We start from the raw sequence: 49,460 nt of genomic DNA on the forward strand, positions 1-49,460 counted from the left end.
GCCCATCGCGCGCGCCTCCGGCGTCGACTTCGACCTGCGCCGCGACGAGCCGTACCTGGCCTACGGCGAACTCCAGGACACCCTCAAGGTCGTCACCCGCACCGAGGGCGACTGCCTGGCCCGCTTCGAGGTCCTGCTTGAGCAGACCCACAACGCCCTCGACCTCGCGGACGCCTGTCTGGACCGGCTCGCGGAGCTGCCGCCTGGCCCGGTCAACCAGCGGCTGCCCAAGGTGCTCAAGGCGCCCGAGGGCCACACCTACGCCTGGACCGAGAACCCGCTCGGCATCAACGGCTACTACCTGGTCAGCAAGGGCGAGAAGACGCCGTACCGGCTCAAGCTGCGCTCGGCGTCGTACAACAACATCCAGGTCCTCGGCGAACTGCTGCCGGGGACGCTGGTGGCGGACATGGTGGCGATCCTGGGGTCGATGTTCTTCGTGGTGGGGGACATCGACAAGTAAGCGTGGCTAGAGGGGAGTTGGGTCGATCCCGACCGGCTGGAGGAGCCAGCCGAAGTCGCCGAGGCCGCCCGTTGCGGTGAGTTCGGCGGCCTCTCCGGCGCGCGCGAGGGCGCGGACGTAACCGGCCGGGTCCGTGGTGGCCAGCGTGAGCGGGGGGCGTGCGCCGGTCACGTCCAGGGCGCGGAGGGCCTCGCGCTGGGTGAGCAGACGGGGGGCGGCTGCGGCGGAGGCTTCGGCTCCGGCCGCCGCGCACGCGTCCAGCGCCACATGCGCCGTGATGTCGCAGGACCCGTCCGGGACCGGGGCCGTCTCCCGGCCCTCCCGGAAGCCGGTGAGGGTGCCGAACGGGGGGCGTGCGCCGAGCGCGTGGGTGTAGTCCACGGCCACCGCGAGGCCCCGCTCGATCCGGCGCACGGCCGCCGCCCAGGCCAGGTCACGGGGCAGCCCGATCTCCGCCCGCGCACCCCGCTCGGCGGGCAGCGGCCACCAGCGGTCCAGCCAGTCCGCCGTCGGGCCGTCGCCGAGCGGTTCCCCTAGCCGTTCGGTGCCGTCCGGGGCGACCAGGACGTGCCGGGGAACGCCCGCGGGGTCCGTCTCGGCGACGTCCACGGGGACGTTGTCCAGCCATTCGTTGGCGAACAGCAGCCCGGTGACGGTGTCCGGCAGTTCGTCCCGCCAGTCGATCCGCCCGTCCAGGTCCGCCGGGCGGTCCGCGAGTTCCACGGCGTACGCGCGCGTGCGGGCCGCCACGTCGGCGGGCAGGGCGGCGAGGACCCCGGTGACGAGTTCACCGCGCCCCGCCCCGAGGTCCGCGAAGTCCAGCCGCTCCGGCCGCCCCAGCGCCTCGTCCACCCGGCACAGCAGCCGGGCCACCGCCGCCGCGAACAGCGGGGAGGCGTGCACGGAGGTGCGGAAGTGCCCGGCGGGGCCCTCGGGGCGCCGGTAGAAGCCGCCGGGGCCGTACAGGGCGTCCTCGGCGGCCGCCCGCCAGCCGCGCCACTCGTTCTCCGCGCCGGGTTCCTTCGTCACCGGGACAGCCTAGGGGGTGTCTCCCCGAGCTTCGCGGGCCCGCGAAGCCCGGGGAGACACCCCCTAGGTCCCGCCGGGATCAGCGCTTCCGGAAGTCCCCCGCGTGGTCCTCGGCCCACCGTTCGAAGGTGCGGGCCGGGGTGCCGGTGACCTTCTCCACGGTGTCGGTGATCTCCGGGGGTACGCCGACGGTGGCGGCGAAGCTCTCCAGCAGGGACCGTACGAACTCCGGCGGGGCGTGCGGGAACAGCTCGGGCCCCGCCTCCGCCGCCGGCACCTCCACGAAGGTCAGGTCGCGACCGGTCGCCCGCGCGATCGCGGCGATCTGGTCGGTGTTGGTGGTCGCCTCCGGCCCGGTCAGGCGGTGTACGGCGCCTTCATGGCCGTCGTCGAGCAGCGCGCGCTCGGCCACGGCGGCGATGTCGTCCTCGTGGATGGGCGCCGTGAGCATGTCCGCGAAGACCCCGCGCACGGTGTCGCCCTCGCGGAGCTGCGGCGCCCACTGGAGGGAGTTGGTGGCGAACGCGTTGGGGCGCAGGAACGTCCAGGTGAGGCCGCTGTCGCGGACCTGCCGCTCGGCCGTGGCGTGCATGACGTGGATGGGGTGGCTCTCGTCGGTGCTCCCGCCGACGATGCCGGAGGAGAGCAGCACGACGTGCCGTACCCCCGCGGCGCGCGCGGCCGCGAGGAGGCCCGGGATGTCCCCGCCCCCGGCCTGGACGTAGAGGAAGAGCCCGGTCACCCCGTCGAACACGGCGCCCGGATCGTCCGGCCGGAAGCGGACCACCTCGGCGCCCTCGGGCAGCCCGGCGTGTTCCGGGTCGCGGGTCAGGGCCCGTACCGGCTCGCCCGCGGCGACGAGCCGTTCGACGAGGGCACGTCCGACATTGCCGGTGGCGCCGGTCACTGCGATCACGATGGCCTCCTGGGGCTCGGGTGGATCGTCCTTGCCTGGCGGGGCCGAGCCTAGGGGGACGGACCGGCGCGGGCATCGGCCTGGAGGACCAGTGCGGCCTGCTTCCCCGGCCCTAAGGCCATGGCCTTCCCTGGCCCCAGGATCACGGCATCCACCTTGCGGCGTACACGTATCGCGTACGGATCGCCCCTCCGGCTGACCCCGGTCACGCCCGCGCTACCTACTCTGGGTTACGTGCAGCGCCTCTATGACTTCCTCCGTCGCCACCCGACGTGGGTCGACTGCTTCTGGGCCGTCGTCCTGCTCGGGGTCTCCGGCGTGAGCGTCGTGAACATGGACGGCACCCCGGGCCACCACGGCTCGTACGCCGCGGCCTGGGCCGTCTCCGTGGTCCTGTGCGCGGTCCTGGCCCTGCGCCGGCGCCTGCCCGAGATGATGCTGCTCGTGGTGCTCGCCACCGGAGTGGTCCAGCTGATCCTGGACGTCCAGCCGGTCGCCGCCGACTTCGCCATGCTGGTCATCACCTACACGGTCGCCGCGACCGGCGCGCGCTGGGCCTCCCGGCTCGCGCTCGCCGGCAGCCTGGTCGCGGCCTCGCTGGCGCAGGTGCGCTGGCCGAACGAGCACACCAGCGGGCTCGGGCAGGTCGCGCTCGCCGTGTTCCAGACCGTGCCGTTCGCGCTCGCCTGGGTGCTGGGCGACTCCATGCGCACCCGGCGCGCCTACTTCGCCCAGCTGGAGGAGCGCGCGGCGCGCCTGGAGAAGGAGCGCGAGGCGCAGTCCAAGGTCGCGGTGGCCGCCGAGCGCGCCCGGATCGCGCGCGAGCTGCACGACGTGGTCGCGCACAACGTGTCCGTCATGGTGGTCCAGGCCGACGGCGCCGCCTACGTCCTCGACGCCGCCCCCGACCAGGCCAAGAAGGCCCTGGAGACGATCTCCTCCACCGGCCGCCAGGCCCTCGCCGAGATGCGCCGCCTGCTGGGCGTGCTGCGCACCGGGGAGCACCAGGAGAGCGGGGAGTACGTCCCCCAGCCCGACGTCGGCCAGATCGACGACCTGGTCGAGCAGTGCCGCAGCGCGGGCCTCCCGGTGGACTTCAGGATCGAGGGCACCCCGCGCCCGCTGCCCAGCGGGGTCGAGCTGACCGCGTACCGCATCGTGCAGGAGGCGCTGACCAACACGCGCAAGCACGGCGGCCCCGAGGCGGGCGCCAGCGTGCGTCTCGTCTACTTCGACGACGGGCTGGGCCTGCTGGTCGAGGACGACGGCAAGGGAGCCCCGCACGAGCTGTACGAGGAGGGCGGCGCCGACGGCCAGGGACACGGGCTCATCGGCATGCGCGAGCGGATCGGCATGGTCGGCGGCACCCTGGACGCCGGGCCCCGGCCGGGCGGCGGCTTCCGCATCAGTGCCCTGCTGCCGCTCAAACCGGCGCACTGACCCCGTCGTACGCCCCCTGTTCACCCCCGCTCCCACCCGATACCGGAAGAGGACCCATGACGATCCGCGTGATGCTCGTCGACGACCAGGTGCTGCTGCGCACCGGGTTCCGGATGGTGCTCGCCGCCCAGCCGGACATGGAGGTCGTCGCGGAGGCGGGCGACGGCGTGGAGGCGCTCCAGGTGCTGCGCGCCACCGAGGTCGACGTGGTCCTCATGGACGTGCGGATGCCCAAGCTGGACGGCGTGGAGACCACCCGGCGGATCTGTCTGGAGCCCGACCCGCCGAAGGTGCTCATCCTGACCACCTTCGACCTGGACGAGTACGCCTTCTCCGGGCTCAAGGCGGGCGCCTCCGGCTTCATGCTCAAGGACGTGCCTCCGGCCGAGCTGCTGAGCGCGATCCGCGCGGTGCACAGCGGCGACGCGGTGGTGGCCCCCTCGACCACCCGCCGGCTGCTCGACCGCTTCGCTCCGATGCTGCCCGCCGCCGGACCGCAGCCGCCGCACGCGGAGCTGTCCCGGCTGACCGAGCGTGAGCGCGAGGTCATGATCCTGGTCGCGCAGGGGCTGTCGAACGGCGAGATCGCCGCGCGTCTGGTCCTGTCCGAGGCGACCGTGAAGACCCATGTGGGCCGCATCCTGACCAAGCTCGGGCTGCGGGACCGGGTGCAGGTGGTCGTGCTGGCGTACGAGACGGGGCTGGTGCGGGCGGGCGGGAACGGCTGAGGGAGGAACGGCCGAGAGGGGAACGGCCGAGACGGGAACGGCTGAGGCGGGGCGCGTCGGGGGAGCGCGCTTTGAAGGACCGTTTCAGCGCAGAACGCCCTCCAGGAAGTCGCTGCCGAGCCGCGCCACCGCCGACAGATCCAGCTGGTGCCGTACGTACCGGCCGCGCCGGCAGCTGGTGATCAGCTCGGCCTTCTTCAGCACGGCCAGGTGGCGGGAGATCTCCGGCGCGGACATGCCGTGCGCGTCGGCCAGTTCGCCGGTGCTGTGCGGGCCGCGCGCGAGATGGCGGCACAGCCGCAGCCGGGTCGGGTGGGCGAGGGCCTCCAGACGGCGGGTGAGCTGTTCGACGGTGGGGGCCTGCGGGCGGGACGCCTGGGCCGGGTAGATGATCACGGGCTGCCAGCCGTACCGGTGCAGGACCAGGACGTGCGGCCAGCCGATGCCGGTCGGGACCAGGACCAGGCCGCCGTCACCGGTGGCGGTACGGCCCACCAGGAGCTTGTCGACCGTGACGGTGCGCGCCTCCTCGTCGACCGTGATCGCGTTGGACAGCGAGGAGAGGGCCTCGGCGGCGCCCTTGTGCCGCAGCAGTTCGGTGCGGTGCCGGGCGTCCGCCGCCAGCTGGGTCTGGGTGCGCGCCCAGAGGTCCGCGAAGAACGCCTCCTCGCAGTCGAGCACCAGCCTGCGGAACCAGGCGCGTACGGCGGGCGGGTCGTCCAGGAGCCGCCGCGTGAACCGCTCCTGGCGCGCCCCGCGCGCCGCCGCCAGCTCCAGGGCGCGGCAGCGGGCCCCCGGATCGGTGAGCGGGCTCGGATCGGGCCGGGTGTCCCGGAAGGGCTGGCAGCTGAACTCCATCGCCGCCGTGACGAACTGGTCGTCCGTCAGCTTGTCCAGCAGCTCCAGCTCGTCCTGGAGCGTGGCGCCGGGGATCGTACGGCGGCCGGGGATGCCCGCCGACGGCAGGAAGATGTCGGAGATCGTCGTCCGCCACAGGAACTCCGCCTCGCACAGCCGGTCCGCGAGACACGCCTCAAGGCGTCCGTTCACCCCGGTCGCCCAGCCGTGCAGCTGGGGATGGTGGCCGGTCTCGCTGAGGGCGTGCAGCGCCATCCCCAGCTCCGCCAGCGGCGAGGGCACGGCGGTGATCCGCTCCGCGGGCAGCCCGTCGATGTCGATCGTCACGCTCATGGCGCCCATCGTGCCCTGTGCCTCCGGCGGTTCGGCGGCCGATTGACACGAGCCGTCAATCGACGGGACAGGACGTGGGCGGGGGAGCAGCGTGGGGCCGGTCCACGTCCCGATAGGCGGAGTCCATGAACCTCACTCAACAGCACCTGTTCGACACCTACCGCGCGCGCTCCCACGCCGCCCCCGAACCGCCTGCTCCCGGCAGCGGATACCTGGCTCTCCTGCGCGGCGCCCGCGACCGCCGCCGCTTCCGCGCGGTATTGGCGGGGCGCCCGGTCAGAGGGTGGTGGCGCGCGGTGCCGACGGGGTGGTGGGGGCATCGGTCTCGGACACCGTGAGTTTCCCCGGGCGGTGGAGGGGGCGCCGGGTCCGGCCGCAGCAAGCCCTCCGCGCGGCCGCGTGGCACGCCGGTCCACGACTACGTCTCCGGGCTCGCCGAGGAAGCCCTCCGCGCGGGCGCGTGGCACGCGGCGGCCCCGGCCGCCCGGGCCGCCTCCGCGTGGACCAGTGCCGAGCGGCGCGGCAGCGGGGCGCACAGGTTGTCTCCGGGGACGTGCTCCCGTTCCGCCCCGCGCGCGCCGTAGTCTCGGCGGCACGCCGAATTCCGGAGCCCCCCCGTCGGGGCCCTGCTCACCCCTTCGGCGCGCGTACCCGCTCCGCGAACTCCACCACCGCCCGCTTCACGTCCTCCGGGGTCCAGTCGAGGCCCGCCTCCGCCACCGTCACCTCGGTGACGGCGAGGCCCGGACCCGCCGCGTCCCAGCCGTTGGCGAAGAGCATCGTCCCCGTCTCCTCGGCCTGGCGCACCGCCGCCTCCGCGGCCGTGTCGGGGTCGTACGGGAGCCAGACCTGGAACTCGTGGGTGTGCGGTTCCTCGGGGTGGACGCGGGCCCAGGGGAGCCCGGCCGAGGCGAAGCCCTCGCGCAGGGCGGTGGCGACCACGCGCGCGTGCCGGACGTATTCGGGCAGGCGGGGGAGTTGTCGCTCCAGGCCGACGAGGGCGGACAGGGCGGTCGGGAACTGCTGGAAGACGGTGCCGCCGTAGCGGTGCCGCCAGGTGCGGGCCTCCTCGATCAGGCTCGTGGGACCGGCGAGCGCGGCGCCGCCGAAGCCGCCGAGGGACTTGTAGAACGACACGTAGACGCTGTCGGCCAGGCCCGCGATCTCCTCCAGCGGGCGCCCGAGACGGACGGTGGACTCCCACAGGCGCGCGCCGTCGAAGTGCACCACCGCGTCCCGTTCGCGCGCCGCCTCGACGGTCTCCGTCAGCTCCTCCCAGGTCGGCAGGAGGAACCCGGCGTCCCGCAGGGGGAGTTCGAGCATGAGCGTGCCGAAGGACTCGGGGAACTCCGCCACCTCCGCGGCCGTGGGCGGCCGGTGCTCGGTCGTCAGGACCACCGGCCGCAGCCCCGCGACCTGGCTCAGGGCATCGCGTTCGTGCCGCTCGGGGTGGCCGAGGGCGTGCAGGGCGACGACGGGGTTGCCGGTACGGGCCGCCCAGCAGCGCAGGGCCACCTGCTGAGCCATGGTGCCGGTCGGGAAGAACGCGGCGGCCTCGGTGCCGAGCAGCGCGGCGACCCGCTTCTCCAGGGCGGCCACGACCCGGTCGCCGTACACGTCCGCGGGCTCGTCCAGGTCGTACACCCCGGGCGCCGCCTCCTGGAGGTGCGCCAGGCGCTCGCGGAGCGTGCCCCGCCAGCCCGCGCGCGAGAGCACCCGCCGCGCCCCCCGCTGCGCCGCCGCGCGCCGCTCCCGCAGCGGGACCGCCGCGTTGTCGCGAGCGCCGCCCCCGTGCCGCTCCTCGCCCTGCTCCCCGCCCTGCTCGTGGCCCTCGTCCCGAAGCCCGTTCCCGCCCTGCCCCGCCGTATCCGTCATACGGGCGATGATGCCCCGCGCCCCCACCCGCGGGCACCGGAGTTTCCCGGCCTCCGTCGCCCACAGCCTGTGGACAACCGGGGCTCGCCGCGCGGATAGCGTTAACATGACGAGAAATCGTCCGGTACCCAGAGCGGACTGGAACGGGAAGGCCACGGTCGCGTGAGTACAGTCCACCAGCCAGACATCAAGGACCGCCCGGCGCGGCTCACCGTGGGCGTCGTCGGCGCCGGACGCGTGGGCCCCGCGCTGGCCGCGTCCCTCCAGCTCGCCGGGCACACCCCGGTCGCCGTCTCGGGGGTCTCCGACGCCTCCCGCAGGCGCGCCGAGTCGATGCTCCCGGGCGTGCCGCTGGTGCCGCCCGCCGAGGTCCTCCGGCGCGCCGACCTGGTGCTGCTGACCGTCCCCGACGACGCCCTGCCCGGCCTGGTCACGGGCCTCGCCGAGACCGGCGCCGTACGCCCGGGCCAGCTCCTGGTGCACACCTCGGGGCGGTACGGCGTCGCCGTGCTGGAGCCCGCCCTGCGCGCGGGCGCGCTGCCGCTCGCGCTGCACCCGGCGATGACCTTCACCGGCACCCCCGTGGACGTGCAGCGCCTGGCCGGATGCTCCTTCGGCGTCACCGCGCCCGAGGAACTGCGGCTGGCCGCGCAGGCCCTGGTCATCGAGATGGGCGGCGAGCCCGAGTGGATCGCCGAGGAGAACCGCCCGCTCTACCACGCGGCCCTCGCCCTCGGCGCGAACCACCTGATCACCCTGGTCGCGCAGTCCATGGAGCTGCTGCGCACGGCCGGTGTCGACGCCCCCGACCGGATGCTGGGCCCGCTGCTCGGCGCCGCCCTGGACAACGCCCTGCGCTCCGGGGACGCGGCCCTGACGGGCCCGGTCGCGCGCGGCGACGCCGGTACGGTCACCGCGCACCTCGACCAGCTGAAGAAGCACGCGCCGGACACGGTCGAGGGCTACCTCGCGATGGCCCGCGCCACCGCCGACCGCGCCCTCGCCTCCGGCCTGCTCAAGGCCGAGCTGGCCGAGGACCTGCTGGGGGCGCTCGCCCCCGCCGCCGACGGCCCCGGCGGCCCCGGCGGCACGAACGGAACGAACGGCCCCGAGGGGAACGCCCGATGACCACCACCCTGCTCAGCACCGCCGACGAACTGCACGCGCGCGTGCGGCGCGGCCGCCGTGCCGTCGTGATGACCATGGGTGCCCTGCACGAGGGCCACGCCACGCTGATCCGCGCCGCACGCGCGATCGCCGGGCCCGAGGGCGAGGTCGTCGTCACGGTCTTCGTCAACCCGCTCCAGTTCGGCGCGAACGAGGACCTGGACCGCTACCCGCGCACCCTGGAGGCCGACCTCGCGCTCGCCGGACGCGCGGGCGCCGACGCCGTGTTCGCGCCCTCGGCGGACGAGGTCTACCCGGGCGGCGACCCCCAGGTCCGCGTCACGGCGGGCCCCATGGGCGAGCGCCTCGAGGGCGCCACCCGCCCCGGCCACTTCGACGGCATGCTCACCGTCGTCGCCAAGCTGCTCCACCTCACCCGGCCCGACGTGGCCCTCTACGGCCAGAAGGACGCCCAGCAGCTCGCCCTCATCCGGCGCATGGTGCGCGACCTCAACTTCGGCGTGGAGATCGTCGGCGTGCCGACCGTGCGCGAGGAGGACGGCCTCGCCCTCTCCAGCCGCAACCGCTACCTCTCGCCCGAGGAGCGCGACACCGCCCTCACGCTCTCCCGCGCGCTGTTCGCGGGCCGCGACCGGCACGCCGCCCAGGAGGCGCTGCGCGCCCGCGCCCGCGAGGTGCCGTCCACGCACGCGCGCGCCGAGGCGCTCAGCGCCATAGGCGAGTCGCGCGCCGCGGCCGACGCGCACGCGGTCGCCACCGCCGTACCCGGCGGCCCGGCCGCCGTCCGCGCGGCCGCCCGCCAGATCCTGGACGAGGGTGTCCACTTCGAGCCGCCGCTCGTCCTGGACTACCTCGCCCTGGTCGACCCCGCCGACTTCACCGAGATCGGCGATGGCTTCACCGGCGAGGCCGTCCTGGCCGTCGCCGCCCGGGTCGGCTCGACCCGGCTGATCGACAACATCCCACTCACCTTCGGAACCCCCGGAGCCGCCTCGTGACCAGCACAGGCATACGACTGCACGCGCCCGCCCCCGGCTGGTCCATCCCGGCCGACGTGGTGGTCGTCGGCTCCGGCGTGGCCGGGCTGACCGCCGCCCTGCGCTGCGAGGCGGCCGGACTGACGACGGTCGTCGTCACCAAGGCCCGCCTCGACGACGGCTCGACCCGCTGGGCCCAGGGCGGCATCGCGGCCGCCCTCGGCGAGGGCGACACGCCGCAGCAGCACCTGGACGACACCCTGGTCGCGGGCGCGGGCCTGTGCGACGCGGAGGCCGTACGCCTCCTGGTCACCGAGGGCCCCGGCGCCGTACGGCGGCTGATCTCGACCGGCGCCCGGTTCGACACCGACGACGCGGGCACCATCCAGCTCACCCGCGAGGGCGGCCACCACCGCCGCCGTATCGCGCACGCGGGCGGTGATGCCACCGGCGCGGAGATCTCCCGCGCGCTGGTCGACGCGGTCCGCGCGCGCGGCCTGCGCACCATCGAGAACGCGCTCGTGCTCGACCTGCTCACCGACGCCGAGGGCCGCACCGCCGGTGTCACCCTGCACGTCATGGGCGAGGGCCGGCACGACGGCGTGGGCGCCGTGCACGCGCCCGCCGTGGTCCTCGCGACCGGCGGCATGGGCCAGGTGTTCTCCGCGACCACCAACCCGGCCGTCTCCACCGGCGACGGCGTCGCGCTGGCGCTGCGCGCGGGCGCCGAGGTCAGCGACCTGGAGTTCGTGCAGTTCCACCCGACCGTGCTGTTCCTCGGCCCCGACGCCGAGGGCCAGCAGCCGCTGGTCTCCGAGGCCGTGCGCGGCGAGGGCGCCCACCTGGTCGACGCCGACGGCACGCGCTTCATGGTGGGCCAGCACGAGCTGGCCGAGCTGGCCCCGCGCGACATCGTCGCCAAGGGCATCACGCGGCGCATGCAGGAGACGGGCACCGAGCACATGTACCTCGACGGCCGGCACTTCGGCGCCGAGATGTGGGAGCGGCGCTTCCCGACCATCCTGGCCGCCTGCCGCGCCCACGGCATCGACCCGGTCACCGAGCCCATCCCGGTCGCCCCGGCCGCCCACTACGCCTCCGGTGGCGTGCGCACTGACGACCGGGGCCGTACGACCGTGCCGGGCCTGTACGCGTGCGGCGAGGCCGCCTGCACCGGCGTCCACGGCGCCAACCGGCTCGCCTCCAACTCCCTGCTCGAAGGGCTCGTCTACGCCGAGCGCATCGCCGCCGACCTCGCGGCCGCCCGCGCCGACGGCACCCTCGCCGCGCGCGTGCCCGCCCCCGTGCCGTACGCGGAGCGCCCCGCGCACCCGCTGCTCGCGCCCGAGGCCCGGTACGCCGTCCAGCGGATCATGACCGAGGGCGCGGGCGTGCTGCGCTCGGCGGACTCCCTCGCGCGCGCCGCCGAGCGCCTGGAGCGGCTGCACACCGAGGCGCTCGACGAGCTGGAGACCGACGGCAAGACCCCCGAGCCCGGCGTGGACACCTGGGAGGCCACCAACCTCCTGGGCATCGCCCGGGTCCTGGTCGCCGCCGCGCGGCTGCGCGAGGAGACCCGGGGCTGCCACTGGCGCGAGGACCGCCCCGAGCGCGACGACGAGAACTGGCGCCGCCACATCGTCGTGACACTCCGCCCGGACCGTTCCCTGGCCGAGCGCCTCACCGAGACCGCAGACTTCCCCCCGACCCGGTGACACCGGCCCCCGGCCCGGCAGCCCCGGCGAAGACCTGTCCCACCCGTACCCGTCCCCAGGAGCAGTGACGCACATGAGCACCGAAGACCTTCCCCTCGCCCCCACCGGCGGCTGCGGTGACGGCTGCGCCTGCGGCGCCGGCGGCGAGGAGGACGAGGAGTACCTGGAGTGCGGGCTCGACCCCGCGCTCGCCGAACTGCTGGCCGCGGCCGGGCTCGACCCGGTCGAGGTCGAGGACATCGCCAACGTCGCGGTCCAGGAGGACCTGGCGGGCGGTGTCGACGTGACCACCGTCGCGACCATCCCCGAGGACGCGCGCGCCACCGGTGACTTCACCGCGCGCGAGACGGGCGTCGTGGCGGGCCTGCGGGTCGCCGAGGCCGTGCTCTCCGTGGTCTGCGAGGACGAGTTCGAGGTCGAGCGGCACGTCGAGGACGGCGACCTGGTCGAGGCCGGGCAGAAGCTGCTCACCGTCACCGCCCGCACCCGCGACCTGCTCACCGCCGAGCGCAGCGCCCTGAACATCCTCGGCCGCCTCTCCGGCATCGCCACCGCCACGCGCGCGTGGGCCGACCTGCTGGAGGGCAGCCGCACCCGGGTCCGCGACACCCGCAAGACCACGCCGGGGCTGCGCTCCCTGGAGAAGTACGCGGTCCGCTGCGGCGGCGGCGTCAACCACCGCATGTCGCTGTCCGACGCGGCCCTCGTCAAGGACAACCACGTGGTCGCCGCGGGCGGCGTCACCGAGGCGTTCAAGGCCGTACGGGAAGCGTTCCCGGAGCTGCCCGTCGAGGTCGAGGTGGACACCCTGCACCAGCTGCGCGAGGCCGTGGACGCGGGCGCCGACCTGATCCTGCTGGACAACTTCACGCCGGGGGAGTGCGAGGAGGCCGTCGCGATCACCGGCGGGCGTGCCCAGCTGGAGGCGTCGGGGCGGCTCACGCTGGAGAACGCGCGCGCGTACGCCGAGACCGGGGTGGACTTCCTGGCCGTCGGCGCCCTCACCCACTCCGCGCCGGTCCTGGACATCGGCCTGGACCTGCGCGCGGCGGAGTGACGGGATGCTGCTCACGATCGACGTCGGCAACACCCACACCGTCCTCGGCCTCTTCGACGGCGAGGACATCGTCGAGCACTGGCGCGTCTCCACCGACCCGCGCCGCACGGCCGACGAACTGGCGGTGCTGCTGCGCGGGCTGATGGGCAGCCACCCGCTGCTCGGCAGCGGCCTCGGCGACGGCATCACCGGCATCGCGATCTGCGCGACCGTCCCGTCGGTGCTGCACGAGCTGCGCGAGGTCACCCGGCGCTACTACGGCGACGTGCCCTCGGTGCTGGTCGAGCCCGGCGTCAAGACGGGTGTCCCGGTGCAGTTCGACAACCCCAAGGAGGTCGGCGCCGACCGGATCATCAACACGGTCGCCGCGAACGAGCTGTACGGCGGCCCGGCGATCGTCGTCGACTTCGGCACGGCGACGACCTTCGACGCGGTCTCCGCGCGCGGGGAGTACGTCGGCGGGGTGATCGCGCCCGGCATCGAGATCTCGGTGGAGGCACTGGGCGTCAAGGCGGCCCAGCTGCGCAAGATCGAGGTGGCCCGGCCGCGCAACGTGATCGGCAAGAGCACCGTGGAGGCCATGCAGTCCGGCATCGTCTACGGCTTCGCGGGCCAGGTCGACGGAGTCGTCACCCGGATGGCCCGCGAGCTGGCCGACGATCCGGACGACGTCACGGTGATCGCCACGGGCGGGCTCGCGCCCATGGTGCTCGGCGAGTCCTCGGTGATCGACGAGCACGAGCCGTGGCTGACGCTGATCGGGCTGCGGCTGGTCTACGAGCGGAACATCCCGCGCAGGTGAGGGGGCCGGCGCCGGATGCGGCGCCGGCCGGAGGAAACCGGGCACGACACGCGTCGACACAACGCTGTCTTTCGTCACTTTTGTCCGATTAGAGCTACCGTCGCCCCATGCCCACGCCATACGGATCTCGCGGCGGCATGGCGTTCGGCGCGGAGGAGCTGCGCGTGCTCCGCCGTGCCCTCGCCCTCGCCCTCCACCCCGGACCCGCCTCGGCCGAGGACGTCCAGGACTGCTTCCGCCTCGCCGAGACGCTCGACGAGGCGCTGGCCGAAGCGGCCCGGCTGCGGTCCTTCCTGCTGGCCGACCTCGGCCGCTACCGAGCGGCCCTCCCGGCCACGGCGACCGGCTACCTCTCCCTCCTCGCGGAAGCCCTGAACACCGGCCACCGCCCCACCCCCGACGACCTGGCCGCCCTGAAGGCCCTCAGCGGCAACCCCGAGGCCGCCACCCTCCTGGCCCACTGCCGAGGAGTCCCGGAACAACACCCGACCCGCCCGTCTCCGACGGTACGGCCCCCCGGTGTCCCCGCCCCGACGGCCTCCACTTCCACGGGCACGGCCTCGATGGCACCACCTTCTCCGAGCCCGACTCCGACGGCACCGGCTCCCGGGATCCCGTCCCCGTCGGTTCCGGCCTGTGCGGGTACGGCGTCGATGGCGCCGTCTTCTCCGAGTCCGACTCCGTCGGCACCGGCTTCCGCGGGTCCTTCCCCGGCCGCCCCGGCCTTCCCGGGTGCGCCCAGAACGGCACCGTCGTCCTCGCCCTCGACGTCGGAAGCACCGGCCCTCACGGCCACGGCCCTGGCTGTCCTGACGCGCGAGGCCCTGCCCTCGGCCTCCACCCCGGCTGCCCGGGCCTCCGTGCTCCCGGTGACGGCTGCTCCAGGTGTCGCGGCCCGGGTGTCGGTTGCTCCGGCTTCTGCGGTCCCGGCTCCGGTTGCCCCAGCCGGGGCGGAAGCGGCGGCCTCGACTGCTCCGGTCCATCTGGTCCCCGGCTCGGTCACCCCGGCCCCCGTGCTCGCCTCTCGGGCCGCCCGGACCTTCGCGGTTCCCGCCGTCCTGGTCCCGGCGTCCGCCGTCCCGGTCCCCGCCGCCCCGGTTCCCGGTGTTCCGGCCGCCGCCATCCTGGCCTCGGAGCTTCCGGTCACGGCGCTCGTGCCCGGCGTGATCCAGCTGCCCGCCTCCCGGACCCACCTCCTGGCCCTGCCCGGCGGTGCGGCCGATCCGGCCAAGCCGGGACGGAAGCCGGGGGCGCCCACGCCCGAGCGACCGGCAACGGAACCCGAGCAGCCGAAGCGCCCGGTTCCGACACCCGGCGAGGTCTTCCCGCCCCGCAAGCCCGCGACACCCCCGGACCCGGCGTCCGAGCACCTCGCGGCAGGCTGACCCCTCAGCCAACCGCTCCCGCCCCCACCCGCTGTGGCCCCCGAGGACATTCCTCGGGGGCCACAGCGGTACAGCCAACGACCAGGCCCGCACCGTGACACCCCGGCCCCGTACGGGCCGCTGGGGTATCCGTCGGGGGCCGCAGCGGGACGGCACGGTTCGGAGGGGCCCCACGGTCTCGGCCCTGCCTCGTACGCGCCGTCGGGCCATTCCCGAGGGCCACAGCGGGACTGGCGACTCGGGACGCGGTCCCCGGGCGCCTCGCCCCGTACCGGCACCGGCAGACCCCTCGAGCACCACACCGGGACGACGACGAGCAGCCCCCTCCCGTAACGCCCCGTCCCCGTATGGGCCGCCGGACACGCCCGAGGGTCGCAGCAGGGCGGCCTGGGGCCCCCGGCGGCCGCAGCGCGGCGGCGACGGAAACGCACCCCACTCCGGGGCACCCCGCCCCCTGCGCCCCGCCCCCGCTGGCTACTCTGGTCGCATGGATTACGTCTCCGCGCTCGTTCCCCCGGTCGTCATGGCCGCGTTGTTCATCGGTGTGGTCCGGGTGATCGTGAAGACCCAGGGCGGCGCCGCCAAGAGCAAGGAAGACGCCGCCGTGGACGCGGCGCTGGCCCGCGCGGAGAGCGCCCGCCAGGCCACCACGGACGCCTGAGCCGCAGGCACTACGCGCCGCCGGAAAGCAGGCGAGCCCCGCCGCAGACGCGGCACCGCCTCACGCGGAGAACCCCGCAGGGCTGCCACGGACATCTGAGCCGCGCAGCCCCGCAGGCACAGCGCGCCGCCGCCCCACGCGGAGAGCACCAGCCGCGCCCGCCTGAGCCGCCGCGCTGCACGCCTGAGGCCGTCGCGGGGACTCGCGCGGAGGACGCTCGCCGGCCCACCACGGACGCCTGAGCCGCCCCGCACACGCCCCCTCCCCGCGCCGCAGGCACCACGCGCCGCCGGGAAGCGGCCGAGCCCCGCCGCAGACGCGGCCACCTCACGCGAAGAAACCCCGGTCGCGCCCGCATGACCCACCGCGCCGCACACCCCCGCCCAGGCCCCGCAGGGCCACCGCGCCGCAGGCATTCCCGCCCCTTTTGATCCCGTTTCGTACCTGAGTGCACGTCCCGCACGCCATTGACGGGATCTCCCACTATTGTTCTGAACGTGCCTCGCCCATTGGGAGAACTCGAAGACGCAGTCATGACGCGGGTGTGGAAGTGGAACCGCCCGGTGACCGTTCGAGAAGTCCTGGAAGACCTCCAGAGGGAACGCTCCATCGCGTACACCACGGTCATGACCGTTTTGGACAATCTCCATCAGAAGGGCTGGGTACGCCGCGAGGCGGAAGGCCGCGCCTATCGATACGAGGCCGTCTCCACCCGACCCGCCTACGCCGCCGCGCTCATGAACGACGCCTGGTCCCAGAGTGACAACCCCGCCGCCGCTCTCGTCGCCTTCTTCGGCATGATGAGCGAGGAACAACGCCAGGCACTCAGTGACGCCATCCGTATCGTCCAGGGACCGGAAACACGGGAACCCAGGGAAGCTCCCCGAGAGGAGAACCCCGGTTCGGCGGAGGACACCGGCGGGCGATAGCGTCCGCTCATGTCAGCAGAGCGCCCCGAAGTCCCAGGGAAAGCCACCGGTCCCGGGAAAGCCGTCACCGTCCGCCGCGCCCGGACCAGCGATGTTCCCGCCGTACGCCGACTCCTCGACCTCTACACGCACGAGCGCATCCTGCTCGACAAAGCCACGGTCACGCTTTACGAGGACATCCAGGAGTTCTGGGTCGCGGAACGCGACGACAACGCCGAGGTCGTCGGCTGCGGTGCCCTGCACGTCATGTGGGAAGACCTCGCGGAAGTCCGCACTCTCGCCGTCCAGCCCGGCCTGAAGGGCTCGGGCGTGGGCCACCTCGTGCTGGAGAAGTTGCTTCAGACCGCCCGTTGGCTCGGTGTTCGCCGCGTTTTCTGTCTGACCTTCGAAGTCGACTTCTTCACCAAGCACGGCTTCACCGAGATCGGCGAGACTCCCGTCGACACCGATGTGTACGCGGAGCTGATGCGCTCCTATGACGAGGGCGTCGCCGAGTTCCTCGGTCTCGAACGAGTGAAACCGAACACCTTGGGCAACAGCCGGATGCTTCTGCATCTGTGATCGCCATTGCCCCGGTTCCCTATGTCCGAAACGCGCACGTTTCCGGACGGGGTCGCCTCCGTACCCCTCTCCCCGAGGGTTTGTGTTTTTCCGGCAAAAGCGGTTTGCTTTCCGGCGTACTGCAGCACTGCATATAACAGGGGTGGCAAAACGGCGGCGCCGCACACCTCCCCGCACTCACGTTATCGATGAAAGGAAATCCCGTGGCACAGAAGGTTCAGGTCCTTCTTGTCGACGACCTCGACGGCGGCGAGGCGGACGAGACGGTGACGTTCGCGCTGGACGGCAAGACTTACGAGATCGATCTGACGACCTCCAATGCGGACAAGCTGCGCGACCTTCTCGGTCCGTATGTCCAGGGTGGCCGTCGTACCGGTGGCCGTTCCTCCGCCGGCCGCGGAAAGTCCCGCGCCTCTTCCGGTGGCAACCAGGACACCGCGGCGATCCGCGCCTGGGCCAAGGAGAACGGCTACGACGTGAACGACCGGGGCCGCGTCCCCGCCGCCATCCGCGAGGCCTACGAGAAGGCCAACGGCTGATCCGCCCTCCAGGGGCCCGACGGCCGGGCCCGCGCGCGGCCGTCCGAACCGGCGCCCGCGCGCCACAGCCGGACGCGGTGGCACTCCGCCGCGACCGTGCCCACGAGCCGTACGAGATCGGGGGCACCTCCGGCGCCCCCCACGGCCGGCAGCGCCGGCAGCGCGGTCTCGACCCGGCCGTCCGGTCCGGGGGGCCGCAGCCATACGGCGGTCCCCCGCACCGTGTCGGGCCGCTGTCGCGCCCCCTCGCGGGCACGTCCGGGCGGCTCCGGTGCCGCCATGAGGCCGCCCGCGCCCAGCGCCCGCACATCCGGCGGCAGCGGCCCCCACTCCAGCCACTCCAGCAGCCCCGGCAGCTCCTCCGCCGCGCCCGCGGCCACCAGGAACAGCATCCGGTCGCCGTGGAGGGCCACCGGTGAGTCCGGCCCCAGATGCCGCAGCGCCGCCGCGCCCGCCTCGGCCGGCACGTCCAGCGCGTCGAACCGCACCCCCGTCACCAGCTGCAACGGCGTACCGGTGGCCGTCGGCCAGCCCAGCACCTCCTCGTACCACCGCCGTGCCGCGCCTGCGGACGGACCGGTGGACGGACCGGGACCGGAGGACGGACGCCGGGAGCCGGGAATCGCGGACGCCGGGAGCACCGAGGACATGTCCGGAGCAACCCTTCCCGGCGCCCCGTGGTTACGCTGGGCAGTCGGGTGATCCCGCAGCGCGTGCGGAAGGGGAGTGCGCGGGGGCGCGAGGGGGTGCGAGGTTGTTCGCCCATAGCGGAGGGATGGGGCGCGCTCGGCATGGACTGTCGGTCCCCGCGGGTAAGACATGCCTAGTGGGAGGGGGCGACACGCAGAACGGGGCGTCTCACGTTCGCCAACGGCGTACTGGCGACTGGGGTAACTGCCTGGCCTGCGGGAACATCGTCTCGCACCATCGGGTTGGAGCAGATGTCGGCGTCAGGGGTCAGGAGGCCATCGACGGTGTCGGCAGTTGGAATGAGCGGTCCCCGCTTGCGGGACTAAGCTGCGGAAGGACAGGGAGGGGAAGTTCCCCCCACTGCCTGACCGCTCTGAGGAGCGATTAACGATGTTCGAGAGGTTCACCGACCGCGCGCGGCGGGTTGTCGTCCTGGCTCAGGAAGAAGCCCGGATGCTCAACCACAACTACATCGGCACCGAGCACATCCTCCTGGGTCTCATCCACGAGGGTGAAGGTGTCGCCGCTAAGGCCCTGGAGAGCCTCGGCATTTCGCTTGAGGCGGTCCGTCAGCAGGTGGAGGAGATCATCGGTCAGGGCCAGCAGGCCCCGTCCGGGCACATCCCCTTCACCCCCCGTGCCAAGAAGGTCCTGGAGCTGTCGCTCCGCGAGGCCCTTCAGCTGGGCCACAACTACATCGGCACGGAGCACATCCTGCTCGGCCTGATCCGCGAGGGCGAGGGCGTCGCCGCCCAGGTCCTGGTCAAGCTGGGCGCAGACCTCAACCGGGTGCGGCAGCAGGTCATCCAGCTGCTCTCCGGTTACCAGGGCGGCAAGGAGGCGGCCACCGCCGGCGGCCCCGCCGAGGGCACGCCCTCGACCTCCCTGGTCCTGGACCAGTTCGGCCGGAACCTCACCCAGGCCGCTCGTGAGACCAAGCTCGACCCCGTCATCGGGCGCGAGAAGGAGATCGAGCGGGTCATGCAGGTGCTGTCCCGCCGCACCAAGAACAACCCGGTGCTGATCGGTGAGCCCGGCGTCGGTAAGACCGCCGTCGTCGAGGGCCTCGCCCAGGCCATCGTCAAGGGCGAGGTGCCCGAGACCCTCAAGGACAAGCACCTCTACACCCTGGACCTCGGTGCCCTGGTCGCCGGCTCCCGCTACCGCGGTGACTTCGAGGAGCGCCTGAAGAAGGTGCTCAAGGAGATCCGCACCCGCGGCGACATCATCCTGTTCATCGACGAGCTGCACACGCTGGTCGGTGCGGGCGCCGCCGAGGGCGCGATCGACGCCGCCTCCATCCTCAAGCCGATGCTGGCCCGCGGTGAGCTCCAGACCATCGGTGCGACCACGCTGGACGAGTACCGCAAGCACCTGGAGAAGGACGCGGCCCTCGAGCGCCGCTTCCAGCCCATCCAGGTCGCGGAGCCGTCGCTGCCGCACACGATCGAGATCCTCAAGGGCCTGCGCGACCGGTACGAGGCGCACCACCGCGTCTCGATCACCGACGAGGCGCTGGTCCAGGCCGCCACCCTGGCCGACCGGTACATCTCGGACCGCTTCCTGCCGGACAAGGCGATCGACCTGATCGACGAGGCCGGTTCCCGGATGCGCATCCGCCGGATGACCGCGCCGCCGGACCTCCGCGAGTTCGACGAGAAGATCGCCGGTGTCCGCCGGGACAAGGAGTCCGCGATCGACTCGCAGGACTTCGAGAAGGCCGCCTCCCTGCGCGACAAGGAGAAGCAGCTCCTGGCCGCCAAGGCCAAGCGCGAGAAGGAGTGGAAGGCCGGCGACATGGACGTCGTCGCCGAGGTCGACGGCGAGCTGATCGCCGAGGTCCTCGCGACCGCCACCGGCATCCCGGTCTTCAAGCTGACCGAGGAGGAGTCCAGCCGCCTGCTCCGCATGGAGGACGAGCTCCACAAGCGGGTCATCGGCCAGGTCGACGCCGTCAAGGCGCTGTCCAAGGCGATCCGCCGTACGCGTGCCGGCCTGAAGGACCCCAAGCGTCCCGGTGGCTCGTTCATCTTCGCCGGCCCGTCCGGTGTCGGTAAGACCGAGCTGTCCAAGGCGCTCGCCGAGTTCCTCTTCGGTGACGAGGACGCGCTGATCTCCCTCGACATGTCGGAGTTCAGCGAGAAGCACACGGTCTCGCGGCTCTTCGGTTCGCCCCCCGGCTACGTGGGCTACGAGGAGGGCGGCCAGCTCACCGAGAAGGTGCGCCGCAAGCCGTTCTCCGTGGTCCTCTTCGACGAGGTCGAGAAGGCCCACCCGGACATCTTCAACTCGCTGCTGCAGATCCTGGAGGACGGTCGCCTGACCGACTCCCAGGGCCGGGTCGTGGACTTCAAGAACACGGTCATCATCATGACGACCAACCTCGGCACGCGGGACATCTCCAAGGGCTTCAACCTGGGCTTCGCGGCCTCGGGCGACTCGAAGACCAACTACGAGCGCATGAAGAACAAGGTCTCGGACGAGCTCAAGCAGCACTTCCGCCCCGAGTTCCTCAACCGCGTCGACGACGTGGTCGTCTTCCCGCAGCTGACCCAGGCCGACATCCTCCGGATCGTCGACCTGATGATCGGCAAGGTCGACGAGCGCCTGAAGGACCGGGACATGGGCATCGAGCTCTCCCAGTCCGCCAAGGAGCTGCTCTCCAAGAAGGGCTACGACCCGGTGCTGGGCGCGCGTCCGCTGCGTCGCACGATCCAGCGCGAGGTCGAGGACACCCTCTCGGAGAAGATCCTCTTCGGCGAGCTGCGCCCCGGCCACATCGTGGTCGTGGACACGGAGGGCGAGGGCGACAACCAGACCTTCACCTTCCGCGGCGAGGAGAAGTCGGCCCTCCCGGACGCCCCGCCGATCGAGCAGGCGGCGGGCGGCGCGGGCCCGAACCTGAGCAAGGACGCGTGACCCTCCGGGGAATCGTCTGAGCAACCCCGAAAGGGCCGGTGCTTCCGAGCACCGGCCCTTTCGCGTGCGCGGGGCCGTGCCCGGCCCCCGAGCGGTCCTACGACAGCTGCCCGTCGTAGTCCGGCAGCTTGAAGGTCTTCTCGGCGTGGCCGCCCGTGAGGTCGGAGGCGCTGTTGCCGATGTTGGCGATGATCGTGTAGCCGTCGGACTCGATGTCGGCGCGCTGGGCGGTCTTGTAGGTGGCGACGTCCTTGAAGAGGTCGGTGAGGCCGCGTACGCGCAGGCCGGTCACGTCGTAGCCGTCGTGTTCGAGGTTGTACTGGGTGGGCAGGTAGAGCAGACCCGGGCGGGCGGTGACGAAGAAGAGGGCGACGTCGTGCTCCTGGGCGTAGCGGGCGACGTTCAGGACGGGCCTGTTGGCGGGCTGCGGGTAGCTGAAGCCGAAGTCGGTCTCCAGGGTGGTGTTGTCGATGTCGAAGACGATCGCCTGCCGTTCGCCGGGCGCGGCGGTGGCGACGCGGCCCTGGACGTAGGGCAGCGCCTGGTCCATGACGGTCGCGCAGTCGCGCTGCCAGGTGGCGTAGTCGACGGCAGCGGCGGCGGCCGTGGGCGCGCCCGCGGGGGCGGCCTCGGCAGCCTGGGCGGGGGCGGCCAGGGCGGTGAGCGCGGCCAGGCAGACGGCGGCGGTGGCGGTCCGGCGGGCTAAGGGGCGGCTGGTCATCGGTGGGGGGTTTCCTCTCGCGTCCGTACGGGGCAGGGCAGGGCGGGTCCCGGAGACTGGAAGTGTCAGGGACATGCTCTGCGAAGTGGGTGGCGCGAGGGGAACCGTAGGGTTACCGGGGGGTAGGTGGCCAGAGGTGCGGGTCACATTTACGGGGTCTTCGAATAGCCCCGCCGGTGACATGCCGCACAGGCGAAATGTCCGTTACTACACCGGATAGTGGGAAAGTTAATCCCGTCAAAATAGGACATTCGTCCCGGAACTCTGGGTGATACCGCGATGTAGGCGTGGCCGGTGTCCGGGGTGGGTGTTCTGTCAAGAGTTGGGTGTTTTGGCTGGTTCTACTATGCCCCGCCGTAGTGAGGGGGGTTTGAGTGCGAATGGAATGCCGGGTTACCAATGTGAGGTCCCGCCCGGCGAAACGGTGAAACATCCGTGTGCCGGGTGGCTCTCTGTCCCCCGAGTTCACGAGGTATAGATGTTCACGCGTTCCACGTCTCGTTCCGCCCGTACGTCCCTCCGCAACCGTGTGGCCGTCATGGCCGCCGGGGTCGGCGCCGCGGCCGTGCTGGGTGGCGGGGTCGCGAGCGCCGCGACCGCCCCCGCGACCTCCTGGGTCGACCCGGTGCAGCACTACAAGCTCTCGGCCGGGTTCGCCCAGGCCGGCAGCCACTGGGCCCACAAGCACAGCGGTCAGGACTTCGCGGTGCCCACCGGCACCAACGTCCTCGCGGCGCACGGCGGCACCGTCGTCAAGGCCGGCCCGAACGGCGCCGGTGACGGCCCCGCCTACGGCAACGCCATCGTCATCAAGCACGGCAACGGCCTGTACTCGCAGTACGCCCACCTGTCCCGCGTCGACGTGCGCGTCGGCCAGGTCGTCAAGACCGGTCAGCACATAGCCCTCTCGGGCAGCACCGGCAACTCCACCGGCCCGCACCTGCACTTCGAGATCCGCACGACGCCGAACTACGGCTCCGCCGTCAACCCGGTCGTCTTCCTGCGCGCTCACGGCGTCCACGTCTGAGCCACCACCCGCGTCCCGGACCGGGACGTGCCGGTGACGGCGCCCTGACATCAGGGCGCCGGTTTCACTTCCCGTCGCGGGTGCTCTCGTGCGCCTGCGTCACCATGTCGATGGCGACCTCGAGAACGGCCTGGCGCTTCTTCTCGGTGTCGCCCTCCAGGTCCTGCATCACGAACATCCCCGCGTGCAGCGTGAACAGTGCGCTGATGCAGCGGACCTGGTCGGTGAGCTGGGCCTCGGGGTCGATGATGATGTCCCTGAGGCCGCGCATCCGGTCCTTGAAGGTCTCGCCGATGCGCAGCTCCCGTACCGTCGCCTGGTTCTCCTGCATGAACCGGAAGAGCGGCTCCGCTCCGGCCAGCGCCGCGCTGTAGCGCCGGACGATCTCCTGCTTGGTCTCCAGGGTGTGCGGCTGCCCCTGTCCCCACTCGATCAGGTCCTCGATCGGCTGCGTCAGATCCCGGAAGAGGCTGACGATGATCTCTTCCTTGGTCTTGAAGTGGTAGTACAGGGCCGCCTTGGTCACGTCGAGGCGCTCCGCGATCTCGCGCAGAGACGTCTTCTCGTAGCCCTGCTCCGCGAAGAGCTCGAGCGCCACGTCCTGGATGCGCTGGCGGGTGTTGCCGCGGCGCTGCTGCTTGGTGCCGTCCATCGTGCCACCCATCCTCGTACTCCTCGCGCTTCCGGGAAACTTACTTGACGCCCGGCTAGTAAACTGGCTACCTTTCAGTGTAGTGAACTAGCCGGGCGGCAAGTAAGTACCTGTCGCAAGGGAGTGGGAGAGATGGCGGACACACAGACGGTCCCCGCGGACCAGGGGAAACCCGCGGAACCCGAGAAGCAGCCGAAGAGCGTACGCGTCGTTCTGATGGCGCTCATGATCGCGATGATGCTCGCGATGCTGGACAACATGATCGTGGGCACCGCGATGCCGACCATCGTCGGCGACCTCGGCGGCCTGGAGCACCTGTCCTGGGTGGTCACCGGCTACACGCTCGCGACCGCGGCCTCCACCCCCGTCTGGGGCAAGGTCGGCGACATGTTCGGGCGCAAGGGCGCCTTCCTCACCTCGATCGTGATCTTCCTGATCGGTTCGGCGCTGAGCGGCATGGCCCAGGACATGGGCCAGCTCATCGGATTCCGTGCCATCCAGGGTCTCGGCGCCGGTGGCCTCATGGTCGGCGTCATGGCGATCATCGGCGACCTGATTCCGCCGCGTGAGCGCGGCAAGTACCAGGGCATGATGGCCGGTGTCATGGCGCTCGCCATGATCGGCGGCCCGCTGGTCGGCGGCACCATCACCGACAACTGGGGATGGCGCTGGACCTTCTACATCAACCTGCCGCTCGGCGCCGTCGCGCTCGCGCTGGTCACCGCCGTGCTGCACCTGCCGAAGAAGCGGGCCAAGGCCGGCATCGACTACCTCGGCGTCGTGCTGCTGACCGTCGGCATCACCTCCATCGTGCTCGTCACCACCTGGGGCGGCACGCAGTACGCGTGGACCTCCGCGCGCATCATGGAGCTGATCGCGCTCGGCGTGGCCTCGCTGGTCGGGTTCGTGTTCTGGCAGACCAGGGCCGCCGAGCCGGTGCTGCCGCTGCACATCTTCAGGAGCCGCAACTTCACGCTGATGGCCGTGATCGGCTTCATCACCGGTTTCGTGATGTTCGGCGCCACGCTCTTCCTGCCGCTGTACCAGCAGTCCGTGCAGGGCGCGTCCGCGACCAACTCCGGTCTGCTGCTCCTGCCGATGCTGGGCGCGATGCTCGTGACCTCCATGGTCGCGGGCCGGGTCACCACCAACAGCGGCCGCTACAAGGCGTTCCCGATCGTGGGCGGCGTGCTGATGATCGTCGGCCTCTATCTGATGTCGACCATGGGCGTCGACACGACCCGGGTGACCTCCGGCATCTACATGGCCGTGGTCGGCGCTGGCATGGGCTGCCTGATGCAGATCACCATGCTGGTCGCGCAGAACAGCGTGGAGATGAAGGACATGGGCGTCGCCTCGTCCTCCGCCACCCTGTTCCGTACCCTCGGTTCCTCGTTCGGCGTGGCGATCATGGGCGCGCTGTTCAACAACCGGGTGAACGAGACCATGGCCGAGCGCGGCGGCGCGATGGCCCGGAAGATCACCGAGAAGTCCCCGCAGCTGGACGCGGCGCACCTGCGTCTGCTGCCGGAGATCGTGCAGGACGCGTACAAGCACGCGGTCTCCGCCGGTATCCACTCCGCCTTCCTGCTCGGTGCGGTGGTCGCGGTCGTGGTCCTGATCGCGTCCCTGTTCGTCAAGGAGGTCCCGCTGCGCGGCGGCCCCCAGAAGCCCGAGGCGGACGGCGCCGACGCCGCCCCGCTCCCGGTCGTAGAAGCGGTCTGACCCACCGCACCACTGACCGAAGGCCCCCGGCGCGTGTCCGCCCCGGGGGCCTTCGCCGTACCCGGGCACTGTCAGTGCCCCGTGCCACCATCGGCCCCATGGACAAAGTGCGCCGTATGCGCCTGGCCAAGGACGCCATGGACCGGGGCTGGGCCGACCCCGGCCTCGACCTGAGCGCGGTCGCGGCACACGCCGGGTACTCGCGGTTCCACTTCCTGCGCGCCTTCAAGGACGTCTACGGCGAGACACCCGGGCAGTACCTGACCCACCGGCGGATCGAGCGGGCGCAGGACCTGCTGCGCACCGCAGGCGTCTCGGTGACCGAGATCTGCCATCTGGTCGGCTTCAGCAGCCTGGGCACCTTCTCCACCCGGTTCAAGGCGCGGACCGGGCTGACCCCCAGCGAGTACCGCGCCCGGCACGTGGGAAGCGGGGCCGCCCTCATACCCGGGTGCTACGCCATGCTCTGGGCGGGCGGGTTCGGAACCGGCACCGGAGCGGACCGGGCGGACAGCGCAATTCCGGAGAAGCGTGGCGAGGACCCCACTGCTTACGGTGACTGAGCAGGAGCCGATCACCGCGAACAGCAGGAGCACGTCATGATCAAGGGACTCAGGATCGCGACCGTCTGGGTACTCGACCAGGACCGGGCGAAGGAGTTCTACACCGAGAAGCTCGGCCTGGAGGTCCGTACGGACCTGACGATGGGCGAGGGCGGCATGCGCTGGCTCACCGTCGGCTCTCCCGCGCAGCCCGACGTCGAACTGACGCTGATGGTGCCCCAGTCGCCGGCGATGGACCCCGAGTCCGCCGAGATGGTGAAGAAGCTCGTGGCCAAGGGGGTGCTCGGCGCCGGTGTGCTGACCACCGACGACATCCACGGCGACTACAAGAAGCTCAAGGACCGCGGCGTGGAGTTCCTGCAAGAGCCGCAGGAGCGCCCGTACGGCACGGAGGCGCTGCTGCGCGACGACTCCGGGAACTGGTTCTCGTTCACGCAGCCCCGCGCGGACGGACTGGACCTGGACAAGGACTGGGCCTGCTGACCGGCCACCGGAGCGGCTGAGCGCGCACCCACCGGCGCGCACCCACCGGCGCACGGCCTTTCGTGCGCCGGGACTCAGCCGACGCCCCCGGACGGCGGCAGCACCGGATAGCTCCCCGTGTTCGTCGGCGCGTGCTCGGGCAGCCACAGCACCGCGACCGCGCCCTCGGAGGGGACGCCCGGCGGCGCGCCCGGGGGACGTACGTTGCGGAAGGTGAGCCGGGCGCCCAGCACCCGCGCCTGGCCCGCCGCGATGGTCAGACCCAGCCCGTGGCCCTGCCCGGAGCGGTCCTCGCTGCCGGTGCGGAAGCGGAGCGGGCCCTCGGCGAGCAGCTCCTCCGGGAAACCGGGGCCGTGGTCGCGGATGCGGATCACCCGGCCCTCGACGGTCACCTCGATGGGCGGCCTGCCGTGCCGGGCGGCGTTCGCGAGCAGGTTGAACAGCACCCGCTCAAGGCGTCGGGGGTCCGTGGTGACCTCCGACTCGTGCACCACCCGTACGACGACGTCCGGGTCCTTGGCGGTCACCCGCCGGGCGACGAACTCGCCCAGCATGAGGTCCTGCAGCTCGGCCCGCTCGGAGGCGCCGTCGAGGCGGGCCACCTCCAGCACGTCCTCCACGAGGGTGCGCATGGCCTTGGCGCGGTCCAGGACCAGCTCCGTGGGCCGCCCGGGCGGCAGCAGCTCGGCGGCCGTCAGCAGACCCGTCACGGGCGTGCGCAGCTCGTGCGCGATGTCGGCGGTGACCCGCCGCTCGGCCTCCAGCCGCTGCTTGAGGGCGTCCGCCATGGCGTCGACCGCGCGCGCGAGGTCGTCGGTCTCGTCCCGTACGACTCCGCCGATGGCCTCCCGGACGCGTACGTCCGTCTCGCCCTTGGCGACCTGGTTCGCGGCGGCCGCCGCCTTGCGCAGCCGCCGGGAGAGCTGGCCGCCGATCAGCACGCCGAGCGCGCTGCCGCCGAGCACCACCGCGATGGAGCCGATGACCAGCGCCTGGTCGAGGTCGGTCAGGACGTCGGTCGAGCGGTCCGGGAAGGAGCTGTGCAGGGACAGCACATGCCCGCCCTTGACCGGCACCGCCGCCCAGATGTCCGGCTCGCCGCTGCCCTGGTCGCTGACGTAGCTGGCCCGGCGCCCCTCCTCGACCTTCTCCCGCAGCGGGCCCGGCAGCCGGGGGTCGTCGATCCTGATGTTGGGGAAGTTGGGCCGCCCGGACAGCTCGTAGTTGCGCTGGGCGATCTGCACCCGCTGGTTGGCGAGGTCACGGGCGTTGTCCAGCATGGAGACCCGGGCCGCGTTGTGCACGACCAGGCTCAGCCCGATCGCCACCAGGCCCGCGACCAGCGCGATCGCCGCGCTCAGCTTCCACCGCAGCCCCGTTCTGAGGCCCACTCCCGCCACGCGCCGCACCGGGCGCCGGATGAATCCCGGCATGTCGGCTCCGCTCAGGCCCGCAGCTTGTAGCCGAAGCCGCGGACCGTCTCGATCCGGTCCTGGCCGATCTTCTGCCGCAGCCGCTGCACATGCACGTCCACGACCCGGGTGTCCCCGCCCCAGCCGTACTCCCACACCCGCTCCAGCAGCTTGTCGCGGGAGAGCACGGTGCCCGGCGCGCCGGAGAACTCAAGGAGCAGCCGCATCTCGGTCGGGGTGAGCGCCACCGGCTGCCCGGCCCGGCGCACCTCCATGCCCTCGGTGTCGATCTCCAGCTCCCCGAAGGCCAGTATTCCGTCGGAATGAGCCTCGGTCCCCGGACCGTCCGCGTGCCCGGCGTGCCCGAAGCGGCGCAGCACCGCCCGGATGCGGGCCACCAGCACCGCCCCGTCGAACGGCTTGGTCACATAGTCGTCGGCGCCCGCCTCCAGGCCGAGGACCACGTCGATGGAGTCGGCCCGCGCCGAGAGCATGATCACCGGCACCGTCGACTCGTCCCGGATACGGCGGCACAGGCTCACCCCGTCCAGGCCCGGCACCATCACGTCCAGGAGCGCGATGTCCGGCCGGTCGGACCGGAACGCCTCCAGACCGGACAGCCCGTCCGGCATGGCGGTCACCGCGAAGCCGTCCCGCTCCAGGGCGAGCTGGGTGGCCTCACGGATGACGTCGTCGTCCTCGACGAACAGGACGTGGGTCTGCTCTGGCATCCGGGGTGCTCTCCGTCTCGTGGGGGCTCGGTGGGGGGCGTCAGTTGTCCGGGACGGGGCTGGGCTGCCCGCCGACGGCACCGCTGTAGTCGGTGTGGACCGGCTTGCCCTGCACGAACCGGCCGGTCTTCCACCGGTACGGGATCACGTCCTCGCCGGACGGGCTGGAGATGGGGTCTCCCTTCCGGTACACCTGCTTGGTCACGCTCAGCACACCCTGGTCGATCTCCGCGTAGACCGGCGACTCCTCGGTCCGGAAGACGTTCTTGTACGAGCCGCCCGTCTCCCGGTACACGTATGACCCGATCCCGACCGCGTCCGTGCAGGTCAGCACGTTGATCACGACGTCGTACCGGGTCCCGCCGGTCAGATCCCCGTAGGAGACGTCCACCGGGTAGTCGTCCCCGGCGCACGGCTTCAGTTCCTTCTTCACCGCCGCCGAGACCCCCGGGTCGGCCTTCAGCAGCCGCACCGCGTCCACCCGCTTGTACGTACCGGCCGGACTCGGCGACGGGGAGGCCGCCCCGGCCACCGCCGAGGCGTGTGCCGGGCCCTCGTCCCGCGCGCCGGTGCCCCCGGTGCCGCACGCGGCGGCGAAAAGGGCGACGGCGGTGAGCGCGGCCGCAGCCGTGATCACCGCCCGTGAACTCCGCCGGGCCGCACCGGCCCCGCCGCCGCTCAGGCCGCGCAACGCTCCCGCTCCTCACGCTCCAGCGCGCGTGCGTCCAGATCGCGGGCCTCCAGCTCCTCGCGGAGCCGGGCGAGCGCCCGGTGCAGCGTGCTCTTGACCGTGCCCGTCGACATGCCGAGGGCCGCGGCCGTCTCCTCCGTGGACATCTGCTCCCAGTGTCGCAGCACCACGACACTGCGCTGCTTGGGCGCCAGCACCTTCATGATGTCCATCAGCAGCGAGCGGTCGGCGTACTGATCGGTGGCGTCGTCCACGCTCGCGTCGGGGAGCTGCTCGGTGGGGATCTCCTCCAGCTTGCGCGCCCGCCACCACTCGGTCCGGGTGTTGATCATGACCCGGCGCAGATAGGCGTCCGCGAGCCGCTTGTCCGCGATGCCCTCCCAGCGGCCGTACGTCCGCACCAGCGCCGTCTGGAGCAGGTCCTGGGCATCCACGGGGTCCGGAACCAGCCGGCGCGCGCTGCGCAGCAGCGCGTCCTGCCGGGTGCGGACGTACTCCTCGAACTCGAGCACCTCGCCCTGCGCCATGATCGACCGCCTCCGTATCCCCGTTGTCCCGCCCAGGCTCATGCCTGCCGTGTGCGGCCCGGTGGTCCGCCGGGCACGGGAGAAAACTACGGATCTGTTGTCACGGGGCTGTGCGGAGCAGCCTGCGGTCGGCGCTCGGCTGTACGTCGGTTGTGTAACGGAAGCAGGCCCGGGACACGGAGGGCGGCCGACTCATCTGCATTTGCGACGATTTGCCGGTCCGCCGGTTCCGTCATGCGGACCCGAAACCTGTGACGTACCGGTGCGTCAGCTCAGCGGCAGCCGGTAGAGCCCGCCCGCGAGCGGCTCCACGAGACCGTCCGTCACGAGCCCGTCCAGCGCCCGGGCCCGCTGCACCGGCTCGTGCCACACCCGGTCGAGGGCCGCCTGCGGCACCGGCACATGTGCCTCCCGCAGCACCGCGAGCAGCTTCCCGCGCACCTGCCGGTCCGTACCGGCGTACGTCTGCCCGCGCCGCGGCGGCCCGTCGTGCTCCGGCTTGCCCGCGAGCCGCCAGGCGCACTGCGCCGAGATCGGGCAGCTTCCGCAGCCCTCGTTCTTCGCCGTGCACACCAGCGCGCCCAGCTCCATGGAGGCGGCGGCCCAGCGCGCGGCCGTCCTCTCGTCCTCGGGCAGCAGCTCGCGCGCCAGGCGCCGCTCGGCGGCCGTGGTCGCGTTCGGCGGGTACTGGACGCCCGTCACCGCGCGCGCGAAGACCCGGCGCACATTGGTGTCGAGGACCGCGTGCCGCTGGCCGTAGGCGAAGGAGGCCACGGCGGCGGCCGTGTACTCGCCGATGCCGGGCAGCGCGAGGAGCTGGGCGTGGTCGGTGGGTACGTCACCGCCGTGCCGCTCCGTTATGGCCACGGCCGCGCCGTGCAGCCGGAGCGCGCGGCGGGGATAGCCGAGCCGCCCCCAGGCGCGCACGGCCTCGCCGGGCGCCTCCTTGGCGAGGTCGGCCGGGCGCGGCCAGCGGGCCAGCCACTGCTCGTAGACGGGCAGCACCCGGTTCACCGGGGTCTGCTGGAGCATGAACTCGCTGACCATCACGCCCCACGGCCCCGCCTCCGGGCGGCGCCAGGGGAGGTCGCGGGCGTGGACGTCGAACCAGGCGATCACGGGGGTGTGCAGCTTCTCAGTCATGACCCTTCGATCCTGCCACGGCTCGCGCGGTCATCATCGGTGACCGTCCGCGCACGGAGCGTCGGTTCGCCCGCAAGAGGCCGATCCCTGACGGCAGTTGCCGGGATGATGATCCGGAAAAGTTGGCATCGGGGCGGCGGGGGACGCCGCCCGGCGGGGTGATCTCTCGTAGAGTTCGCTCGTGGGATCTCTGCGCAATCCGATCGGGCCGCTTCCCTCGTCCATCTACTGGCGACGGAGGGTCGTACTGGTGTCCGTGGTCGCCGTGTTGGCGCTCCTGGTCACCTGGATCGTCACGTCCGGCGGCGGTGGCGGCAAGAAGAACGCCGACGGCTCCAACGGCAAGAATCCCGCGTCCACCATCACCCCCGGACCCTCCTCCTCCGGCCCCGCGATCAGCCAACACCCCGGCGGGCGCGACGAGTCGAGCGGCGGCGACGGTTCCGGCGGCTCCGACTCCGGCTCGAGTTCCGGAGGCTCCGGCTCGGACGGCGGCGACGGTTCCGGTTCCGGCGACGGCTCGGACACCGGGGGCTCGGGTTCCGGCTCGGGCGGTACGGGCTCCTCCGGCGGCGGTGTCGGTACGTCCGACACGATCCCCGCCTCCTCCTCGCTGCCCGACTGCGCCCCCGGCGCGGTCACCCTGAGCCTGCGCAGCGTCCACAACTCCTACTCGCCCGACCAGACCCCGACCTTCGAACTGGTCGTCAAGAACACCGGCTCCGCCGCCTGCAAGACCGACCTCGGCCCCAAGAGCGCGGTCCTGACGATCACCCCGGCCGACGGCGACGACCCCTTCTGGTCCTCCGACGACTGCCCCAAGGGCGCGACGAGCCTCGTCTTCAAGGTCCCGGCCGGCCAGAGCATCACCTACACGGTGAAGTGGGACCGAGCCCAGACCACCCCGAAGTGCGAAACCCCCCAGCCGAACAAGGCGAAGCCGGGCACGTACTTGCTGGAGGCGAAGGCGTCAGGCTTCACGAAGACGCAGACGTCGTTCGTACTGTCGGCGGACTAGGGGTTCTTGCAGGCAAGGGGCGGGGCAACTGGCGTTTTCAGCTGGGGCAACTGGCGTTTTTAAGCGGCGCGGGCAACTGGTTGTTTTTAGGGGCGCGGGGCTGTGTCGATATGCGGCTACCGCCGCGTGCGCGCGACCAGCCACAACGGACCCGCACCCGAAAACGAACCGCAAAAAACCTAGACGTACCGCTCAAGAATCGAAGACTCGGCCAGCCGCGAGAGCCCCTCCCGCACACTACGAGCCCGAGCCTCCCCCACCCCGTCCACAGCCTGAAGATCATCCACGCTGGCGGCGAGCAGCTTCTGCAAGCCGCCGAAGTGCTCCACCAGCCGATCGATGATCGCACCGGGCAGCCGAGGGACCTTCGCCAGCAGCCGGAATCCCCGGGGCGACACGGACGAGTCCAGCGACTCGGGAGACGCGGTGTACCCCAACCCCCGCGCCACGGTTCCCAGTTCAAGCAACTCCGCATGGGTCAGCGCGTTGAGCTCGGACAGCGCCTCCTCCACCGTCCGCGACCGCTTGGCCGTCGGCTCGGGCACGTAGTCCCGTACGACCAGCTCGCGATCCGGCTCGACCCCCGCGATCAACTCCTCCAGCTGGAGCGCGAGAAGACGCCCGTCCGTGCCCAACTCGACCACGTACTCGGCGATTTCGGTGGCGATCCGCCGGACCATCTCAAGGCGCTGCGCGACCGCGGACACGTCCCGGACGGTGACCAGGTCCTCGATCTCCAGGGCGGACAGCGTGCCCGCGACCTCGTCCAGGCGGAGCTTGTACCGCTCCAGGGTGGCCAGCGCCTGGTTCGCGCGGGAGAGGATCGCGGCCGAGTCCTCCAGGACCCGGCGCTGACCGTCGACGTAGAGCGCGATCAGACGCATCGACTGGGAGACGGAGACGACCGGGAAGCCGACCTGCTTGGAGACGCGGTCGGCGGTGCGGTGCCGGGTGCCCGTCTCCTCGGTGGGGATGGTGTGGTCCGGGACCAGCTGCACCCCGGCGCGCAGGATCTTGGAGAGGTCCGAGGAGAGCACGATGCCGCCGTCGAGCTTGCACAGCTCGCGCAGCCGGGTCGCGGTGAACTCCACGTCAAGGACGAAGCCGCCGGTGCACATCGCCTCGACCGTCTTGTCCCAGCCGAGCAGGATCAGGCCGCCGGTGTTGCCGCGCAGGACCCGTTCCAGACCGTCGCGCAGGGCCGTACCAGGAGCCACGGCGCTCAGCGAGGCGCGCATCAGGCCATCGGGACCGGCACTCCCACCGGACTTTCCGGGAGCTGCTGCCCGGTCGTTGGCTGCCACTGCACTCCTCCGGTCGCAGGTTCTGACGCGCTCCCGTCCGACGCGCGTTTCGTACGGACGGGCGAGACCTGCACAAAGTCTACCGGCGCTCCTCCGCCTCCCGAGGGGCCTCCCGGCGACGCGAGCGGGGCAGCACCCGCAGCGCGTCGCCCATGTCCGCCACCTCAAGCACCTTCATCCCGGCCGGTACCTTCCCCGGATCGCCGGGGACCAGCGCGTGTGTGAAGCCCAGCCGGTGCGCCTCCGCGAGCCTGCGCTGGACGCCCGTGACCCGTCTGACCTCACCGGCGAGACCGACCTCGCCGATCGCCACGAGGTTCTTCGGCAACGGGGTGTCACTGGCGGCGGAGGCCAGCGCGAGCGCGATGGCGAGGTCGGCGGCGGGCTCGGAGAGCTTCACCCCGCCCACGGTCGCGGAGTAGATGTCCCGCTTGCCGAGCGCGCTGATCCGGCCGCGCTGTTCGAGCACCGCCAGCATCATCGACACCCGCGAGGTCTCCAGGCCCGAGGTGGTCCGGCGCGGGGAGGGGATCTGCGAGTCCACGGTCAGCGCCTGCACCTCGGCCACCAGCGGGCGGCGGCCCTCCAGGGTCACGGTCAGACACGTGCCCGGCACCGGCTCGGCGCGCCGGGTCAGGAACAGGCCGCTGGGGTCGGCGAGTCCGGTGATGCCCTCGTCGTGCAGCTCGAAGCAGCCGACCTCGTCCGTCGCGCCGTAGCGGTTCTTGACGCCCCGGACCAGACGCAGCCGGGCGTGCCGGTCGCCCTCGAAGTGCAGGACGACGTCCACCAGGTGCTCGAGGAGGCGCGGGCCCGCGATCGCGCCGTCCTTGGTGACATGGCCGACGAGCAGCGTGGACATGCCGCGTTCCTTGGAGGCGCGGATCAGGGCGCCGGCCACCTCGCGGACCTGGGCCATGCCGCCGGGGGCGCCGTCGATCTCCGGGGAGGCGACCGTCTGCACCGAGTCCAGGATCAGCAGCGAGGGCTTCACCGCGTCCAAGTGGCCGAGAACGGCGGCCAGATCGGTCTCGGCGGCGAGATACAGGTGGTCGTCCAGGGCGCCGATGCGGTCCGCGCGCAGCCGGACCTGGCTCGCGGACTCCTCACCGGTGACGTAGAGGGTCTTGTGCTCCTCGCTCGCCGACTTGGCCGCCACGTCGAGCAGCAGGGTCGACTTGCCGACGCCGGGCTCGCCCGCGAGCAGCACGACCGCGCCGGGCACGAGTCCGCCGCCGAGCACGCGGTCCAGCTCGGGCACGCCGGTGGGGCGGGCGGTGGCCTGGCGGCCGTCGACCTGTCCGATGGGCAGCGCGGAGCTGGTGACCCGGCCGGGGGCCGTCGTCCGCACCGCGGGCGTGCCGTACTCCTCGACCGTCCCCCATGCCTGGCACTCGGGGCAGCGGCCGAGCCACTTGGCCGTCTGCCAGCCGCACTCGGTGCAGCGGTAGGACGGACGGTCCTTGGTGGTCTTGGTACGGGCAGCCATGCGCACACCGTAGTCCGCCCCACTGACAACGCCCCCGCGTGCTTCCGCCGGCACCCGTCGCCCGGGGGCGCACACGGGGCGTCCGGGTGCACGCGGGTGGCCCGCGGTCCGTCCCGATGCTCCGGTCGGGAGCCGCCGGGCGGAGCATCCGTGTCCCCTTATGAGGGATCGTTTCACCCGTATGGATTAAAAGTGCTCAAGGTGCAAGAAGGGGCACTCCGCGGGCGCCTACGGTCGCACAGGTGAGGAGCAGCAGTCCGGAGACCACGACCCGCACCACCGGCGCACACCGGGCGCACCGGGAGGCGCGTGACCGAGCCGCCGCGCGCAACGTCGCCCGGCGGCCCTCGGCGTGCCACGAGCCGTATCTGGATGGTCTGTTCACCTACTGCCTCTCGGTCCTCTGCGACCACGACGCGGCCACCGCCGCCCTCGGCGAGGTCCTCGCCCTCGCCGAGCGGCGCGGCCCGCGCGTCCCCCGGACCAGCGCCGACCGCAGGGCCTGGCTGTACGCGCTGGCCCGCTGGGCCTGTCTGCGCGGACTCGCCGAGGCCCGCCGCACCCGGCAGACCACCCACGCGGCGGGCCGCCCGGCCCCCGGCGCCGGACCCGCCGGGCCCGTCGCGCCGCAGCCCGCCCCGGAGGTCCAGGAGCGCCGCCGCCGCGAACTCGCCCTGCTCGCCTGGCCGGAGGCGGCCGGTACGACGCCCGAGCAGCGCGAGGCCCTGGAGCTGGCCGTCCGGCACCGGCTCGCCGCCCCCGAGGTCGCCGCCGTGCTCGGCCTGGAGCCCGCCGCCGCCCGCGACCTGCTCGCCTCCGCCGCCTGCGAGGTCGAGCGCACCCGCGCCGCGCTCGCCGTGGTCGAGACCGGCGGCTGCCCGAGCGTGGCCCATCTGACCGGCGACAGCCGACTGGTCCTCAGTGCGGCCCTGCGCCGCGAGCTGGTCCGGCACGTCGACGACTGCCCGCGCTGCCGCCGTACCGCCGAGCGCGCGGTGCCCGGCCGCTGGCCCGGCGCCACGGTCACCCCCGCCGAACTGCCCGTCCTCCAGGCACCCCGCACCGCCCTGCACGCGGCGCTCGCGGGCCACTCCCGCGCGCGGGGAGCCGCCGTACCGCGCTTCGACCGGCGCGGCTTCCCCATGGACCCCAAGGACCGCGCGGCCCGCCGCGACCGGCTGCGCGCGCGTGCCGTCACCACGACCGTGGTCGCCACCGTGGTCGCCGCGCCGGTCCTCGCCCTGTGGGCCGCCTACCGGAGCGCCCCCGTCGCCGGCGACGGCCGCCCGACCACCGCGCCCGGCGCGAGCGGCCCGGACGCACTCGACGGCGACCGCTCGGGGGCGTACGAGAACGCGGGCAATGCGAGCGTGACACCCGCGCCCCGGCCGAGCGGCCAGGCCGACCCGGACGTCTCCGTCGAGGTGGTCAGTGTCTCCGGCGCGGGCAAGAAGGGCGCCGGGCAGCTCACCGTCGGCGCGGCCACCGAGGGCGACACCACACTGATCACCCTGCGCGCCTCCGGCTCGGGCCCCGTCCGCTGGTCCGCCACCACCCGGCAGCCCTGGCTCTACCTCAGCCGCTCCTCGGGCACCCTCGCCCCCGGCGAGGCGCTCACGGTCCGGGTGTACGTGGACCACCTGCGCGAACCCGCCGGACACTGGCGCGCCCGGGTCGCCGTCGCCCCGGCGGGCGCGGTCGTCACCATCACCGGGTACGGCCGGGCCCGTACGACCCCGCCACCGACCTCGGCCCCGCCCAGCAGCACGCCCCCGGCCTCCCCGACCCCGCCGCCGGCCACGGACCCGCCCACCAGCGAGCCCCCGCCGAGCGAGAGCCCGAGCCCGGAGCCGTCGGACACGGAGACCTCGCCCCCGTCGCCGCCCGAGACCCCGACGCCTCCCGACGAGGCCCCTTCGGTCCCGGAGGCCGACTGAGCGGGGGTCCGCCGGGTGGACGGGGCCCGCTCAGCCGGCCTTGATCAAAAAGTGCCCTCAGTCCGTCTCGCCCGGCCGCGCCGGGTCCGCCGGGTGCGGGGCCACCAGCGGCAGCCGCGAGGCCAGCCGCTGTTCGCACAGCTCGACAAGACGGTCGTAGCCCGCCTTGCCCATCAGCTCGGTCAGCTCGGCCCGGTAGGAGACGTAGACCGGGTCGCCCGCGCCGTGCGCCGAGGTGGCCGACGTGCACCACCAGTGCAGGTCGTGGCCGCCCGGACCCCAGCCGCGGCGGTCGTACTCGCCGATGGACACCTGGAGGACCCGGGTGTCGTCCGGGCGGTCGATCCAGTCGTACGTCCGCCGGATCGGCAGCTGCCAGCACACGTCCGGCTTGGTCTCCAGCGGCTCGCGGCCCTCCTTCAGGGCCAGGATGTGCAGCGAGCAGCCCGCGCCGCCGGAGAAGCCGGGGCGGTTCTGGAAGATGCAGGAGCCCTGGAAGGGGCGGGTCTGCCGGGAGCCCTCGTCGTCCTCGGCGATCCAGCCGCCGCGCTGTCCCTCGTCGTGGTGCTGCCAGATGTCCGGGGTCAGCCGGGCCACGTTCTCCGCGACCCGCTTCTCGTCGTCCTCGTCGGAGAAGTGCGCGCCCAGCGAGCAGCAGCCGTCGGCCGCGCGGCCCGCCTGGATGCCCTGGCAGCCGCTGCCGAAGATGCAGTTCCAGCGTGAGGTCAGCCAGGTCAGGTCGCAGCGGAAGACCTGCTCGTCGTCCGCCGGGTCGGGGAACTCCACCCACGCCCGCGCGAAGTCGAGCCCCTGCTCGTCGTCCACCGGCGCGGCGTCCTTGCGCCTCTTGGACACTTTGTCCGCCTTGTCGTGCTTGGCGGTCTTCTCGTCCTTCGCCTTTTTCGTCTTTGGCACGGGTCCAGGGTAAGTGGACGGAACCCCTGATCGGGGCCGTCGGTGGAGGTATTGGCAGTAGCGTTCCGTACATGAGACTCGGTGTCCTGGACGTGGGTTCGAACACGGTGCATCTGCTGGTGGTGGACGCCCATCCCGGCGCCCGCCCGCTGCCCGCGCATTCGCACAAGGCCGACCTCCGGCTGGCCCAGCTGCTCGACGGGGACGGGGCCATCGGGGCCGAGGGGATCGACCGGCTCGTGGCGGTCGTACGGGAGGCGCTGGAGGCGGCCGAGGACAAGGGCGTGGAGGACCTGCTGCCCTTCGCGACCTCCGCCGTGCGCGACGCCCGCAACGCCGACGACGTGCTCGCCCGGGTCGAGGCCGAGACCGGCGTACGGCTCCAGGTACTCAGCGGGGCCGAGGAGGCGCGGCTCACCTTCCTCGCGGTGCGCCGCTGGTTCGGCTGGTCCGCGGGCAAGCTGCTGGTCCTCGACATCGGCGGCGGCTCCCTGGAGGTCGCCTACGGCCTGGACGAGGAGCCGGACGCGGCCGTCTCCCTGCCGCTCGGCGCGGGCCGCCTCACCGCGGGCTGGCTGCCGGGCGACCCGCCCGACCCGGACTCCGTCCGCGCCCTGCGCCGTCACGTCCGTACGGAGATCGCCCGCACGGTCGGGGAGTTCGTCCGCCACGGCGCCCCCGACCACGTGGTCGCCACCTCCAAGACCTTCAAGCAGCTGGCCCGTCTCGCGGGCGCCGCACGCGACGCCGACGGCCTCTACGTCCAGCGGGAGCTGAAGCGCGAGTCCCTGGAGGCATGGGTGCCGCGCCTGGCCGCCATGTCCGCCGACCAGCGCGCCGAACTCCCCGGCGTCTCCGACTCCCGCTCCGGCCAGCTCCTCGCCGGCGCCCTGGTCGCCGAGGGCGCGATGGACCTCTTCGGCGTGGAGAGCCTGGAGATCTGCCCGTGGGCCCTGCGCGAGGGCGTGATCCTGCGCCGCCTTGACCACATGGGCGTGGGGTGAGGTACGGCTCCGCCGCGCGTGCCGGGTGAGGTTCGGCTGCCGGTGCGGTGGCGGGAGGGTGCGCGTCGGCCGGTGCCTGCCGGGTGAGGCCACGCCGTCGGCCGGCCCCCGCCCGGGTGAGGTCACGCCGTCGTACGGCCCCCGTCGCCGGTGCCGCCCGGCCGCCTTGAGCCTGCGGTGGCGTCCGCTCCGTCTCGGGGCGATCTCGGGGCGTCGGCCCTGTCCGGTGGGCGACCGGCGGCCCCGCGTCGTCGCTCCCACCGCGTCCCGGCTCGGCCGCCGTCGACCGGCTTCCGCCGTCCCACCCGGCGGCACCTGCCGGACCCGTACCGCCGCCGCCCGCCTCACCCCGGCGACCGTGCCCGCCCTCGCTCCGGGCCGCCCGGCGATCCCGTGCCCACGCCCGCTCCGGCCCGGCGGCGCCCGCCGTCAGTGCCCCGGCCCCGGCTCCGGCCGGCCGCTCCAGCCCGACGACCGCGCCTTCCTTCTCCCCGTGGCCGCCCGGCGATCCCGTGCCCACGCCCCCACTCCCACGCCCCGCTCCCGCCTCGGTGGCGCCCGCCGCTCCCGTGCCGCCGTCCAGGCTCCGCCCACCCCGCTTCGGCAGCCGCTCACCATCACCCCGGCCCCTTTCCGGGGCCGCCACCAGTCCCCGTACCTCCGCCCACCCTGCGGCGCCCACCGGTCCCCGTACCTCCGCCCCCGTCCAGGGGACACCCCCGCACCCCCCGTACCCCACCCCGTAAGGTGTCCCCGTGGCTGAACCAAGGGACGTGAAGGTCGCCCTGTCGACGGCCTCCGTCTACCCGGAGTCGACGGCGACGGCCTTCGAGATGGCCGGGCGCCTCGGGTACGACGGTGTCGAGGTGATGGTCTGGACCGATCCCGTCAGCCAGGACATCGAGGCGCTGCGCAGGCTCTCCGACCACCATGGCGTGCCGATCCTCGCCGTGCACGCGCCCTGTCTGCTGATCACCCAGCGGGTCTGGTCCACCGACCCGTGGACCAAGCTGCGCCGCGCGCAGTCGGCCGCCGAGAAGCTGGGTGCCTCCACCGTCGTCGTCCACCCGCCCTTCCGCTGGCAGCGGCAGTACGCCCGCGAGTTCGTCGAGGGCGTCTGGCGCATGGCCGACGAGACGGACGTGCGGTTCGCCGTCGAGAACATGTACCCCTGGCGCTACCGCGACCGCGAGATGCTCGCCTACGCCCCCGAGTGGGACGTCACCAAGGACGACTACCGGCACTTCACGATCGACCTCAGCCACACCGCCACCGCCCGCACCAGCGCGCTCGACATGCTCGACCGCATGGGCGACCGGCTCGGCCACGTCCACCTCGCCGACGGGCGCGGCTCCGCCAAGGACGAGCACCTGGTGCCGGGCCGGGGCAACCAGCCCTGCGCCGAGCTCCTCGACCGGCTGACCCGCACCGGCTTCGACGGCCATGTCGTCCTGGAGGTCAACACCCGCCGCGCGATGTCCAGCGCCGAGCGCGAGGCGGACCTCGCCGAGGCCCTGGACTTCACCCGCCGCCACCTCGCGGCCGACGCCCGGGTGCCCGGTCCGTGAGCGACGGCACCGGGCGCCGCCGGGGACGGCCCCCGCGCACCGAGTCCGGCGACACCCGCGACCGCATCCTCGCCGCGGCCCGCGAGGAGTTCTCCGAGCGCGGCTACGAGAAGACGTCCGTACGCGGCATCGCCAAGGCCGCCGGGGTCGACTCCGCGCTGGTCCACCACTACTTCGGCACCAAGGACCAGATCTTCGAGGCGGCCGTCACGGTCTCCTTCGCGCCCGCCCTCGCCGCCCCGGACGCCATCGCGGAGGGCCCGCTGGACACGGTGGGGGAGCGGTTCACCCGCTTTGTCTTCGGTGTCTGGGAGAACCCCGCGACCCGTGCCCCGCTGCTCGCCATCGTCCGCTCGGCGGTGAACAACGAGGCCGCCGCCGCCGTCTTCCGCCGCCTGGTCGCCGCCCAGCTGCTGCACCGCATCGCGGACCGCCTCGGCGGCCCCGACGCCGAACTGCGCGCCGAACTGGCGGCCGCGCAGCTGGTCGGTACGGCCATGCTCCGGTACGTGATCAAGGTGGAGCCGCTGGCCTCGGCGGACGTGGAGCGGATCGTGGCGCGGCTGGCGCCGGTGGTGCAGGGACATCTCACGGGGGAGTGAGGCCGGGGGCCCGGCGATGGACCCCGCGGCAAGACATCCGTCCCGCATTCCGGACACATCGTCCCGAGAGCTGGATGACGGGCGTACTCTCGGCAGCAGTCAGAAGCCTCTCTGACCCGTCATTCCTTGAAGGAGCGAGCGACGATGCCCGAGCTGAGGTCCCGCACAGTCACCCACGGACGCAACATGGCGGGTGCCCGCGCCCTTATGCGTGCCTCGGGTGTACCCGGTGCGGACATCGGCCGGAAGCCGATCATCGCCGTGGCCAACTCCTTCACCGAGTTCGTCCCCGGCCACACCCACCTCCAGCCGGTCGGCCGGATCGTCAGCGAGGCGATCCGTGAGGCGGGCGGCATCCCGCGCGAGTTCAACACCATCGCCGTCGACGACGGCATCGCCATGGGCCACGGCGGAATGCTCTACTCCCTGCCCTCCCGCGACCTGATCGCGGACTCGGTGGAGTACATGGTCGAGGCCCACTGCGCCGACGCCCTGATCTGCATCTCCAACTGCGACAAGATCACCCCGGGCATGCTGATGGCCGCGCTGCGCCTGAACATCCCGACGGTCTTCGTCTCCGGCGGCCCCATGGAGTCCGGCCGCGCCACCCTGGTCGACGGCACCGTGCGCACCCTGGACCTGGTCGACGCGATCTCCGACGCGGTCAACGACAAGATCTCCGACGAGGACATCCTCCGTATCGAGGAGAACGCCTGCCCGACCTGCGGCAGCTGTTCCGGCATGTTCACCGCCAACTCGATGAACTGCCTGACCGAGGCCATCGGCCTCTCCCTGCCGGGCAACGGCTCGGTCCTCGCCACGCACACGGCCCGCAAGGGCCTGTACGAGGACGCCGCCCGCACGGTCATGGACATCACCCGCCGCTACTACGAGCAGGACGACGAGACGGTCCTGCCCCGCGCGATCGCCTCCTTCCAGGCGTTCGAGAACGCGATGGCGCTGGACATCGCCATGGGCGGCTCGACGAACACGATCCTGCACCTGCTCGCCGCCGCCCAGGAGGCGGGCGTCCCCTTCGGCCTGGAGCAGATCGACGCCGTCTCCCGCCGCGTCCCGTGCCTGGCCAAGGTCGCGCCCAACGTCGCGAAGAACCGCACGTACTACATGGAGGACGTGCACCGCGCGGGCGGCATCCCCGCCCTCCTCGGCGAACTGCACCGCGCCGGACTGCTCAACGAGGACGTGCACGCGGTGCACAGCCCGTCCCTTTCCGACTGGCTCAAGACCTGGGACGTGCGCGGCGGTTCGCCCTCCCCGGAGGCCGTCGAGCTGTGGCACGCGGCGCCCGGCTGCGTCCGCTCCGCCGAGGCCTTCTCCCAGTCCGAGCGCTGGGACTCCCTGGACGACGACGCCGAGGGCGGCTGCATCCGCTCCGCCGAGCACGCCTACTCCAAGGACGGCGGCCTCGCGGTCCTCAGGGGCAACCTCGCCGTCGACGGCTGCGTGGTGAAGACCGCCGGTGTCGACGAGTCGGTGTGGACCTTCGAGGGCCCGGCCGTGGTCTGCGAGTCCCAGGAGGAGGCCGTCCGCCGCATCCTCACCCAGGAGGTCAAGGACGGCGACGTGGTCGTCATCCGCTACGAGGGCCCCAAGGGCGGCCCCGGCATGCAGGAGATGCTCTACCCGACCTCGTACCTCAAGGGCCGCGGCCTCGGCAAAACCTGCGCCCTGATCACCGACGGCCGCTTCTCCGGCGGCACTTCGGGCCTCTCCATCGGCCATGCCTCCCCGGAGGCGGCCTCCGGCGGCACCATCGCCCTGGTCCGCGACGGCGACCGCATCCGCATCGACATCCCGAACCGCGCCATCGAGCTCCTCGTGGACGACGCCGAACTGGCCCGCCGCGACGAGGAGTTGGGTGGTGTCTACGCCCCCGCGAACCGCGACCGCAAGGTCTCCGCCGCCCTGCGCGCCTACGCCGCGATGGCCACCAGCGCCGACCGGGGCGCCGTGCGTGACGTGAGCCTCCTGGGCTGACCCGGTGACAGCGAGGGGGGGCCGGTGGGCGACACCGGCCCCCCTCGCCGTCACCAGCCCGACGGGTCGCGCGTGTTCCGGGCGAACACCGTGCCGTCCGGAGCGGACGCGTACACCGTGTCCCGCGTCAGCACCGGCACCGGTGTCTCCGCCGCCACCCGGTCCGTACGCGCCCCGAAGCGCGGCAGTGTCTGTCCCGCGAGGCTGCCGTGGCGGGCGTCCACCGCGAGCAGCCGGCCGTCGGCGGTGGAGAAGTACAGATACCGGCCGTCGGTGACCAGCCGGGAGCCCCGGCTCACCGAGGTCTCCAGATGCCACAGCCGCTTGCCCGCGCCCATGTCCACGGCGTCGAGGCCGCCGCTCGCCGAGAGCAGATACATCACCCCGTCCCGTACGACGGCATGGGCGTCCTGGAAGGGGGTCGTGAGCGAAGTACGTTCCACGGTCCCGGACTTCACCCCGTAGCGCACCACCGCGCCGGTGTCGCCGTAGACCGGGTCGGTGTCGAGGAAGTAGACGAATCCGCCCTCGACGCCCACCGGTTCGAGCACACCGGACAGCCGGGCGCTCCACCGCACGTCCCCCGAGGCGGGATCGAGCGCGGTGACCCGCGTCCCGGTCCCGTCGGCGGCGACGGCCGACGCGTACGCGGTCGTGTCCCCGGCGTCCGTGCCGAAGGTCTCCAGGCTCGGCAGCACATGGTCGGGCAGCGACCGGTGCCACACCTCCCGCCCCGACGCGCCGTCCACGCCGGTGACGCGGCCGTCCGCGCGGCTCACCAGCTGAGTGCCGCCCGCGAACCGCGCCCCGGTGTCCGGAGGGAGCTGCCGTCGCAGCCGTGTGGCGCCCGAGGCCGGGTCGAGTGCCGTCACCCGGCCTTCCTGGTCGCGTAGTTGGAGCAGTCCGCCCGAGACGGCCGGCGGATCGCTCCACCGCGCGCCCGGGAAGGAGCGCCGCCACGCCACCGAGCCGTCACGCGGATCGAGCCCGGCCGCCGTACCCGGCGCGACACAGAGCAACAGGCCCGCGCCGTAAGTGCATTGAAGTGCTCCGGCGTCCCGCACGATCGACGCGGACCGCCAGTCGGTGACCCGGTCCTCGGTGGCCATCGGACGCACCCGGGGCGTCTCCCGCCCACCGCCGGACCACTGCGCCGAGGCGGCTCCCGCGACCGCCGTCACCGCGAGCGCGCCCGCCGCGAGGGCGACCCGTCCCCGGGTCCACCACCGCAGGCGCCCCGGAGGCTCCTCCTCGGCAGCCGCTTCGGGCATGCCGGTTCCCGCCCCGTCCCGCTGAGCCGGTATGAACGCCTGCGTGTCGTAGGACGCCGCCACCGACCGCAGCGCGCGCATGAGTTCGTCGGGCGTGGGCCGGTCCTCGGGCTCCTTCGCCAGGCAACGCAGCACCAGGGGAACGAGGTTGGCGGGCACCCCGGTCAGATCCGGTTCGTCGTGCACCACTTGGTACGCGACGACATACGGGCTGTCGGAGTCGAAGGGACCGCGCCCGGCCGCCGCGTGCACGATCACCGAGCCGAGCGCGAACACGTCCGCCGCCGGGCCCACTTCACGCGGCCGGCGGAACTGCTCGGGCGCCATGAACGGCGGCGTCCCTATCAACTTGCCGGTCTCGGTCCGCAGTTCGCTGTCCTTGGGGCGCGAGATGCCGAAGTCGATGACCTTCGGGCCGTCCTCCGCGAGCAGCACATTGCCCGGCTTGAGATCCCGGTGCACCACGCCGACCCGGTGGATGTCCCGCAGCGCCTCGGCGAGCCCGGCCATGAGCCGCCGTACCTCGCCGGGCTCCATCGGGCCGTTCCGCTTGACCTCCTCGGCGAGCGTCGGGCCCGGGATGAACAGCGTCGCCATCCAGGGCCGGTCGGCCTCCGGATCGGCGTCCACCACGGGCGCGGTGAAGGCACCGCTGACCCGCCGGGCCGCCGCCACCTCCTGCCGGAAACGCCCCCTGAACTCGTCGTCCCGCGCGAACTCGGCGTGTACGACCTTCACCGCGAGCCGCATCCCGGAGCCACTGCGGGCCAGGTGCACCACACCCATGCCGCCCGAGCCGAGCCGGGACTCCAGGTGGTAGTGACCGGCGTACTCCGGAAGTTCCGGTTCCGCACCGGGTCCGGAACTGCGCTGTGGCGCCATGGACCACCCCCGTGCTGTCGGTCGCGCGCGCGTCGCTCGGAGCCTAGTCGATCGCCCGTGCGACACGGCTCAGGCTTGCTAACCTCCGCACACGAGTCCCGAACGTCTGTACGGAGACCCGCTTCCGAAGCATTCACCGGCGCCCCGGACCCGCCGCGGGCGCCATGGGGGAGGTAAACCATGTCCTACTCCGTCGCCCCGGGCGTCCGCCTGAACGTCCGCAGCGGCCCCGGCACCGGGTACGCCCTCATCCGCGTCCTGCCCGAGGGTGCCCAGGTCACCATCAACTGCCAGAGCCCGGGCACCACCGTCAACGGCTACTACGGCACCTCGAACATCTGGGACAACATCGCCTCCGGCGAGTTCGTCTCCGACGCCTACGTGCACACCGGCAGCGACGGCTACGTCGCCAACCGCTGCGCCTGACCCGGCCCACCGCCCGCCGCTCCCCGGCCGCCATAATCGTCCCCGTGAGCGACGAAACCGGCACCAGCCCCGAGACCCGCGCCGGGGGCGGCGACGCGGGCCCCCGCCCCGAGCCCCTGCGCTTCTACGGCACCTCCTGGGTGGACCGCACGAACGGCTACGCGGCCCGCCGCGCCGGCACCGCGCTCGGCGCCGTCGCCGCGGCCGCCGTCTCCTGCCTGGTCCTGCGCTTCGCCTACCAGGGCCTCCAGATCGCGGGCACCGGCTCCTTCGTGACCGTCCTGGTCGTCGGCATGTTCGCCGTATGCAGCGCGCTCGCCTTCGGCAACACCTGGCAGAGCTACGAACGCCGCCCCGACCCCGGCCGCCAGGCCTCCCTGCGCGGCCTCCTCACCATCGGCTTCGTCGGCGCGCTCGTCGCCTACGCCTGCCGCTCCTTCCTGGAGGCCCCCGGCGAAAAACTCGCCCGCGCCGAATACGAGAAGGCCCGCGCCGAATACGAGCGCACCCGCTCCCGCCGCACCGGAAACCCGGCGAAGAAAAAGCGCGGCAAGTAAGGAGCCAGGGATACGGCAAGTAAGGAGCCAGGGATACGGCCCCCCCCGGATATCCCCTGTCCCCTCCCGCCCCACCCCGCGCACCATGGTCGGCATGACCACACGCGAAGCCGCCCAGGAGCCGCCCGCCTCCGCCCGCGCCCACTCCTTCAACGCCGCGGCCGCCCAGTACGCCGCGAACCGCCCCTCCTACCCGCCCGCCCTCCTGGACGCGCTGGAGGAACTGTCCGGCCGCCCCCTGGCCGGGGCCCGGGCCGTGGACGTGGGCGCGGGCACCGGCATCGCGAGCCGCCTGCTGCACGAGCGCGGCGCCCGCGTCCTCGCGGTCGAGCCGGGCGCGGGCATGGCCGCCGAGTTCCGCCGGGCCCTGCCGGACGTCCCCCTGGTCCGGGGCGACGGCAACGCCCTCCCGGTCGCCGACGCCCACGCCGACCTCATCACCTACGCCCAGGCGTGGCACTGGACCGACCCCGCCCGCTCGGTTCCGGAAGCGCTGCGCGTCCTGCGCCCCGGCGGCGCGCTCGCGCTGTGGTGGAACGTCGACGCCGTGGACGTCGAGTGGATCTCCGAGGCCGCCGACCGCGCCGGACGCTTCTTCGGCCTCGACATCCCCGCCGAGAAGCGCAAGGCGGCGGACCGCACCGGGCAGGTCGACCCCGGCGGCCTCCTCGACTTCGAGCGCCGCGTCGTCCGCTGGAGCCGCCGCGTCCCGCTCGACGTCCACCTCGCCAACATCGCCAGCCACTCCGCCTTCCTCCTCACCCCGCAGGACGACCGCACCGCCTTCATGGCCGAGGAGCGCGCCCACCTCCTGAAGGTCTTCCCGGACGGCGTGGTCGAGGAGACGTACGACGTATATCTGCTCGTCGCCGTCACGCCCTGACGCCCGCAAACCCACGCGAAACGGCGGCCGGTACCCGTACCGGCCGCCGTTTCGCGTACCCGGGCCCTTGACGGCACCCCCCTGCGGGAGAATTATTCATCGCGTGATGAATAAAGTGCTGAACGACGAGCCCCCACCGGCGCAGACCCCCGCCGTCCACGCCGACGCCCTCACCGTCGTACGCGGCCCCCGCACCGTCCTCCACGACCTCGGCTTCACCGTCCCCCGAGGCAGGATCACCGGCCTCCTCGGCCCCTCCGGCTGCGGAAAGTCCACGCTGATGCGCGCCATCGCGGGTACCCAGGCCAGGGTCACCGGCACCCTCGACGTCCTCGGCCACCCGGCAGGGCACCCCGCCCTGCGCCACCGCGTCGGCTACGTCACCCAGGCCCCCTCCGTCTACGACGACCTCACCGTCCGCCAGAACCTCGACTACTTCGCCGCGATCCTCGACCCCGGCCGCGCCGCCGCCGACCGGCGCCACACCCACGTCACCCGCGCCCTCACCGACGTGGACCTCACCTCCCACGCCGACGCCCTCGCCGGAAACCTCTCCGGCGGCCAGCGCAGCCGCGTCTCCCTCGCGGTCGCCCTCCTCGGCACCCCCGAACTCCTCGTCCTGGACGAACCGACCGTCGGCCTCGACCCCGTACTCCGCCGCGACCTGTGGACCCTCTTCCACACCCTCGCCGCCGAGCGGGGCACCACCCTCCTCGTCTCCTCCCACGTCATGGACGAGGCCGAGCGCTGCGACCACCTCCTCCTCATGCGCGAAGGGCGCGTCCTGGCCGACGACACCCCGGAGAACCTGCGCACCCGCACCGGCACGGACACCGTCGAGGCCGCCTTCCTGCACCTCGTCGACGAGGCCGCCGCCACCGACCGCACCAAGGAGCCGACCCGATGAGCACCATGACCGCGTCCGCGCTGAACGTCGGCCGCACCACCGCCACCGCCGCCCGCGTCCTGCGCCAGCTCCGCCACGACCCCCGGACCATCGCCCTGATGCTCCTGGTCCCCTGCCTGATGCTGGTCCTGCTGCGCTACGTCTTCGACGGAAGCCCCCGCACCTTCGACAACATCGGCGCGTCCCTGCTCGGGATCTTCCCGCTGATCACGATGTTCCTGGTGACGTCCATCGCCACCCTGCGCGAACGCACCTCCGGCACCCTGGAACGCCTCCTAGCGATGCCCCTCGGCAAGGCCGACCTGATCGCCGGTTACGCCCTCGCCTTCGGCGCCGTCGCCGTCGTCCAGTCCGCCCTCGCCACCGGCCTCGCCGTCTGGTTCCTCGGCCTCGACGTCACCGGCTCGCCCTGGCTGCTCCTCCTGGTCGCACTCCTGGACGCCCTGCTCGGCACGGCCCTCGGTCTCTTCGTCTCGGCCTTCGCGGCCTCGGAATTCCAGGCGGTCCAGTTCATGCCCGCGGTGATCTTTCCCCAGCTCCTGCTCTGCGGCCTCTTCACACCCCGCCCCGACATGCACCCCGCCCTGGAAGCCGTCTCCGACGTCCTCCCCATGTCCTACGCCGTCGACGGCATGAACCAGGTCCTCCACCACACCGACACGACGACCACCTTCCTCCGCGACATCCTGATCGTCGCGGGCTGCGCCCTCCTGGTCCTCGCCCTGGGCGCCGCCACCCTGCGCCGCCGCACGGACTGATCCCTGTCCCCCCTTACCTGTACGAAGGCGAGGGTCCGCCCACCGGACAACCCCTCGCACCCGGCACCCCCGGTGCGAGGATGAACCGCATGAGCCAGAAAGTCGCAGTCCTCGGCACCGGCAAGATCGGCGAAGCCCTGCTCAGCGGAATGATCCGGGCGGGCTGGGCCCCCGCCGATCTCCTGGTGACCGCCCGCCGCCCCGAGCGCGCCGAAGAACTCCACGCCCGCCACGGCGTCACCCCGGTCACCAACACCGAGGCCGCCAAGACCGCCGACACCCTGATCCTCACGGTCAAGCCGCAGGACATGGGCACGCTCCTGGCCGAGCTGGCCCCGCACGTCCCCGCCGACCGCCTGGTCATCAGCGGCGCCGCCGGCATCCCTACCTCGCTCATCGAGGAGCACCTGACCGAGGGCACCCCGGTCGTACGCGTCATGACGAACACGCCCGCCCTGGTGGACGAGGCCATGTCCGTCATCTCCGGGGGCAGCCACGCCACCGCCGCCCACCTCGCCACCGCCGAGGAGATCTTCGGCGCCGTCGGCAAGACCCTGCGCGTCCCGGAGAACCAGCAGGACGCCTGCACCGCCCTGTCCGGCTCGGGCCCGGCCTACTTCTTCTATCTGGTCGAGGCCATGACCGACGCGGGCATCCTGCTCGGCCTGCCCCGCGACAAGGCACACGAACTGATCGTCCAGTCCGCCATCGGCGCCGCCACGATGCTCCGCGACAGCGGCGAGCACCCGGTCAAGCTCCGCGAGAACGTCACCTCGCCGGCCGGTACGACCATCAACGCCATCCGCGAGCTGGAGAACCACGGCGTGCGCGCCGCCCTCATCGCCGCCCTGGAAGCGGCCCGCGACCGCAGCCGTGAGCTGGCCTCCGGCAAGAAGGACTGACCCGCACCAAGATTCTTCCCAGGAGGGGGTTGACACCCCCTCCCAGGGTGCGTAATGTTCTCCGAGTTGTCCGACGTGAGAGCCGACTCCGGTCGGTCCCCGGACAGCCATTCCGCAAGGCCCACTCGACATCGACGCTCATGCGTCGCATGTTTCGTTGTGCGCATTTGCGAAATGAGGAATCCGTGTTCGAAAGAGCGCAGGAACCCCGATTGGCTTCGGGGGCCAGGAATCCGCTAAAGTCTCACTCGTCGGAACGGCCGCGAGGCCGGGAAGACAAACCCCGCTGACTGGGGGTCAGACACCGAAAAGGATCTGATAGAGTCGGAACCGCCGGAAAGGGAAACGCGAAAGCGAGA

The 49,460-nt window shown here is 72.7% G+C and carries 45 protein-coding genes and 2 pseudogenes (1 of these 47 cut by a window edge); 31 read left to right on the forward strand and 16 right to left on the reverse strand.

Annotated elements, in window-relative coordinates:
- A protein-coding gene (locus AB0E91_RS11880; protein ID WP_361778903.1) for an NADH-quinone oxidoreductase subunit D crosses the window boundary here: on the forward strand, nt 1-463 show its end. The gene continues 686 nt to the left of window position 1, outside the view; the window shows 463 of its 1,149 coding nt (coding positions 687-1,149); its start codon lies beyond the left edge, outside the window; its stop codon occupies nt 461-463.
- 6 nt (nt 464-469) lie between these two features.
- Here AB0E91_RS11880 and AB0E91_RS11885 read toward each other — a convergent pair whose 3' ends face one another.
- Nucleotides 470-1,492 (reverse strand): SAM-dependent methyltransferase, encoded by a 1,023-nt coding sequence (locus tag AB0E91_RS11885; RefSeq protein ID WP_361778906.1) that lies wholly within the window; start codon nt 1,490-1,492, stop codon nt 470-472.
- Between the two features lie 79 nt (nt 1,493-1,571).
- Complete coding sequence (locus AB0E91_RS11890; protein WP_361778909.1) at nt 1,572-2,408, reverse strand: NAD(P)H-binding protein; 837 nt, start codon at nt 2,406-2,408, stop codon at nt 1,572-1,574.
- A 234-nt stretch (nt 2,409-2,642) separates the two neighbouring features.
- On the opposite strand from AB0E91_RS11890, the gene AB0E91_RS11895 reads away from it, so the two are divergent.
- Both AB0E91_RS11895 and AB0E91_RS11900 read left to right on the forward strand, forming a co-directional pair.
- Nucleotides 2,643-3,848 (forward strand): sensor histidine kinase, encoded by a 1,206-nt coding sequence (locus AB0E91_RS11895; RefSeq protein ID WP_361778912.1) that lies wholly within the window; start codon nt 2,643-2,645, stop codon nt 3,846-3,848.
- 56 nt (nt 3,849-3,904) lie between these two features.
- The gene (locus AB0E91_RS11900; protein WP_361778915.1) at nt 3,905-4,576 is read left to right on the forward strand and encodes a response regulator transcription factor; all 672 of its coding nucleotides are present in this window, start codon (nt 3,905-3,907) and stop codon (nt 4,574-4,576) included.
- Nucleotides 4,577-4,660: 84 nt separating this feature from the next.
- Here AB0E91_RS11900 and AB0E91_RS11905 read toward each other — a convergent pair whose 3' ends face one another.
- On the reverse strand, nt 4,661-5,767 hold the full coding sequence (locus AB0E91_RS11905; RefSeq protein ID WP_361778918.1) for a DUF5937 family protein: 1,107 nt from the start codon (nt 5,765-5,767) through the stop codon (nt 4,661-4,663).
- Nucleotides 5,768-6,397: 630 nt separating this feature from the next.
- Entirely contained in the window at nt 6,398-7,642 is a 1,245-nt protein-coding gene (locus AB0E91_RS11910) for a beta-eliminating lyase-related protein (protein WP_361778921.1), read from the reverse strand.
- A 162-nt stretch (nt 7,643-7,804) separates the two neighbouring features.
- Here AB0E91_RS11910 and AB0E91_RS11915 point away from each other — a divergent pair, with 162 nt between their 5' ends.
- The 11 genes and pseudogenes from AB0E91_RS11915 to AB0E91_RS11965 all read left to right on the forward strand — a co-directional run bounded on the left by AB0E91_RS11915 (nt 7,805) and on the right by AB0E91_RS11965 (nt 17,396).
- Entirely contained in the window at nt 7,805-8,770 is a 966-nt protein-coding gene (locus AB0E91_RS11915; RefSeq protein WP_361778924.1) for a DUF2520 domain-containing protein, read from the forward strand.
- Nucleotides 8,767-9,768, forward strand: a complete 1,002-nt coding sequence (gene panC, locus AB0E91_RS11920) for a pantoate--beta-alanine ligase (RefSeq protein ID WP_361778927.1) — start codon at nt 8,767-8,769, stop codon at nt 9,766-9,768. Before AB0E91_RS11915 ends, panC begins: the two co-directional genes overlap by 4 nt.
- Nucleotides 9,765-11,462 carry an L-aspartate oxidase gene (locus tag AB0E91_RS11925; RefSeq protein ID WP_361778930.1) on the forward strand — a complete coding sequence of 566 codons (1,698 nt, stop codon included), beginning with the start codon at nt 9,765-9,767 and terminating at the stop codon, nt 11,460-11,462. The genes panC and AB0E91_RS11925 overlap by 4 nt, the downstream gene beginning before the upstream one ends.
- 73 nt (nt 11,463-11,535) lie before the next feature.
- Nucleotides 11,536-12,519, forward strand: a complete 984-nt coding sequence (gene nadC, locus AB0E91_RS11930; RefSeq protein ID WP_361778933.1) for a carboxylating nicotinate-nucleotide diphosphorylase — start codon at nt 11,536-11,538, stop codon at nt 12,517-12,519.
- 4 nt (nt 12,520-12,523) lie between these two features.
- A complete protein-coding gene (locus tag AB0E91_RS11935) occupies nt 12,524-13,321 on the forward strand; it encodes a type III pantothenate kinase (RefSeq protein WP_018548013.1) in 798 nt (265 codons plus the stop codon).
- A 137-nt stretch (nt 13,322-13,458) separates the two neighbouring features.
- Nucleotides 13,459-13,803, forward strand: a pseudogene (locus AB0E91_RS11940) (hypothetical protein); the annotation flags it as partial.
- Between the two features lie 693 nt (nt 13,804-14,496).
- Nucleotides 14,497-14,706: pseudogene (locus AB0E91_RS11945) on the forward strand (hypothetical protein); the annotation flags it as partial.
- Nucleotides 14,707-15,193: 487 nt separating this feature from the next.
- Nucleotides 15,194-15,367, forward strand: coding sequence for a hypothetical protein (locus AB0E91_RS11950; protein WP_202486157.1), 174 nt, complete (start codon nt 15,194-15,196; stop codon nt 15,365-15,367).
- Between the two features lie 497 nt (nt 15,368-15,864).
- Nucleotides 15,865-16,296 (forward strand): BlaI/MecI/CopY family transcriptional regulator, encoded by a 432-nt coding sequence (locus AB0E91_RS11955; RefSeq protein WP_361778937.1) that lies wholly within the window; start codon nt 15,865-15,867, stop codon nt 16,294-16,296.
- 9 nt (nt 16,297-16,305) lie between these two features.
- Entirely contained in the window at nt 16,306-16,857 is a 552-nt protein-coding gene (locus AB0E91_RS11960) for an amino-acid N-acetyltransferase (protein ID WP_161180731.1), read from the forward strand.
- 203 nt (nt 16,858-17,060) lie between these two features.
- Nucleotides 17,061-17,396 (forward strand): Lsr2 family protein, encoded by a 336-nt coding sequence (locus tag AB0E91_RS11965; protein WP_361778942.1) that lies wholly within the window; start codon nt 17,061-17,063, stop codon nt 17,394-17,396.
- Here AB0E91_RS11965 and AB0E91_RS11970 read toward each other — a convergent pair.
- On the reverse strand, nt 17,375-18,046 hold the full coding sequence (locus AB0E91_RS11970) for an SCO3374 family protein (RefSeq protein ID WP_361778945.1): 672 nt from the start codon (nt 18,044-18,046) through the stop codon (nt 17,375-17,377). The two genes, AB0E91_RS11965 and AB0E91_RS11970, sit on opposite strands and share 22 nt — an antisense overlap.
- A gap of 430 nt (nt 18,047-18,476) precedes the next feature.
- Between AB0E91_RS11970 and AB0E91_RS11975 the strand changes: the two genes are divergently transcribed.
- Nucleotides 18,477-21,005 carry an ATP-dependent Clp protease ATP-binding subunit gene (locus AB0E91_RS11975; RefSeq protein ID WP_161183613.1) on the forward strand — a complete coding sequence of 843 codons (2,529 nt, stop codon included), beginning with the start codon at nt 18,477-18,479 and terminating at the stop codon, nt 21,003-21,005.
- Nucleotides 21,006-21,102: 97 nt separating this feature from the next.
- Here AB0E91_RS11975 and AB0E91_RS11980 read toward each other — a convergent pair whose 3' ends face one another.
- Nucleotides 21,103-21,726, reverse strand: a complete 624-nt coding sequence (locus AB0E91_RS11980; protein ID WP_361778948.1) for an HAD family acid phosphatase — start codon at nt 21,724-21,726, stop codon at nt 21,103-21,105.
- 478 nt (nt 21,727-22,204) lie between these two features.
- Between AB0E91_RS11980 and AB0E91_RS11985 the strand changes: the two genes are divergently transcribed.
- Entirely contained in the window at nt 22,205-22,753 is a 549-nt protein-coding gene (locus AB0E91_RS11985; RefSeq protein ID WP_361778951.1) for a M23 family metallopeptidase, read from the forward strand.
- Nucleotides 22,754-22,817: 64 nt separating this feature from the next.
- On the opposite strand, the gene AB0E91_RS11990 is transcribed toward AB0E91_RS11985, so the two are convergent.
- Nucleotides 22,818-23,417, reverse strand: coding sequence for a TetR/AcrR family transcriptional regulator (locus AB0E91_RS11990; protein ID WP_361778954.1), 600 nt, complete (start codon nt 23,415-23,417; stop codon nt 22,818-22,820).
- A gap of 120 nt (nt 23,418-23,537) precedes the next feature.
- On the opposite strand from AB0E91_RS11990, the gene AB0E91_RS11995 reads away from it, so the two are divergent.
- The 3 genes from AB0E91_RS11995 (at nt 23,538) to AB0E91_RS12005 (ending at nt 26,176) form a co-directional block, all read left to right on the forward strand.
- Nucleotides 23,538-25,130: an MDR family MFS transporter gene (locus AB0E91_RS11995; protein ID WP_361778957.1), complete on the forward strand. Its 1,593-nt coding sequence runs from the start codon at nt 23,538-23,540 to the stop codon at nt 25,128-25,130.
- 98 nt (nt 25,131-25,228) lie between these two features.
- Nucleotides 25,229-25,693 (forward strand): helix-turn-helix transcriptional regulator, encoded by a 465-nt coding sequence (locus AB0E91_RS12000; protein WP_361778960.1) that lies wholly within the window; start codon nt 25,229-25,231, stop codon nt 25,691-25,693.
- Nucleotides 25,694-25,729: 36 nt separating this feature from the next.
- On the forward strand, nt 25,730-26,176 hold the full coding sequence (locus tag AB0E91_RS12005) for a VOC family protein (RefSeq protein WP_361778963.1): 447 nt from the start codon (nt 25,730-25,732) through the stop codon (nt 26,174-26,176).
- 74 nt (nt 26,177-26,250) lie between these two features.
- On the opposite strand, the gene cseC is transcribed toward AB0E91_RS12005, so the two are convergent.
- The 5 genes from cseC to AB0E91_RS12030 form a co-directional block, all read right to left on the reverse strand.
- Nucleotides 26,251-27,609: a two-component system sensor histidine kinase CseC gene (gene cseC / locus AB0E91_RS12010; protein WP_361778966.1), complete on the reverse strand. Its 1,359-nt coding sequence runs from the start codon at nt 27,607-27,609 to the stop codon at nt 26,251-26,253.
- An 11-nt stretch (nt 27,610-27,620) separates the two neighbouring features.
- Nucleotides 27,621-28,319 carry a two-component system response regulator CseB gene (cseB, locus tag AB0E91_RS12015; protein ID WP_361778969.1) on the reverse strand — a complete coding sequence of 233 codons (699 nt, stop codon included), beginning with the start codon at nt 28,317-28,319 and terminating at the stop codon, nt 27,621-27,623.
- 40 nt (nt 28,320-28,359) lie between these two features.
- Nucleotides 28,360-29,010: a hypothetical protein gene (locus AB0E91_RS12020; RefSeq protein WP_361778972.1), complete on the reverse strand. Its 651-nt coding sequence runs from the start codon at nt 29,008-29,010 to the stop codon at nt 28,360-28,362.
- Entirely contained in the window at nt 28,998-29,537 is a 540-nt protein-coding gene (locus AB0E91_RS12025) for a SigE family RNA polymerase sigma factor (protein ID WP_361778975.1), read from the reverse strand. Before AB0E91_RS12025 ends, AB0E91_RS12020 begins: the two co-directional genes overlap by 13 nt.
- A 267-nt stretch (nt 29,538-29,804) precedes the next feature.
- Nucleotides 29,805-30,680, reverse strand: coding sequence for an A/G-specific adenine glycosylase (locus AB0E91_RS12030; protein ID WP_361778978.1), 876 nt, complete (start codon nt 30,678-30,680; stop codon nt 29,805-29,807).
- Between the two features lie 181 nt (nt 30,681-30,861).
- Between AB0E91_RS12030 and AB0E91_RS12035 the strand changes: the two genes are divergently transcribed.
- Nucleotides 30,862-31,698 carry a hypothetical protein gene (locus AB0E91_RS12035; protein WP_361778981.1) on the forward strand — a complete coding sequence of 279 codons (837 nt, stop codon included), beginning with the start codon at nt 30,862-30,864 and terminating at the stop codon, nt 31,696-31,698.
- Between the two features lie 179 nt (nt 31,699-31,877).
- On the opposite strand, the gene disA is transcribed toward AB0E91_RS12035, so the two are convergent.
- Nucleotides 31,878-33,002: a DNA integrity scanning diadenylate cyclase DisA gene (gene disA, locus AB0E91_RS12040; protein ID WP_361778984.1), complete on the reverse strand. Its 1,125-nt coding sequence runs from the start codon at nt 33,000-33,002 to the stop codon at nt 31,878-31,880.
- Nucleotides 33,003-33,081: 79 nt separating this feature from the next.
- On the reverse strand, nt 33,082-34,491 hold the full coding sequence (gene radA / locus AB0E91_RS12045; RefSeq protein WP_361778987.1) for a DNA repair protein RadA: 1,410 nt from the start codon (nt 34,489-34,491) through the stop codon (nt 33,082-33,084).
- A 242-nt stretch (nt 34,492-34,733) separates the two neighbouring features.
- Here radA and AB0E91_RS12050 point away from each other — a divergent pair, with 242 nt between their 5' ends.
- Entirely contained in the window at nt 34,734-36,428 is a 1,695-nt protein-coding gene (locus AB0E91_RS12050; protein WP_361778990.1) for a hypothetical protein, read from the forward strand.
- Nucleotides 36,429-36,485: 57 nt separating this feature from the next.
- Here the strand turns inward: AB0E91_RS12050 and AB0E91_RS12055 are convergent, their stop codons facing one another.
- Nucleotides 36,486-37,343 (reverse strand): hypothetical protein, encoded by an 858-nt coding sequence (locus tag AB0E91_RS12055; RefSeq protein ID WP_361778992.1) that lies wholly within the window; start codon nt 37,341-37,343, stop codon nt 36,486-36,488.
- Between the two features lie 71 nt (nt 37,344-37,414).
- Here AB0E91_RS12055 and AB0E91_RS12060 point away from each other — a divergent pair, with 71 nt between their 5' ends.
- The 4 genes from AB0E91_RS12060 (at nt 37,415) to ilvD (ending at nt 42,515) form a co-directional block, all read left to right on the forward strand.
- Nucleotides 37,415-38,347, forward strand: coding sequence for a Ppx/GppA phosphatase family protein (locus AB0E91_RS12060; RefSeq protein ID WP_361778995.1), 933 nt, complete (start codon nt 37,415-37,417; stop codon nt 38,345-38,347).
- Between the two features lie 833 nt (nt 38,348-39,180).
- Nucleotides 39,181-39,915 carry a sugar phosphate isomerase/epimerase gene (locus AB0E91_RS12065; RefSeq protein ID WP_361779086.1) on the forward strand — a complete coding sequence of 245 codons (735 nt, stop codon included), beginning with the start codon at nt 39,181-39,183 and terminating at the stop codon, nt 39,913-39,915.
- Complete coding sequence (locus tag AB0E91_RS12070; RefSeq protein WP_361778998.1) at nt 39,912-40,517, forward strand: TetR family transcriptional regulator; 606 nt, start codon at nt 39,912-39,914, stop codon at nt 40,515-40,517. The genes AB0E91_RS12065 and AB0E91_RS12070 overlap by 4 nt, the downstream gene beginning before the upstream one ends.
- 144 nt (nt 40,518-40,661) lie before the next feature.
- Entirely contained in the window at nt 40,662-42,515 is a 1,854-nt protein-coding gene (ilvD, locus tag AB0E91_RS12075; RefSeq protein WP_361779001.1) for a dihydroxy-acid dehydratase, read from the forward strand.
- Nucleotides 42,516-42,565: 50 nt separating this feature from the next.
- Here ilvD and AB0E91_RS12080 read toward each other — a convergent pair whose 3' ends face one another.
- The gene (locus tag AB0E91_RS12080) at nt 42,566-44,668 is read right to left on the reverse strand and encodes a serine/threonine-protein kinase (protein WP_361779004.1); all 2,103 of its coding nucleotides are present in this window, start codon (nt 44,666-44,668) and stop codon (nt 42,566-42,568) included.
- A 180-nt stretch (nt 44,669-44,848) separates the two neighbouring features.
- On the opposite strand from AB0E91_RS12080, the gene AB0E91_RS12085 reads away from it, so the two are divergent.
- From AB0E91_RS12085 to proC, 6 genes are all read left to right on the forward strand, one after another.
- Nucleotides 44,849-45,094, forward strand: a complete 246-nt coding sequence (locus AB0E91_RS12085) for an SH3 domain-containing protein (protein WP_361779007.1) — start codon at nt 44,849-44,851, stop codon at nt 45,092-45,094.
- Nucleotides 45,095-45,138: 44 nt separating this feature from the next.
- Entirely contained in the window at nt 45,139-45,651 is a 513-nt protein-coding gene (locus AB0E91_RS12090) for an EamA/RhaT family transporter (RefSeq protein ID WP_361779010.1), read from the forward strand.
- An 85-nt stretch (nt 45,652-45,736) separates the two neighbouring features.
- The gene (locus AB0E91_RS12095) at nt 45,737-46,534 is read left to right on the forward strand and encodes a class I SAM-dependent methyltransferase (protein WP_361779013.1); all 798 of its coding nucleotides are present in this window, start codon (nt 45,737-45,739) and stop codon (nt 46,532-46,534) included.
- Nucleotides 46,535-46,640: 106 nt separating this feature from the next.
- Nucleotides 46,641-47,441 carry an ABC transporter ATP-binding protein gene (locus tag AB0E91_RS12100; protein WP_361779016.1) on the forward strand — a complete coding sequence of 267 codons (801 nt, stop codon included), beginning with the start codon at nt 46,641-46,643 and terminating at the stop codon, nt 47,439-47,441.
- Nucleotides 47,438-48,199: an ABC transporter permease gene (locus tag AB0E91_RS12105; RefSeq protein WP_361779019.1), complete on the forward strand. Its 762-nt coding sequence runs from the start codon at nt 47,438-47,440 to the stop codon at nt 48,197-48,199. Before AB0E91_RS12100 ends, AB0E91_RS12105 begins: the two co-directional genes overlap by 4 nt.
- A gap of 89 nt (nt 48,200-48,288) precedes the next feature.
- Nucleotides 48,289-49,101, forward strand: a complete 813-nt coding sequence (gene proC, locus AB0E91_RS12110; RefSeq protein ID WP_361113159.1) for a pyrroline-5-carboxylate reductase — start codon at nt 48,289-48,291, stop codon at nt 49,099-49,101.
- Nucleotides 49,102-49,460 lie beyond the last annotated feature (359 nt).

The organism is Streptomyces sp. NPDC026659, assembly GCF_040638245.1.
In the GTDB taxonomy this organism is placed as follows: Bacteria; Actinomycetota; Actinomycetes; order Streptomycetales; family Streptomycetaceae; genus Streptomyces.

What these genes read in the sequence shown, in the direction of transcription:
- AB0E91_RS11970 (WP_361778945.1), bottom strand. Translation starts at nt 18,046, where the DNA reads ATGTCCTCGGTGCTCCCGGCGTCCGCGATTCCCGGCTCCCGGCGTCCG.
- AB0E91_RS12000 (WP_361778960.1), top strand. Translation starts at nt 25,229, where the DNA reads ATGGACAAAGTGCGCCGTATGCGCCTGGCCAAGGACGCCATGGACCGG.
- cseB (WP_361778969.1), bottom strand. Translation starts at nt 28,319, where the DNA reads ATGCCAGAGCAGACCCACGTCCTGTTCGTCGAGGACGACGACGTCATC.
- AB0E91_RS12100 (WP_361779016.1), top strand. Translation starts at nt 46,641, where the DNA reads ATGAATAAAGTGCTGAACGACGAGCCCCCACCGGCGCAGACCCCCGCC.
- ilvD (WP_361779001.1), top strand. Translation starts at nt 40,662, where the DNA reads ATGCCCGAGCTGAGGTCCCGCACAGTCACCCACGGACGCAACATGGCG.
- AB0E91_RS12025 (WP_361778975.1), bottom strand. Translation starts at nt 29,537, where the DNA reads ATGGCGCAGGGCGAGGTGCTCGAGTTCGAGGAGTACGTCCGCACCCGG.
- AB0E91_RS12060 (WP_361778995.1), top strand. Translation starts at nt 37,415, where the DNA reads ATGAGACTCGGTGTCCTGGACGTGGGTTCGAACACGGTGCATCTGCTG.
- cseC (WP_361778966.1), bottom strand. Translation starts at nt 27,609, where the DNA reads ATGCCGGGATTCATCCGGCGCCCGGTGCGGCGCGTGGCGGGAGTGGGC.
- AB0E91_RS12065 (WP_361779086.1), top strand. Translation starts at nt 39,181, where the DNA reads ATGGCCGGGCGCCTCGGGTACGACGGTGTCGAGGTGATGGTCTGGACC.
- AB0E91_RS11985 (WP_361778951.1), top strand. Translation starts at nt 22,205, where the DNA reads ATGTTCACGCGTTCCACGTCTCGTTCCGCCCGTACGTCCCTCCGCAAC.
- nadC (WP_361778933.1), top strand. Translation starts at nt 11,536, where the DNA reads ATGAGCACCGAAGACCTTCCCCTCGCCCCCACCGGCGGCTGCGGTGAC.
- panC (WP_361778927.1), top strand. Translation starts at nt 8,767, where the DNA reads ATGACCACCACCCTGCTCAGCACCGCCGACGAACTGCACGCGCGCGTG.
- radA (WP_361778987.1), bottom strand. Translation starts at nt 34,491, where the DNA reads ATGGCTGCCCGTACCAAGACCACCAAGGACCGTCCGTCCTACCGCTGC.
- AB0E91_RS11905 (WP_361778918.1), bottom strand. Translation starts at nt 5,767, where the DNA reads ATGAGCGTGACGATCGACATCGACGGGCTGCCCGCGGAGCGGATCACC.
- AB0E91_RS12030 (WP_361778978.1), bottom strand. Translation starts at nt 30,680, where the DNA reads ATGACTGAGAAGCTGCACACCCCCGTGATCGCCTGGTTCGACGTCCAC.
- AB0E91_RS12085 (WP_361779007.1), top strand. Translation starts at nt 44,849, where the DNA reads ATGTCCTACTCCGTCGCCCCGGGCGTCCGCCTGAACGTCCGCAGCGGC.
- AB0E91_RS12080 (WP_361779004.1), bottom strand. Translation starts at nt 44,668, where the DNA reads ATGGCGCCACAGCGCAGTTCCGGACCCGGTGCGGAACCGGAACTTCCG.
- AB0E91_RS12105 (WP_361779019.1), top strand. Translation starts at nt 47,438, where the DNA reads ATGAGCACCATGACCGCGTCCGCGCTGAACGTCGGCCGCACCACCGCC.
- AB0E91_RS11980 (WP_361778948.1), bottom strand. Translation starts at nt 21,726, where the DNA reads ATGACCAGCCGCCCCTTAGCCCGCCGGACCGCCACCGCCGCCGTCTGC.
- AB0E91_RS12095 (WP_361779013.1), top strand. Translation starts at nt 45,737, where the DNA reads ATGGTCGGCATGACCACACGCGAAGCCGCCCAGGAGCCGCCCGCCTCC.
- AB0E91_RS11935 (WP_018548013.1), top strand. Translation starts at nt 12,524, where the DNA reads ATGCTGCTCACGATCGACGTCGGCAACACCCACACCGTCCTCGGCCTC.
- AB0E91_RS11950 (WP_202486157.1), top strand. Translation starts at nt 15,194, where the DNA reads ATGGATTACGTCTCCGCGCTCGTTCCCCCGGTCGTCATGGCCGCGTTG.
- AB0E91_RS11910 (WP_361778921.1), bottom strand. Translation starts at nt 7,642, where the DNA reads ATGACGGATACGGCGGGGCAGGGCGGGAACGGGCTTCGGGACGAGGGC.
- AB0E91_RS12005 (WP_361778963.1), top strand. Translation starts at nt 25,730, where the DNA reads ATGATCAAGGGACTCAGGATCGCGACCGTCTGGGTACTCGACCAGGAC.
- AB0E91_RS11990 (WP_361778954.1), bottom strand. Translation starts at nt 23,417, where the DNA reads ATGGGTGGCACGATGGACGGCACCAAGCAGCAGCGCCGCGGCAACACC.
- AB0E91_RS11900 (WP_361778915.1), top strand. Translation starts at nt 3,905, where the DNA reads ATGACGATCCGCGTGATGCTCGTCGACGACCAGGTGCTGCTGCGCACC.
- AB0E91_RS11975 (WP_161183613.1), top strand. Translation starts at nt 18,477, where the DNA reads ATGTTCGAGAGGTTCACCGACCGCGCGCGGCGGGTTGTCGTCCTGGCT.
- proC (WP_361113159.1), top strand. Translation starts at nt 48,289, where the DNA reads ATGAGCCAGAAAGTCGCAGTCCTCGGCACCGGCAAGATCGGCGAAGCC.
- AB0E91_RS11995 (WP_361778957.1), top strand. Translation starts at nt 23,538, where the DNA reads ATGGCGGACACACAGACGGTCCCCGCGGACCAGGGGAAACCCGCGGAA.
- AB0E91_RS11960 (WP_161180731.1), top strand. Translation starts at nt 16,306, where the DNA reads ATGTCAGCAGAGCGCCCCGAAGTCCCAGGGAAAGCCACCGGTCCCGGG.